General features: G+C 60.0%; 50 protein-coding genes and 9 pseudogenes (1 of these 59 running past the window's edge). 45 read left to right on the forward strand and 14 right to left on the reverse strand.

What is annotated here, in order from left to right; genetic code table 11:
* The 16 genes and pseudogenes from nadA to ACFSQT_RS03605 all read left to right on the forward strand — a co-directional run.
* Positions 1-889, forward strand: an 889-nt coding sequence (gene nadA, locus ACFSQT_RS03530; protein WP_379017043.1) for a quinolinate synthase NadA, incomplete at its 5' end; no start/stop codon positions are given.
* Complete coding sequence (locus ACFSQT_RS03535; protein ID WP_379017044.1) at positions 886-2,415, forward strand: L-aspartate oxidase; 1,530 nt, start codon at positions 886-888, stop codon at positions 2,413-2,415. The genes nadA and ACFSQT_RS03535, both read left to right, overlap by 4 nt.
* Positions 2,415-3,272, forward strand: a pseudogene (gene nadC, locus ACFSQT_RS03540) (carboxylating nicotinate-nucleotide diphosphorylase). Before ACFSQT_RS03535 ends, nadC begins: the two are co-directional and overlap by 1 nt.
* A gap of 101 nt (positions 3,273-3,373) precedes the next feature.
* Positions 3,374-3,631 carry a hypothetical protein gene (locus ACFSQT_RS03545; protein ID WP_379017045.1) on the forward strand — a complete coding sequence of 86 codons (258 nt, stop codon included), beginning with the start codon at positions 3,374-3,376 and terminating at the stop codon, positions 3,629-3,631.
* The gene (locus ACFSQT_RS03550) at positions 3,628-4,236 is read left to right on the forward strand and encodes a radical SAM protein (RefSeq protein WP_379017046.1); all 609 of its coding nucleotides are present in this window, start codon (positions 3,628-3,630) and stop codon (positions 4,234-4,236) included. The genes ACFSQT_RS03545 and ACFSQT_RS03550 overlap by 4 nt, the downstream gene beginning before the upstream one ends.
* The gene (locus ACFSQT_RS03555) at positions 4,154-4,381 is read left to right on the forward strand and encodes a biotin synthase BioB (protein WP_379017047.1); all 228 of its coding nucleotides are present in this window, start codon (positions 4,154-4,156) and stop codon (positions 4,379-4,381) included. The genes ACFSQT_RS03550 and ACFSQT_RS03555 overlap by 83 nt, the downstream gene beginning before the upstream one ends.
* Positions 4,378-5,520 (forward strand): annotated as a pseudogene (locus ACFSQT_RS03560) (8-amino-7-oxononanoate synthase). The gene ACFSQT_RS03555 and the pseudogene ACFSQT_RS03560 overlap by 4 nt, the downstream one beginning before the upstream one ends.
* Complete coding sequence (gene bioD / locus ACFSQT_RS03565) at positions 5,517-6,152, forward strand: dethiobiotin synthase (RefSeq protein ID WP_379017048.1); 636 nt, start codon at positions 5,517-5,519, stop codon at positions 6,150-6,152. The pseudogene ACFSQT_RS03560 and the gene bioD overlap by 4 nt, the downstream one beginning before the upstream one ends.
* Positions 6,152-7,102: an aminotransferase class III-fold pyridoxal phosphate-dependent enzyme gene (locus tag ACFSQT_RS03570; protein WP_379017049.1), complete on the forward strand. Its 951-nt coding sequence runs from the start codon at positions 6,152-6,154 to the stop codon at positions 7,100-7,102. The genes bioD and ACFSQT_RS03570 overlap by 1 nt, the downstream gene beginning before the upstream one ends.
* Positions 6,987-7,379: an aminotransferase class III-fold pyridoxal phosphate-dependent enzyme gene (locus tag ACFSQT_RS03575; RefSeq protein ID WP_379017195.1), complete on the forward strand. Its 393-nt coding sequence runs from the start codon at positions 6,987-6,989 to the stop codon at positions 7,377-7,379. The genes ACFSQT_RS03570 and ACFSQT_RS03575 overlap by 116 nt, the downstream gene beginning before the upstream one ends.
* A gap of 39 nt (positions 7,380-7,418) precedes the next feature.
* Positions 7,419-8,419: pseudogene (locus ACFSQT_RS03580) on the forward strand (beta-ketoacyl-ACP synthase III).
* A gap of 26 nt (positions 8,420-8,445) precedes the next feature.
* Complete coding sequence (locus tag ACFSQT_RS03585) at positions 8,446-8,580, forward strand: hypothetical protein (protein WP_280952830.1); 135 nt, start codon at positions 8,446-8,448, stop codon at positions 8,578-8,580.
* Positions 8,581-8,808: 228 nt separating this feature from the next.
* Positions 8,809-9,633: a cyclase family protein gene (locus ACFSQT_RS03590; protein WP_095090067.1), complete on the forward strand. Its 825-nt coding sequence runs from the start codon at positions 8,809-8,811 to the stop codon at positions 9,631-9,633.
* 132 nt (positions 9,634-9,765) lie between these two features.
* Positions 9,766-10,032, forward strand: coding sequence for a hypothetical protein (locus ACFSQT_RS03595; RefSeq protein ID WP_143748873.1), 267 nt, complete (start codon positions 9,766-9,768; stop codon positions 10,030-10,032).
* Positions 10,033-10,324: 292 nt separating this feature from the next.
* Complete coding sequence (locus ACFSQT_RS03600) at positions 10,325-11,176, forward strand: hypothetical protein (protein WP_379017050.1); 852 nt, start codon at positions 10,325-10,327, stop codon at positions 11,174-11,176.
* 262 nt (positions 11,177-11,438) lie between these two features.
* Positions 11,439-11,651 (forward strand): cold-shock protein, encoded by a 213-nt coding sequence (locus ACFSQT_RS03605; RefSeq protein WP_095090064.1) that lies wholly within the window; start codon positions 11,439-11,441, stop codon positions 11,649-11,651.
* A gap of 222 nt (positions 11,652-11,873) precedes the next feature.
* Here the strand turns inward: ACFSQT_RS03605 and ACFSQT_RS03610 are convergent, their stop codons facing one another.
* Together ACFSQT_RS03610 and ACFSQT_RS03615 are read right to left on the reverse strand one after the other, a co-directional pair.
* Entirely contained in the window at positions 11,874-12,329 is a 456-nt protein-coding gene (locus tag ACFSQT_RS03610; protein WP_095090062.1) for a Ros/MucR family transcriptional regulator, read from the reverse strand.
* 435 nt (positions 12,330-12,764) lie between these two features.
* On the reverse strand, positions 12,765-13,490 hold the full coding sequence (locus ACFSQT_RS03615; protein WP_379017051.1) for a hypothetical protein: 726 nt from the start codon (positions 13,488-13,490) through the stop codon (positions 12,765-12,767).
* A 270-nt stretch (positions 13,491-13,760) separates the two neighbouring features.
* On the opposite strand from ACFSQT_RS03615, the gene xopAD reads away from it, so the two are divergent.
* The 4 genes from xopAD to ACFSQT_RS03635 all read left to right on the forward strand — a co-directional run bounded on the left by xopAD (position 13,761) and on the right by ACFSQT_RS03635 (position 24,513).
* Positions 13,761-19,577 (forward strand): XopAD/skwp family type III secretion system effector, encoded by a 5,817-nt coding sequence (xopAD, locus tag ACFSQT_RS03620; RefSeq protein ID WP_379017053.1) that lies wholly within the window; start codon positions 13,761-13,763, stop codon positions 19,575-19,577.
* Positions 19,578-19,628: 51 nt separating this feature from the next.
* Positions 19,629-20,939: an IS1380 family transposase gene (locus ACFSQT_RS03625; protein ID WP_379017054.1), complete on the forward strand. Its 1,311-nt coding sequence runs from the start codon at positions 19,629-19,631 to the stop codon at positions 20,937-20,939.
* A gap of 223 nt (positions 20,940-21,162) precedes the next feature.
* Positions 21,163-21,759, forward strand: coding sequence for a shikimate kinase (locus ACFSQT_RS03630; RefSeq protein WP_379017055.1), 597 nt, complete (start codon positions 21,163-21,165; stop codon positions 21,757-21,759).
* 1,587 nt (positions 21,760-23,346) lie between these two features.
* Complete coding sequence (locus ACFSQT_RS03635; RefSeq protein WP_379017056.1) at positions 23,347-24,513, forward strand: porin; 1,167 nt, start codon at positions 23,347-23,349, stop codon at positions 24,511-24,513.
* A gap of 79 nt (positions 24,514-24,592) precedes the next feature.
* On the opposite strand, the pseudogene ACFSQT_RS03640 reads toward ACFSQT_RS03635, so the two are convergent.
* Positions 24,593-24,823: pseudogene (locus ACFSQT_RS03640) on the reverse strand (transposase); the annotation flags it as partial.
* A gap of 108 nt (positions 24,824-24,931) precedes the next feature.
* Entirely contained in the window at positions 24,932-25,228 is a 297-nt protein-coding gene (locus ACFSQT_RS03645; protein ID WP_379017057.1) for a transcriptional regulator domain-containing protein, read from the reverse strand.
* Positions 25,229-25,435: 207 nt separating this feature from the next.
* Between ACFSQT_RS03645 and ACFSQT_RS03650 the strand changes: the two genes are divergently transcribed.
* On the forward strand, positions 25,436-25,720 hold the full coding sequence (locus tag ACFSQT_RS03650) for a type II toxin-antitoxin system TacA family antitoxin (protein ID WP_095090048.1): 285 nt from the start codon (positions 25,436-25,438) through the stop codon (positions 25,718-25,720).
* Entirely contained in the window at positions 25,721-26,230 is a 510-nt protein-coding gene (locus ACFSQT_RS03655) for a GNAT family N-acetyltransferase (protein ID WP_379017058.1), read from the forward strand.
* Positions 26,231-26,313: 83 nt separating this feature from the next.
* Here the strand turns inward: ACFSQT_RS03655 and ACFSQT_RS03660 are convergent, their stop codons facing one another.
* The 4 genes from ACFSQT_RS03660 to ACFSQT_RS03675 all read right to left on the reverse strand — a co-directional run bounded on the left by ACFSQT_RS03660 (position 26,314) and on the right by ACFSQT_RS03675 (position 28,802).
* Positions 26,314-27,069 carry a nucleotidyl transferase AbiEii/AbiGii toxin family protein gene (locus tag ACFSQT_RS03660; protein ID WP_379017060.1) on the reverse strand — a complete coding sequence of 252 codons (756 nt, stop codon included), beginning with the start codon at positions 27,067-27,069 and terminating at the stop codon, positions 26,314-26,316.
* A complete protein-coding gene (locus ACFSQT_RS03665) occupies positions 27,069-27,320 on the reverse strand; it encodes a hypothetical protein (protein WP_379017061.1) in 252 nt (83 codons plus the stop codon). Before ACFSQT_RS03665 ends, ACFSQT_RS03660 begins: the two co-directional genes overlap by 1 nt.
* Before the next feature lie 155 nt (positions 27,321-27,475).
* The gene (locus tag ACFSQT_RS03670; RefSeq protein WP_379017199.1) at positions 27,476-27,679 is read right to left on the reverse strand and encodes a hypothetical protein; all 204 of its coding nucleotides are present in this window, start codon (positions 27,677-27,679) and stop codon (positions 27,476-27,478) included.
* A gap of 53 nt (positions 27,680-27,732) precedes the next feature.
* Positions 27,733-28,802 (reverse strand): IS630 family transposase gene (locus ACFSQT_RS03675; RefSeq protein ID WP_379017062.1). Its coding sequence is split into 2 segments (ribosomal slippage): positions 27,733-28,316 and positions 28,316-28,802, totalling 1,071 coding nucleotides; the frame shifts between segments, so codons are not numbered across the junction.
* 880 nt (positions 28,803-29,682) lie between these two features.
* Between ACFSQT_RS03675 and ACFSQT_RS03680 the strand changes: the two genes are divergently transcribed.
* The 3 genes from ACFSQT_RS03680 to ACFSQT_RS03690 are packed head-to-tail and all read left to right on the forward strand — an operon-like array spanning position 29,683 to position 32,435.
* Complete coding sequence (locus tag ACFSQT_RS03680; protein WP_379017064.1) at positions 29,683-30,369, forward strand: response regulator; 687 nt, start codon at positions 29,683-29,685, stop codon at positions 30,367-30,369.
* A gap of 28 nt (positions 30,370-30,397) precedes the next feature.
* A complete protein-coding gene (locus tag ACFSQT_RS03685) occupies positions 30,398-31,858 on the forward strand; it encodes a type II and III secretion system protein family protein (RefSeq protein WP_167392277.1) in 1,461 nt (486 codons plus the stop codon).
* Between the two features lie 10 nt (positions 31,859-31,868).
* Positions 31,869-32,435 carry a CpaD family pilus assembly lipoprotein gene (locus tag ACFSQT_RS03690; RefSeq protein WP_379017066.1) on the forward strand — a complete coding sequence of 189 codons (567 nt, stop codon included), beginning with the start codon at positions 31,869-31,871 and terminating at the stop codon, positions 32,433-32,435.
* 143 nt (positions 32,436-32,578) lie between these two features.
* Here the strand turns inward: ACFSQT_RS03690 and ACFSQT_RS03695 are convergent, their stop codons facing one another.
* On the reverse strand, positions 32,579-33,772 hold the full coding sequence (locus tag ACFSQT_RS03695; protein WP_379017068.1) for a S8 family serine peptidase: 1,194 nt from the start codon (positions 33,770-33,772) through the stop codon (positions 32,579-32,581).
* A gap of 266 nt (positions 33,773-34,038) precedes the next feature.
* Positions 34,039-35,555: pseudogene (locus tag ACFSQT_RS03700) on the reverse strand (transposase).
* Positions 35,556-35,644: 89 nt separating this feature from the next.
* Between ACFSQT_RS03700 and ACFSQT_RS03705 the strand changes: the two are divergent.
* From ACFSQT_RS03705 to ACFSQT_RS03735, 7 genes and pseudogenes are all read left to right on the forward strand, one after another.
* A pseudogene (locus ACFSQT_RS03705) lies at positions 35,645-36,055 on the forward strand (DDE-type integrase/transposase/recombinase); the annotation flags it as partial.
* A gap of 173 nt (positions 36,056-36,228) precedes the next feature.
* Positions 36,229-37,298 (forward strand): IS630 family transposase gene (locus ACFSQT_RS03710; protein WP_379017069.1). Its coding sequence is split into 2 segments (ribosomal slippage): positions 36,229-36,715 and positions 36,715-37,298, totalling 1,071 coding nucleotides; the frame shifts between segments, so codons are not numbered across the junction.
* Positions 37,299-37,817: 519 nt separating this feature from the next.
* Positions 37,818-39,293: a coproporphyrinogen-III oxidase family protein gene (locus ACFSQT_RS03715; protein ID WP_379017071.1), complete on the forward strand. Its 1,476-nt coding sequence runs from the start codon at positions 37,818-37,820 to the stop codon at positions 39,291-39,293.
* Between the two features lie 18 nt (positions 39,294-39,311).
* On the forward strand, positions 39,312-40,505 hold the full coding sequence (locus tag ACFSQT_RS03720) for a hypothetical protein (protein WP_379017072.1): 1,194 nt from the start codon (positions 39,312-39,314) through the stop codon (positions 40,503-40,505).
* A gap of 85 nt (positions 40,506-40,590) precedes the next feature.
* On the forward strand, positions 40,591-41,073 hold the full coding sequence (locus ACFSQT_RS03725; RefSeq protein WP_379017073.1) for a GNAT family N-acetyltransferase: 483 nt from the start codon (positions 40,591-40,593) through the stop codon (positions 41,071-41,073).
* A 228-nt stretch (positions 41,074-41,301) separates the two neighbouring features.
* Positions 41,302-42,174: pseudogene (locus tag ACFSQT_RS03730) on the forward strand (IS110 family transposase).
* Positions 42,175-42,557: 383 nt separating this feature from the next.
* Positions 42,558-42,908: pseudogene (locus ACFSQT_RS03735) on the forward strand (IS66 family transposase); the annotation flags it as partial.
* On the opposite strand, the pseudogene ACFSQT_RS03740 reads toward ACFSQT_RS03735, so the two are convergent.
* Both ACFSQT_RS03740 and ACFSQT_RS03745 read right to left on the reverse strand, forming a co-directional pair.
* Positions 42,876-43,392: pseudogene (locus ACFSQT_RS03740) on the reverse strand (IS66 family transposase); the annotation flags it as partial. The pseudogenes ACFSQT_RS03735 and ACFSQT_RS03740 overlap by 33 nt on opposite strands.
* 90 nt (positions 43,393-43,482) lie before the next feature.
* Positions 43,483-43,764, reverse strand: a complete 282-nt coding sequence (locus tag ACFSQT_RS03745; protein ID WP_379017074.1) for a hypothetical protein — start codon at positions 43,762-43,764, stop codon at positions 43,483-43,485.
* A 376-nt stretch (positions 43,765-44,140) separates the two neighbouring features.
* Here ACFSQT_RS03745 and ACFSQT_RS03750 point away from each other — a divergent pair, with 376 nt between their 5' ends.
* Together ACFSQT_RS03750 and ACFSQT_RS03755 are read left to right on the forward strand one after the other, a co-directional pair.
* Positions 44,141-44,377: a hypothetical protein gene (locus ACFSQT_RS03750; RefSeq protein WP_095090027.1), complete on the forward strand. Its 237-nt coding sequence runs from the start codon at positions 44,141-44,143 to the stop codon at positions 44,375-44,377.
* Between the two features lie 223 nt (positions 44,378-44,600).
* Entirely contained in the window at positions 44,601-46,256 is a 1,656-nt protein-coding gene (locus ACFSQT_RS03755; RefSeq protein ID WP_095090025.1) for an MFS transporter, read from the forward strand.
* Positions 46,257-46,461: 205 nt separating this feature from the next.
* Here the strand turns inward: ACFSQT_RS03755 and ACFSQT_RS03760 are convergent, their stop codons facing one another.
* Positions 46,462-48,264 (reverse strand): HrpF/NolX family T3SS translocon protein, encoded by a 1,803-nt coding sequence (locus ACFSQT_RS03760; protein WP_379017076.1) that lies wholly within the window; start codon positions 48,262-48,264, stop codon positions 46,462-46,464.
* A gap of 303 nt (positions 48,265-48,567) precedes the next feature.
* Positions 48,568-49,272, reverse strand: a complete 705-nt coding sequence (locus ACFSQT_RS03765; RefSeq protein WP_095090021.1) for a secretin N-terminal domain-containing protein — start codon at positions 49,270-49,272, stop codon at positions 48,568-48,570.
* A gap of 213 nt (positions 49,273-49,485) precedes the next feature.
* Between ACFSQT_RS03765 and ACFSQT_RS03770 the strand changes: the two genes are divergently transcribed.
* The 11 genes in view from ACFSQT_RS03770 to ACFSQT_RS03820 are tightly spaced (at most 29 nt apart) and all read left to right on the forward strand, a layout consistent with a single transcriptional unit that may run on beyond the window.
* The gene (locus tag ACFSQT_RS03770; RefSeq protein WP_379017078.1) at positions 49,486-49,992 is read left to right on the forward strand and encodes a nodulation protein NolB; all 507 of its coding nucleotides are present in this window, start codon (positions 49,486-49,488) and stop codon (positions 49,990-49,992) included.
* A 9-nt stretch (positions 49,993-50,001) separates the two neighbouring features.
* Positions 50,002-50,868 carry a type III secretion system inner membrane ring lipoprotein SctJ gene (gene sctJ / locus ACFSQT_RS03775; protein ID WP_378976442.1) on the forward strand — a complete coding sequence of 289 codons (867 nt, stop codon included), beginning with the start codon at positions 50,002-50,004 and terminating at the stop codon, positions 50,866-50,868.
* Positions 50,869-50,880: 12 nt separating this feature from the next.
* On the forward strand, positions 50,881-51,513 hold the full coding sequence (locus tag ACFSQT_RS03780; protein ID WP_378922819.1) for a nodulation protein NolU: 633 nt from the start codon (positions 50,881-50,883) through the stop codon (positions 51,511-51,513).
* Positions 51,510-52,148 (forward strand): type III secretion system stator protein SctL, encoded by a 639-nt coding sequence (sctL, locus tag ACFSQT_RS03785; protein ID WP_095090013.1) that lies wholly within the window; start codon positions 51,510-51,512, stop codon positions 52,146-52,148. The genes ACFSQT_RS03780 and sctL overlap by 4 nt, the downstream gene beginning before the upstream one ends.
* On the forward strand, positions 52,129-53,478 hold the full coding sequence (sctN, locus tag ACFSQT_RS03790) for a type III secretion system ATPase SctN (protein ID WP_095090011.1): 1,350 nt from the start codon (positions 52,129-52,131) through the stop codon (positions 53,476-53,478). Before sctL ends, sctN begins: the two co-directional genes overlap by 20 nt.
* Positions 53,454-53,987, forward strand: a complete 534-nt coding sequence (locus ACFSQT_RS03795; RefSeq protein WP_095090010.1) for a hypothetical protein — start codon at positions 53,454-53,456, stop codon at positions 53,985-53,987. The genes sctN and ACFSQT_RS03795 overlap by 25 nt, the downstream gene beginning before the upstream one ends.
* A 26-nt stretch (positions 53,988-54,013) precedes the next feature.
* Entirely contained in the window at positions 54,014-55,090 is a 1,077-nt protein-coding gene (gene sctQ, locus ACFSQT_RS03800) for a type III secretion system cytoplasmic ring protein SctQ (RefSeq protein ID WP_095090008.1), read from the forward strand.
* Positions 55,083-55,748, forward strand: a complete 666-nt coding sequence (gene sctR / locus ACFSQT_RS03805) for a type III secretion system export apparatus subunit SctR (RefSeq protein WP_095090007.1) — start codon at positions 55,083-55,085, stop codon at positions 55,746-55,748. The genes sctQ and sctR overlap by 8 nt, the downstream gene beginning before the upstream one ends.
* A 29-nt stretch (positions 55,749-55,777) precedes the next feature.
* Positions 55,778-56,026, forward strand: a complete 249-nt coding sequence (locus ACFSQT_RS03810; protein WP_206073788.1) for an EscS/YscS/HrcS family type III secretion system export apparatus protein — start codon at positions 55,778-55,780, stop codon at positions 56,024-56,026.
* A gap of 8 nt (positions 56,027-56,034) precedes the next feature.
* Positions 56,035-56,853 (forward strand): type III secretion system export apparatus subunit SctT, encoded by an 819-nt coding sequence (gene sctT, locus ACFSQT_RS03815; RefSeq protein WP_095090005.1) that lies wholly within the window; start codon positions 56,035-56,037, stop codon positions 56,851-56,853.
* A protein-coding gene (locus tag ACFSQT_RS03820; protein WP_378922815.1) for an EscU/YscU/HrcU family type III secretion system export apparatus switch protein crosses the window boundary here: on the forward strand, positions 56,850-57,671 show its 5' portion. Its footprint extends 216 nt past the window's final position; 822 of the gene's 1,038 nt are visible here — the first part of the coding sequence; its start codon is at positions 56,850-56,852; its stop codon lies beyond the right edge, outside the window. Before sctT ends, ACFSQT_RS03820 begins: the two co-directional genes overlap by 4 nt.

The raw sequence follows: 57,671 nt of genomic DNA on the forward strand, positions 1-57,671 counted from the left end.
CGACATCGACGCCATTCTCGAACTGAAGCGGCAGCGAAATTCCGTCATCCTGGCGCACAATTATCAGACGCCGGAGATCTTCCATTGCGTAGCCGACATCGTCGGCGACAGTCTGGCGCTGGCTCGTAAGGCGATGTCCACTGAAGCCGACGTCATTGTGCTGGCCGGCGTCCACTTCATGGCCGAGACGGCGAAGCTGCTCAACCCGCAAAAGACGGTACTCATCCCCGACCTCGAAGCCGGCTGTTCGCTGGCGGATTCGATCACCGCCGAGGATATCCGGCTGCTGCGGCAACGCTACCCGGGCGTGCCGGTCGTCACCTACGTCAACACATCGGCCGAAGTGAAAGCCGAATCCGACATCTGCTGCACCTCCGGCAATGCGAAAGCCGTGATAGAGTCGCTGGGTGTTCCCCGGGTCATCATGCTGCCCGACGAGTATCTGGCCCAGAATATCGCCACCCAGACCGATGTGGAGATCATCGCCTGGAAAGGGCATTGCGAGGTGCATGAGCGCTTCACGCCGGCCGACATCCGCCAATTGCGCGAGGACCATCCCGGGGTGACGGTGCTGGCACATCCCGAGTGCCCGCCGGAGGTCGTCGCGGAAGCTGACTTCTCCGGTTCGACTGCCGCCATGTCGGATTATGTCGGAAGGCAAAAGCCGCCCCGCGTCGTGCTGATGACCGAGTGCTCGATGAGCGACAACGTCGCGGTCGAGCATCCCGAGGTCGAGTTCATCCGGCCCTGCAATTTGTGCCCGCATATGAAGCGGATAACGCTCGCCAACATCCGTGCGGCGCTCGAGCAGAACCAACATGTCGTGACCGTCGACCCGGAGATTGCCGATCGCGCGCGGCTGGCCGTCGAGCGGATGATGGCCGTATGAGCATGGACGTCCACCATCTCGCCGGCCGGCCGGTGATCATCGGCGGCGGCATCGCCGGACTGATGACCGCGCTTCACCTGGCGCCCGAGCCGGTGCTTCTGCTGTCCAGGACGCCATTGGGCGCTGACGCCTCCAGTGCGTGGGCACAGGGCGGTCTGGCCGCCAGCCTCGGCGACGACGACAATCCGGCGCTGCACCTTGCCGACACGCTCACCGCCGGCGATGGGCTCTGCGACAAGGAGACGGCGAGCCGCATTCTCGATGCAGGACCCGACGCGATCGAAAGGCTTGCGGGCTTCGGAGTCCGCTTCGACCGCGCACCGGAAGGAACATTCCGTCTCGGACTGGAGGCCGCGCACAGCCGACGCCGCATCGTTCATGCCGGCGGCGACGGCAGCGGGCGCGAGATCATGCGTGCCTTGGTCGCGGCGGTCCGCTCGACGCCGACAGTAGAGGTCGTTGAGGGGTTCGAAGCGCGCCGGCTGGCCGTAGAGGACGGCAAAATCGCCGGTGTTTTGGCGAGCGGCCCGACGGGCCAGGTGTTCTTCACCACGGGACGGGCCGTCCTCGCCACCGGCGGGATCGGCGGGCTGTTTCTCGACAGCACCAATCCCCTGGGCAGTTGCGGACAGGGCCTGGCGCTTGCGGCCCGCGCGGGGGCTGTCCTTGCGAATATGGAATTCATTCAGTTCCACCCGACCGCGCTTGATGGATCGAACCGCCCCATGACGCTGATCAGCGAGGCGGTTCGCGGCGAAGGCGCAACGATCGTCGACGAGACGGGCCGACGTTTCCTCGATGGCTTGCGAGGCGCGGAACTCGCACCACGCGACATCGTCGCGCGCGCCGTATGGAATCACCTGGCCGATGGCCATCGCGTCTTTCTCGATGTCCGGGAAAAGCCCGGTCCGGCATTCGCGCGCCAGTTCCCGACGATCGCATCGGCCTGCGGCAAGGCGGGGATAGATCCGACGCGTGATCTCCTCCCCATCCGGCCGGCGCAGCACTACCACATGGGTGGTGTTTCCGTGGATCTGGCCGGGCGTACATCGGTTCCGGGACTTTGGGCTTGCGGCGAAGTCGCCTCGACTGGCCTGCACGGCGCCAACCGGCTGGCCAGCAATTCGTTGACCGAAGCCGTCGTCTGCGCGCGCTGGGTCGCCGAAAGCTTGGCGAGCGCCCCCGCCCGCCGAACAAAGCAAGCGGTTGCAAGCGACTGCCCGTCGCCCGATCCGACACCCGTGCGCCCTGTCTTGTCGCGGGCGCTCGGTGTCGTGCGAGACGGCGAAGGCTTGAAAGCAGCCGCGCGCGCCCTGTTGCCGCTCGCCGAGCGCAAGGGTGCGGACCCGGCGGCCGTCGGGCTGATGATCGCGATTGCCGCCTTGCGGCGCCGGGAAAGCCGCGGCGCTCACTACCGGATGGACTTTCCCTATCACGCGACTGTTGCCCGGCGTTCGGAAATCACCCTCGAAGCCGCCCTGGCGGCAGCGCGGGAACTCGAACCTGCGCTGGAAGGCGTCCCATGATGAACCTCTCGCCCCTTCCGGCAATCATGCTCGAGCCTCTGGTACGGGCAGCTCTCCTGGAAGACCTTGGCAGGACCGGTGACTTGACCACGAATGCCATCGTGGCGAAGGAACGCCACGCGACGACCGTGCTTGCGGCACGCCAGCGAGGCATTGTCGCCGGTCTCGATCTGGCGATGCTTGCCTTCAAGTTGATCGAGCCGAATGTCGAGATGACGGTGGAGCGAGCGGACGGCAGCGAAGTCACCCCAGGAGAGACCATTGCGTCGGTGACCGGCCCGGCCCGCGCCATTCTCACCGCGGAACGGACGGCGCTCAATTTTCTCTGTCATCTGAGCGGCATCGCCACGGCGACGGCGTCGGTCGTCGCAACGGTTCGCGGGCCATGGCGCAAAGATCGTCTGCACGCGCAAGACGACGCCCTGGTCTACGAGCCATCGAAAAATACGCCGTGCGCGCCGGTGGCGGTTCCAATCACCGTTTCGGCCTCGACGACGCCATCCTGATCAAGGACAACCACATTGCCATAGCCGGCGGGAATTCGCACGGCAATCGAGCGGGCGCGAATGAGCGTCGGTCATCTCGTCAAGATCGAAGTCGAGGTCGACACGCTGGCCCAGTTGGAAGAGGCCCTGGCGCTCGCCCCCGACGCACTCCTGCTCGACAACATGTCAGTCGATGACTTGCGCAAGGCGGTGGCCATGGTTAGTGGCCGGGCGGTCACCGAGGCGTCTGGCAGGATCACCGCCGCGATTGCGCCAGCCGTTGCCGCAACCGGTATCGACCTGATTTCCATCGGCTGGTTGACTCACAGCGCCCCGATCCTCGATATCGGCCTCGATTGCCGTGAGCTTTGATCGTGAGACCCTGACCATCTACACTCGACCCGGCTCCTCTCGACGCGACCAGCCAGTTTGAAGGGCGCCCATGTTGCCACAACGCAAGGAACAGGATGGAAATGCACGCAGCGATTTCTGAAAAGACCGCGCCTGAAATTCAATCCCTCGGCGACCGGCGGATGTGGGGCCTTGAAGAGGCCCAGTCTCTCCACGACTCGCCCTTCAACGACCTGCTGTTTCAGGCGCAGACCGTGCACCGCCAGAATTTCGATCCCCAACAAGGTCCAGCTCAGCCGGCTTCTCAGCATCAAGACAGGGCGGATGTCCGGAGGATTGCGGCTATTGCAGCCAGTCGGCGCATCACGAAAGCGGGTTGAAGGCGTCGAAGCTGATGGAGGTCCGGCGCGTCATCGCCGAGGCGACCAAGGCGCGTGACGCCGGCGCCACGCGCTATTGCATGGGTGCTGCCTGGCGCAAATCCCAAGGCGCGCGACATGGATGCGGTCGTAGCGATGGTCGAAGGCGTCAAGGCGCTCGGCATGGAGACCTGCATGACGCTCGGGCATGCTCGACCTCGGGCCAGGCGCAGCAACTGAAAGAGGCTGGCCTCGACTATTACAACCACAACATCGACACCTCCGAGCGCTACTACAACGAGATCATCTCGACCCGCACGTTTGCCGACCGGCTGGATACGCTGGCTAATGTCCGCGACAGCGGCATCAAGGTCTGCTGCGGCGGTATTGTCGGCATGGGCGAAGAGCCGGTGGCTCGGATCGACATGCTGGTGACATGGCCAATCTGCCGGAACATCCCGAAAGCGTTCCGATCAACATGCTTATCCCGATCGCGGGCACGCCCCGCTTGCCGACGCCAAGCCGATCGAGCCGATCGAATTCGTGCGCGTGATCGCGCTGGCGCGCATCATGATGCCGAAATCGCATGTCCGACTTTCGGCCGGCCGCACCGCGATGACCGATGAGATGCAGGCGCTGTGCTTCTTTGCCGGCGCCAACTCGATCTTTGTCGGTGACACGCTGCTGACGGCGAACAATCCCGGCGAAGACAAGGATAGCCTTCTGTTTCGCCGTCTCGGCATCGAGCCGATGGAACTCGAGGCGCAATGAACGGGGCACCGCTTGCCCGCTATGACGCGACCTTGCAGGGGACTGGCTCGCAAGGACCGGTTGCGGACACTGTCGCCGCGCGCCGGCCTCGATTTCTCGTCGAACGACTATCTCGGGCTTGCCGCTTCGAGAAGGCTAGGCGACGCGGTTGCGGCGGCGATCGCGCAGGGCACGCCGGTCGGCGCCACCGGATCGCGGCTGTTGCGCGGCAATGCGCCGGAACACGAGGCCCTGGAGGCGGACGCGGCGGTGTTCTTCGCAGCTGACCGCGCGCTGTTCTTCGGCAGCGGCTATATCGCCAACTTCGCTCTGCTGACCGCCCTGCCGCAGAAGGGAGACCTTTTGGTCCTCGATGAGCTCGCCCATGCCAGCATGCATGAAGGGGCCCGTGCTGGCCGCGCCGAGTTCAAGCTCGCCGCGCATAACGACATCGATGCCTTCGAGGATGCGATCAGGCGCTGGCGCGCCGAAGGCGGTATGGGGCGCGTCTGGATCGTGGTCGAAAGCCTCTACAGCATGGATGGCGACCGCGCGCCGATGGAGAGCCTGGTTGCGCTTGCCGATCGGCATGAGGCATTCATTGTTGTCGACGAGGCGCATGCCACCGGTGTCTGGGGACCGGAGGGCCGCGGCCTTGCCGCCGCTTTCGAGGGCCGCGACAACATCGTCGCACTCCACACATGCGGCAAAGCGCTCGGCGCGTCCGGCGCACTCGTCACCGGGCCGGGACTGCTGTGCGACTATCTCGTCAACCGCTGCCGACCTTTCATCTATTCCACTGCGCCATCGCCGCTGATGGCAGTGGCAGCGCGCGAAGCGATTGCGATGCTGTCCGATGAGCCCCGACGCCGTGTCCAGTTGCAGGAGCGCGTTGCCTTCGCGGGCCGCCAATTGGCCGAGCGCTGCGGCGTGAAGCCCAGCAGCTCGCAGATCCAGCCCTTTGTCATTGGCGACAACAGGCGCACCATGGCGGTGGCGGCGGCGCTGCAGGCGCGCGGCTTTTCGACATACGTGGCATTCGTCCGCCGACCGTGCCCGAGGGCACGTCGCGGCTGCGCATTTCGCTGACGCTCAACGTCAGCGAAGCCGACATTTCCGCCATGGTGGAGGCGCTCGTCGAGGTGTTGGCCTCGGCATGACCAAGCGCATCGTCATCGCCGGAACGGATACCGGCATCGGCAAGACGGTGTTTTCGGCGGGATTGGCCGGCCTGCTCGATGGCTTCTACTGGAAGCCGGTGCAATCGGGCCTCGACGAGGAGACCGACAGCGAGGTTGTGGAACGGCTCGCCGGCCTGCCGACGGGGCGCGTGCTACCCGAAGTGTATCGCCTGAAGGAGCCGCTGTCGCCGCATCGTTCAGCCGAACTCGACGGCGTCGCGATAGACGTGGCAAAGCTCTCGCTTCCGGACTTGCCGGGTCCGATCGTCATCGAAGGTGCCGGGGGACTGATGGTGCCGCTCAACCGGCAGAAAAAGTTCATCGACATATTCGCTCAGTGGCGGATGCCGGTCATCCTATGCGCGCGTACCACGCTCGGCACAATCAACCACACCCTGCTGTCGATCGAAGCGCTGAGGGCCCGTTCTATCCCGCTCATCGGCATTGCCTTCATCGGCGATGAGGTGGCCGATACGCAGAGAACAATCGTGGAATTCAGCGGCGTGCGCCAGCTTGGCAGGCTGCCGCACCTTGATCCGCTGACGAGTGGGACGCTGCGGGAAGCGATGGTTGCCGGCTTCGACCTCACAGCGATCGCTGGAGGCGAATGATGTCGCAGTCACAAGTCTGGCATCCGTTCACCCAGCACGCGCTCGAGCCCACCATCCCTGAAATCATCCGGACGGAAGGCGCCTACCTCCACAAGGCCGACGGCACGCGCATCCTGGATGCCATTTCGTCCTGGTGGGTCGTCACCCACGGCCACCGCCATCCCTGCATCATCAAGGCCATCGAGACGACCGCCTCGAGCCTCGACCAGATCATCTTCGCCGGCTTCACGCACGAGCCGGGCCGAACGCCTCGCCAAGGCACTTGTCGGCCTCGCTACCCGTCCGGTCTCGACTGGGTGTTCTATTCCGACAGCGGTTCGACCGCCGTCGAAGTTGCGCTGAAGATGGCGCTCGGCTATTTCCGCAACATCGGTGCGCCGCGCTCACGCATCGTCGTCATGGAGCACAGCTATCATGGCGACACGATCGGTACGATGAGCGTCGGCGCCCGCGGCGTGTTCAACGCTGCCTACGAGCCGTTGCTGTTCGAGGTCGACACCATCCCCTTCCCGGCCACCGGGCGCGAACAGGAAACACTGGATCGTTTCGAGGCCGTCACCCGCGACCGGTGTGCCGCTGCGCTGATCGTCGAGCCGCTGGTGCTTGGCGCAGGCGGCATGCTGATGTATCCGGCCTGGGTTCTCACCGAACTGAAGAAGATCGCCGAAACTTCGGGCACGCTGCTGATCGCCGACGAGGTGATGACCGGCTGGGGCCGCACCGGAACCATGTTCGCCTGCGAGCAGGCATCGATCTCTCCGGATATCCTCTGCACCTCGAAAGGGCCTGACCGGCGGCGCGATCCCCCTGGCGGCCACGCTTGCCACCGATGCCATCTTCCAGGCCCACTACTCCGAGGACCGGAAGAAGACCTTCTTTCATTCGAGTTCCTACACCGCCAATCCGATTGCCTGCGCGGCGGCACTCGCCAATGTCGAGATCTGGCATGACGAACCGGTGGCCGAGCGGGTCGCGGCCCTGAGCGCGAGACAGACCGCCGGGCTTCGGCGCTTTGGCGACAATCCTTACTTCGCCGACAGCCGGGTGACCGGCACGATCGCGGCCCTCGATCTGCGCACAGGCTCAGCCGGATATCTGGCCGAGATCGGGCCGAAAGCTGCGCGCTTTTTTCGTCGAGCGCGGCCTGCTCGTGCGCCCGCTCGGCAATGTGCTGTATCTCCTGCCGCCCTATTGCATCACCGGCGACGAGCTGGACGGGCTCTATGATGCCATAGAGGAGGCCGGCGAGCGCTTCGGCGCGAAGCCTTGAGCAGATCGTCGACCATTCTCGGGTTCGGTCATCATGCACCCGCGCGCCGGGTCGAGAACCCGGAAATCGAAAGACAGTCTCGGGCTCGAACCCGGCTGGATCGAGCGGCGCACCGGCATTCGCTCGCGCTTCTGGGCCACGGACGAAGACACGCTGTCGGGCCTTGCCGCGCAAGCCGGCGACATGGCGCTGGCGAGCGCCGGCTATCGACCGTGGCGACATCGGTCTCTTTGTTGCTTGCCACCTCGACACCCGATCACCTGCTGCCGCCCAGCGCGCCGCTGGTCGCCCATCGGCTTGGGCTGAGGCGTGCGGGCGCGGTCGACCTGACCGGCGCTTGCGCCGGCTTCATCTATGCGCTGATGTTCGCCGACGGGCTTCACCCGCCTGCACGGCAAAGGCGACCCTTGTCATCGCCGCCAACATCCTCAGCCGCCGCATCAACCCGGCCGAGCGCGCCAGCGCGGTTCTGTTTTCGCCGACGCCGCCGGGCGCCCATGGTGATCGGTCCCTGCGAGGATCCCGGGCCGAGGGCATTCTCGGCGCCTCGGTGGATTCCGACGGCTCGCGCTACGGGCTGATCCGGATTCCGGCAGGGCGGGAAGCAACATCCCGTTCCAAAGTGCCGACCTCGATCTAGCACAGACCCGAATGACCATCGCCGATGGCCGCGAAGTGTTCGCCAGGGCCGTCGAGATGATGACCGCCTGCTCGCAGGACGCGCTCGCTGCCGCCCGGACGCGGCCGCAGGACATCGATCGGTTCGTGCCGCATCAGGCCAATGCCCGCATCTTTCGATGCGGTCGGAGGAATCTCGGGCATAGCGGATCATGCAGTCGTCAAGACGATCGCCGACTACGGCAATTCCTCCGCCGCAACGATCCCGCTATCCCTCTCGTTGGCCAATCAGACAGAGCCATTGCGGCCTGGCGAAAAAGTCCTTCTTGCTGCCGCGGGGGCGGGCTTAAGCGGCGGGGCACTCGTCGTTGGAATTTAGCCGGCGCTCGTTGGCGCGAACGCTGCGTGCCTGACCGGCATGCAGCAGTCGCCTCTGGCCGGCTTTCGAGTCGCGAGCGCGAAAAGGAATTCGCCGCGCTGACCGATGACGAGGCAAGGCGGATCGAGGCGGTCTACGCGCAAATCTTTGGTGCCGATTGAAGAAATCATCTTTCGATCGGCGCTCCAGCTTTTCGGAAATGGCATTCAGAACCATCAGAGCGGGAAGAGCATCAGGTGTGGTCAACAGCGCGTTAACGCCGAAATTTTGCGACAGGCCCAGTTGATCTCAAGCAGGGAGACGTGCTGGAAGGCATTGTTGACGGCCTCGGCACCCTGCGCAACCAAGTTCTTCGCCGGACGTTCGAATAATTATTGAGAAGGAACTCCATGACCCGCCAAATTATCGATCTCTCCATCGCCCTCGACAATGAAACGCCAGCGGACCCGCCGCCGATCCGCCCCGTGATCAGCTATACTGGGCATCGCGAAAGCGCCGAAGGCATGGTGGCGTTCTTTCCCGGGCTCGGCGTGGATCAGCTGCCCGGTGGCTATGGCTGGGCAGTTGAAGAGTGCAAGGTCAACACGCACAACGGCACCCACCTTGATGCGCCATGGCACTATCACCCCACCATGAACGGTGGTGAACGGGCAATGACCATCGACGAAGTGCCGCTGGATTGGTGTATGCAGCCGGGTGTGAAGTTGGATTTCCGTCATCTGCCAGACGGTTATGTGGTGACGGCCGCCGACGTTGAGGCCGAGCTTGACCGCATAGACCACACGTTGAGCCCGCTGGAAATTGTGCTGGTCAACACTTCGGCCGCCGCCGCTTATGGCAGCCCGGCCTATCTGGGCAAGGGGTGCGGCATGGGCCGTGAGGCCACGCTTTTCCTGACCTCACACGGCGTGCGGGTGACCGGCACGGACGCATGGAGCTGGGATGCCCCCTTTCCCTTCACCGCCAAACGTTATGCTGAAACCGGCGACGCCAGCATCATCTGGGAAGGACATAAGGCGGGAGCCGAGATCGGTTATTGCCACCTCGAAAAACTGACCAACCTCGACCAGCTTCCGCCCAAGGGCTTTACGGTTACCTGCTTTCCGGTAAAGATCAAAGGCGCCTCTGCCGGATGGACGCGCGCAGTGGCCCTACTCCAAGAGGTTCCGGCCATGGCGCGGCAGCGCCTTCCGCAAGAGAATTCGAACGGGTGACGTTTGACCATGGCGTGAGGATGGAGTCCGCAAGCGCATCGCTGTTCACGACCGTATAGACGTGCGCTTCCCGCAGCCTCCGCTCCCTCCGGCGGCCGCCACGGGAACAGGGTTTCGTGCTTGATGTGGCGGGTGAAGGAGCTGCAGAAGTCGCGTATCCAGGTCCTTGTAGGCATCGATGTGACCCGCGTTTCCGCCAATGCCGAGGTCGACGAACGGAGCGGCGCGACGTCCCTCACCGCGACTATCGAGGTGGTTGCCGACCAGTTCAAAGCTCTACCGTACGTGAAGCTCTATCCGGATATGCCCGTCGACGTGTCGATAGTGACGGGTGAGCGCAAGGGCATTGTGCGTGCTGCCACACTAGCCGCGGGACTGACGAGCGTTGGCATTGTGTAAAAGACATCGTCATAGCCCCTGCGGAACGACGCGATCGCAAGAGGATCGCCACTGCTTTTCGGCAGCGTCGATGAAAAAGGGTCTGTCAAGGCCGGTGAGATAGTTTGGCTATTCAGATAGTGCACATAGTCGGGACCTGTGGCCGCCCGCAGCAACAGGCTCGCTCGTCTCGACCTTCCTCCATCCCCTCATAGCTCGCATCGTCGGCACCTGCATCTAATCGGTAGGTCGTGAAGTGCTGGCTGTTCAAGAGGCGGATGGTTCGGCTCTGTACCGGAGCAAGGAATCAATCGTGTTCAAGCGCACCATCGTTTCCGGCCTGATCGTCGCCGCCGGTTCGCTGGCCGGAACCGTCCGGCCCTCGGCGGCCCATGGCTATCATCACCACCGCGAAATCGGCATTGCCGCCGGCGTCGGCGGGTTCGTGCTTGGCGCCTGCTCGCCCAGCAGCCCCGGACCCTCTATCTCGACGAGTACAGCGGTTCCTGGTAGGTCCGCCGCTGCCTCGCCTGCTACGCCAGCCGATCCGGGCTTGGACACCTATATCGGCTATGACGGCTACCCCCTATCGCCGCCTTTAAGAGGAGATGGACCGTTTCAGCAACATGAGGGCTTCCTCATGGCCCGTTTTTTCGTTGGTCTGAATGGTTCCAGCCCAGGCTGGCTTGTTCCGGCCCGGCTGCCTGGCCACGCATTTGGCGAGCGAAGCCGGTGGTGTACAGTGATTTCCAGACAGCCTAATCTCGACCACAAACGACCGGCTGATCGCCCCGAGGAGAGAGAAGGTTTGAACGAGCAGGATCCCAAGGAAGACTTGATCGACACGATTTTTCGCAATGGCACCATCACCGCCGTCGGCATCCTGCTGGCGTTCTCGCTCGGCTTCATCACGCATTGGGCCGCCAACCCAATACCGTGGCAGCTCCACCATTTGCTGGCCGCAGCGCCGATGCTGATCGGCATCGCGCTTCAGATGCGGGCCCTGTCGATGCTGCTCGACATTAGTTCCCTGCAACGGCGCATTTATGAGCGCGCCAACCGCATCTTCCTGACCGGGCTTATTCTGACTGCTAGTGGTGTCGGGCTGGCCATCTTGCTCGATGTCTTCGAGATGGCGCGCACGGGCGCGCTGCCTCTCGGCTAGCCGACAGCTACAGCGCCGTGGCCATCCCAACAGATGTCGCACCATTCGGCGCCGACCCGGCTGGCCATGCGCTCGCCGATCCTGACCGCCGGGTTGGTCGCGCAGGGCCATGCGCTTGGCGGCAGCGCGGGGTGGGGCTGGCTGCCGGGTGGTCCGGCCGGGCCTTGCAATTTTTTGTCTTTGCTGCGCGTAACGCCTCGGCTGTGAATCGAGTAGGCTTAATGGCCTACCCACGTTGCAATTATTACAAAGGAATACGGATATGGCGACTGGAACGGTGAAGTGGTTCAACAGCACCAAGGGGTTTGGATTTGTCCCGCCTGACAATGGCGGTCAGGATGTGTTCGTCCACATTTCCGCTGTGGAACGTGCGGGTCTCTCGACTCTCATTGACGGCCAGAAGATCAACTATGAGATCGAACAGGACCGCCGTACTGGCAAGTCCTCCGCTGGCAGCCTCAGCAAAGCTGGCTGACTTTTCTCCTGCGGCCCGGCAAAAGCCTGCACGACGCGCCACGTCCCGATCGTACTGACCCGCTCGATAAGAGCGGCCGAGAACATTACCGCAGACCGGGACAGCAGATTGTTGCAAGCCGCGAGGATGTTTGCGAGTGGAGGGGGCTGGTCCGCGCCTTCTGATGTTCTGCGCAGACGCCGACAGCAGCTGCGCGCTTCAGAACGAACTTGATAGATAAGATCAAGCTGCGACCTTCTTGCGGGTCCGCTTCGCCGGCGCCGGCGTTTCCGGCTTGCGGCCGAGCCCCATCGTCTTGGCCAACGCCGAGCGCGCCGCGGCGTAATTCGGCGCGACAATGGGATAATCCGCCGGCAGACCCCATTTGGCGCGATACTCATCCGGCGTCAGCCCATAGTGGGTCGACAGATGACGCTTCAGCGCTTTGAATTTCTTCCCGTCCTCAAGGCAGATGATGTAGTCCGGTGTCACCGACTTCCTGATCGGGACTGCAGGCTTGAGAGCCTGCGGCTCTTCTGCGGAGACACTTTCGGCCGTGCCCTTCAAAGCTGCGTGCACTTGTCCGATCAGGGCAGGGAGATCGCCCACCGGCACCGGATTGTTGGACACATAGGCTGAGACGACATCGGCGGTGAGCTCGATGAGGACGTCGATGTTGTCGTCGGCTTCTTCTGTCATGAAACTCTCCGGGTAGCGTGAAAACATAGTCGGTGAAGGATTGCTTCATTAGTGGTGGTTGCCGCGGAAAGCAATAAATCTCTCGCCAGGTTATTGCGATACTCGTCCAACATGAGGTCTAGTCAGGCTTCCGTCAGATACCACGAGTATGATGATACCCTCAGCGTGCAATGCGACAGGAATGACCGTGCGCAATTGTATTTTCATTTGCACTCGGGGTTGGCTATGACGGGTATTGGTCGACGTGGTGGCTTGTACAGTGGGCAAGTCAGAGCTGGGGGCGCGCAGGACATAGGGGGGGCCCGCGGTCCTGCCTCTGGACAAGGTGGCCAACAGTTCAATTCGCTCATGGAGCGGATGCGTTCCGACCATGAAAATCCAGAGGGCGGACCCGTCCGCACCAGTGATATCCTGCGGGACGCGTCTCCTCATCCATCAGTTGGCGCACGCGGGAGGCGGCGCGGGTTGGATAGGGAGGAAGGCTGGTCGCATTTCGAGGATGAACCCTGGCGCGGCGATCAGGTGGCGGAGGGCTCGCAAAGGGGCGAGCGCCCGCCTCAGCGACAGGATCGTGGCGCATTCAATCGGGAAGAAGGCCCCTCGCGTTTCGGGGATGAACCCTGGCGCCGCGAGCGCCCGCCCCAGCGACAGGATCGTGGCGCATTCAATCGGGAAGAAGGCCCCTCGCGTTTCGGGGACGAACCCTGGCGCGGCGATCGGGTGGCGGAGGGCTCGCAAAGGGGCGAGCGCCCGCCTCAGCGACAGGATCGTGGCGCACCCTATCGGGAAGAAGGCTCCTCGCGCTCTGGTGGCGAGCATTGGCGCGGCGATCGGGCGGCCGAGGGCTCGCAATGGGCTGAGCGCCCGCCTCAGCGACAGGATCGTGGCGCACTCTATCGGGAAGAAGGCTCCTCGCGCTCTGATAGCGAGCATTGGCGCGGCGATCGGGCGGCCGGAGACTCGCAAAGGGGCGAGCTCCCGCCTCAGCGACAGGATCATGGCGCATTCAATCGGGAAGAAGGCCCCTCGCGTTTCGGGGACGAACCCTGGCGCGGCGATCGGGCGGCCGAGGGCTCGCAATGGGCTGAGCGCCCGCCTCAGCGACAGGATCGTCGCGCACTCTATCGGGAAGAAGGCTCCTCGCGCTCTGATAGCGAGCATTGGCGCGGCGATCGGGCGGCCGGAGACTCGCAAGCAAGCATGCGCCAGCGCAATCAGGCGGCCGAGAGCTCGCAATCGGGCGCGCTTCCGCAGCCAAGGCAATCCGCAAGCGACCTGGGTCCTGGACTTGGAAAGCGGCGCGTAGACGACGTAGCCGCGCAGAGCCACGCCAGCTTTGAGCGACCTGATCCACAGTATTCAGGCGAGTTGCATGCAGCACTAAGAGGAATTGCTAACGCGCGTGACATCGGGGGGTTCTCAAGAGAGGTGGTGAAGCATTCCAAGCGCCTGCGGATGCCGGATCAAGCAACGTTCATGCAAAAGGCCTCCGTCGATTTTGAACGCAAATTTGTCCCGCGCTTGGAGGAAGATATCGACGCCCGGCAATCATGGGGGTACGCCACTACGTGCAATGCGGTGAGCCGGTATGCGGGAGGGCAGGCAGGGATAGAAGCTTGCAGGGCTGTCGCAGCTCGGCTGTCGCAGCTTGATCTCGCGTTAATGAAGAAGATTGAACCGAGAGCGCTTTCGCTCTTCGCATCATCATTCGGTCGGGACCCATTGTCGACGAAATGTCGCGATGGAGCGATGAGAATCGCCCGAATTTGTCAGGATCAAAGGGGCGTACTAGGTGAGCTGGGCGGCCAAAATCTCTCGTTGCTGGCCAATGGTTTCAGCAAGTGGCCGGAAGCACCGGACTGTCGCAAGGCCACAGCCGCGATCGCCGATGAGGTCCTTCGCCGCGGGGTTCAGCTCACCCGCTTTACTGCGCAGGAGCTATCGAATCTCGTGAACGGATTCAGCAAGCGGCCGAACGACGAGGGCTGCTGTCAAGCCGCGGCCGCGATCGCCAATGTAATTGTCGGCCGTTCCGGCGCCCCCCCCCGGCTCTCCACCTTTGTTCCGCAGGACCTGGCGAACCTGGTGAATGGTTTCAGCAAGTGGCCGCAAGCACCGGACTGTCGCAAGGCCACAGTCGCTATCGCCGAGGCGGTCCTTCGTCGCTCCGGAAGCGGCGCCTTGATCTCTGATTTTACTCCGCAGGACCTGGCGAACCTGGTGAACGGTTTCAGCAAGTGGCCGCAAGCGCCTGGCTGCCGCGAGGCCACAGTCGCGATCGCCAGCCAGGTCTCTCGCTTTGCCAAACGCGACGTCCGGCTCTTTGACTTTACCCAGCAGGGGCTGGCGAATCTGGTGAACGGTTTCAGCAAGTGGCCGGAAGCGCCGCACTGCCGCGAGGCCATAGTCGCGATCGCCAGCGAGGTCTCTCGCCGCGCCAAACGCGAAGCCCAGCTCTCTGACTTTAATGCGCAGGACGTGGCAAACCTGGCGAACGGTTTCAGCAAGTGGCCGGAAGCGCCGCACTGCCGCGAGGCCACAATCGCGATCGCCGGCGAGGTCTCTCGCCTTGCCAAACGCGAAGCCCAGCTCTCTGACTTTAATGCGCAGGACGTGGCAAACCTGGCGAACGGTTTCAGCAAGTGGCCGGAAGCGCCGCACTGCCGCGAGGCCACAATCGCGATCGCCGGCGAGGTCTCTCGCCTTGCCAAACGCGAAGCCCAGCTCTCTGATTTTAATGCGCAGGACGTGGCAAACCTGGCGAACGGTTTTAGCAAGTGGCCGGACGGAGGGGCCTGTCGCGAGGCCACAGTCGCTATTGCCGAGGCGGTCCTTCGTCGCTCCGAAAGCGCCTTGATCTCTGATTTTACTCCCCAGAACCTGGCCAACCTGGTCAACGGTTTCAGCAAGTGGCCGGACGAGACGGGCTGCAGCAAGGCCACGGTCGCAATCGCCAGCGAGGTCGCTGGCCGCACCTCGCGCGAGGTGCAGCTCTTTGACTTTACTCAAGGGGATCTGGCGAACCTGGCGAATGGTTTCAGCAAGTGGCCGGAAGCGCCGCACTGCCGCGAGGCCACAATCGCGATCTCCGGCGAGGTCTCTCGCCTTGCCAAACGCGAAGCCCAGCTCTCTGACGTTACTGCGCAGCACCTGGCGAACCTGGTCAACGGTTTCAGCAAGTGGCCGGACGAGACGGGCTGCAGCAAGGCCACGGTCGCGATCGCCGGTGAGGTGCTTCGCCGTGACAACCGGCTCTCTGATTTTAGTCCGCAGGGATTGGCGAACCTTGTGAACGGCTTCAGCAAATGGCCGGAAGCAGCGGCGTGCCACCAGGCAGTCCTGGACATCGTGCGCAAACTGGGCTCCGGAGGCCAACGATTCGGAACGTTCACCACACCTGAGCTTGGCATGATGGCCAATGCTCTGGGGCGAAGTGTCGCCAGGGGAGAGGACACAGGAGAGATCATAGAGACCGCTCTGCTGAAGGATCGGCTACACCAGCTGGCCCGCTACCTTCACTATGCCAGTGATCGTCTGGAGCAGACCCACGTTCTGAACATCGCCGTGATTTTCAAGGCGCTGGCCAAGGCTCGATTGTTTGACGATCTCGGTTTGCTCGCACGGCCGGCGTTGGATCGGCTTACGGAATTGCATCGTGCCCCTGGTTTTGCCGCTGAGAACAACCTCGAAACCATGGGCAATCTCTGCCTCGCCGTGCTGCCGCTGGCGCGCAGCCCGCGCAAGAGCCTGCGGCGGAGGCAGGCTCTGAATTTGCTGAACGACATTCAGCCGATCGTCGAGCATAAGATTGAGGCGCATCTCAAAGCAGGCGATGGCGAGCGGACCCGTGGCCCGTACTCGAGCCGTCGCCCCGCCTTGTCGATCTATCAAGTGCTCAAGACCCGCACGGTTCTGGCGACATTGTTCCGCCGGCCGTATGTCGAGGGCAAGAAGTCCGATTTGCGGGTGAGGCAAGAAGAGCTGCAGTTCAAGACCAAGGAGATTTTGGAGAAAACGGCCGGCCTCATCGAAGGCGACCTTTCCAATATGAGTTGGAACCTGATCGCGGAGATCGCGGCAGAGACCCCGCTTGATGGGCTGGACACGTTCATGGCGCAGAATGTGGCGACGGTCCAGGCCCAACATCCAGCGTCGGTGTTCGACGTCCATCAGGTGTTGCGAGCAATGGACCACGAGCCCAGACCGCCGCAAGGTGAGGCGGGGCTGATGCAGTTGCCGGTGGTGGACATGCAGGGCCGGCAAGTGGCCACGGAGCCCGAGACACGCTATTCGATTTTTCATCGCCTGACCTCGGGAGCTTTGCCCGTCGTCGCGGTGCAGCTGCCAGGAAAGCCCAGCCCCTTCATGCTGGCGCGTACGGTTACCGTCGAGGGTGTGCCATACCGCATGGACCTGTTCGGCGGAAGCAAGTTAAAACCACCGAAACCGACCCTCTCGCAGCTCGCCGCCCGCGCCCCGGACGCCGCGGCAGCCATGTCTCCTGGCGGAAAGCTGCTGGCCATTCCGTATGCCGATACCGCATCGGGCACGGCGTTCGAGCAGCTATTGCGCGCATGGGCCCCTTTCAAGGAGGCATATTATTACATGCAGCGCAGGGGTTTTGCCGCGCCTCCAGGAATCAAGGGGCTGGGCCCTCACGACTACGCGCTGGAGGGCGCCTTCAAACTGTCGCTGCTGCCGGATCGCCCTGCGAACCAGGAACATCCCTTCAAGCTAACTGGGCCGGAAGGCCCGATCGCCTTGCGATCGCATGATGGCTGCGGTTTCATCAAGGCCTCGCTGGCCAACCGCATGCCGGCTGTTCATCGCGCCCGCCGGCAGGAAGGTCCTGATCGGGTGCCTGCCTTTGCTGAGGGACGCAGATCGTCCCTGCCTGCCTCGGCGCTGCAACATTATCCACGCAGCGAGTCGGTGGCCGATGAGGCGCAAGAGAAGGCCAAGACCTGGCTCGAGAGCCGACAGGGGCAAAGGCTGTCGGCCGAGGAGCTGTTTCGAACCGTGACTGGCGGACATATCGACGGTCCTGGCGCGGTTGCCATACCCTCCAGCGACGAGTGTCTCCATGTGCCGACGCTCAAGAGCGAGACGTTGACGGGGACGAGCGGCGTGCTGATCGGGCGCTCGCCCTATGACAAGCCCAACCTGCGCCCGTTTGCCCCAGAAGGAGTCAAGTCGGCCCTCGAGGGGGATCCGACCGCTGTGTTTCTCGACAACTGCACGGCCATCCAATACAGCTTCAACGTCGCCCAGAAGTCGGGGAGGGAACTGGCGGCCAACGATCCGACCTTTTTTGCCAAAGGCATTCTGATCGTTGTCCCGGATAAGATGTGGCCGGCCGCCTACGCCGACCGTGGGCTGGTGATGTCTGCCGAGGACGTCAAATGCCATGCGAGCTGGACCTCGAGCAAGGACCGCGTCAAGGTGGACACGCCGCTCGACTGCCTCGGCATCCTGCAGGCGACCGAGGTGTTTGCCCCGGGCTCGTTGGTGGCTGTCCCGACCGGTGAGCAGAAAAAACTTGACGGCGACTTCGACGGCGACACCGTCATCATCCTCGGCGACCGGCCGCAGCTTTATGAGCATTTGCGCGCGTTCGATCACCGGGAGCAAGCTCTGGGACTTCCGTCGCTGAAGCCGCCAAAGTCCCATACCCCGGCGCTTGAGGGCGACGATTACCAGTTCAGTCGCGCCCGCCAGATCCTCTCTGCCACGCAGAATGTTCTGGAAACTTATACCTGCCTGCAGCGAAGCTTTCTGGCTCAATCCCATGAAGCACGACGCTGGTTTGCCGAGCGTGCCGTCTTTGGCACCTATGAGGGCGTTCACAAGGAGCTCCGGCGAGATATCGGTCAGCTGTTGAACCAGGAAGAGGTGAGTGGCCAGGATATCCAGAACACGTTTGCGAGGGCGAGGCGCGAGATTGAGGTCGCCAAACATCCGGTTGCCCGCGAAATGGCCGAGTTGCTCGTCTCCGACCTTGTGGCATGGGCAGTCAAGCAGGGTGGACAACTCCTGCCCGAAACAATCGAAAGCGCGAACGCCGCAAACCCGAGCTTCAGCGCAAGGCTGTGCGAGCTTTTCCCGGGTCTGACCGAGACCTATCCGGCAACGCCTCAGCCACGAGACCGCATCCAGCTTTTGCTCGACCACTATCCTGCTCGCATCGATTCTCGCCCAGATGGTTACAATCCGGACGACCTCGTACAAAGCGCAACCAACTTGCTGAGCCTCGGCATCAAGGTCGGCACCGACGCCTATAAATCCGATACTGGCGCCAACCTTTTCTTCAAGAAGGGCAGCTACCTTCAGCGGCTCCTCCACCAGACACCGGGCTTGAAGTCCGTGCCCTATGTCAAGGGCGTTGCGGCGACCCTCGCCCAGGGAAGGTTTGACGTCGATGCGACCTTGGATGATCTGAAAGACAACCCCACGCTGGCCGCTGGCATCATGGAGGCCTCGATCAAATTCGCTGCGGAGCAAGGCATTCTGCCGAAACCTTCTGGCCTCCGGCCCACCGCCGAGGATGCCGACATGATGATTGCGCTGACCCGCGCGGAGGCTTCAGAGCGCGCCCAGATCGAGGCTGCCCGCGCTAGAGCCGAAGAGAGCAAAATCACCGAGGCCGCGCTCGGCGTCGCCGAAAGCCTCTGGAAAGCGGACTTCCAGGTGAAGATGCCCCATCTGGAGCGCCGCTTGAAATCGCATGCCTCCATAACAGATGAACTCACCGGCATGAGCGTCCCGCCCGGCAGCGCTCCACAGCTCCTCACCAATACTGTACGCCATGTCTTCGAAATCCCTGACGAGCATTTTATAAACGCTTTCAAGAAAGCCATGCTGGCCTTCGATGACCGGGGCTACACCGAGGTCAGCGTGGTCAACTGGTTCAGTAAGCAGACTCGAAATTTCTTGGGCATCAAGGTAGTGCTCGCCACGCCCGAAGCCTATCGCTTCGAGGTCGAGTTTCACACGCCAGGCAGCTACAGGGCCAAACTGGCCAATCACGACACTTATAAGATCCTTGGCAAGCTTCGGCAGCAGCATTCAAGCGGGGATGCTCCGCAAGCCAAGGCCGAGGAACTGATGAAACGCGCCATCGAGGTCTGTGCCGAGGTTGCGATCCCCAAAGGCGCCCTTGGCATACCAAACTGGAAAGCCGAAGAGGATCCTAGCCCGGAAAATTCATGGGGGTTGGCGGATGTGGTGCAAGCCGTTGAAATGACGTAGGATTTGGTTGCTTACGCCGATCCGAACCATTTCCCGGAGACCACACCCGCCATGAATGATCTTGCGCTGCCGCTGAGCGGTTTGTCATCAGTCGGCGGCGAGTCCGTCGTCGCCCGTTTTGACGGCGGCATGCTGTCGTCCAACAGTGGGGTTCTGGCTCTGGCCGAGGTGGAAAAGCGGCTGCGTGTCGCCGAGCGTCTGGCGCGTTGCATCGACGATCCGCGCCGCCCGGACCAGATCATCCACAGCCTGGCGGACATGATCGGCTTTCGCATGAAGATGATCGCCGCCGGCTACGAGGATGGCAACGACTTCAAGATGGCCCAGGATGCGCTGCCTTCGGGTCGGGATCTGGCCTCGCAATCGACGATGTGCCGGCTGGAGAACCTGCCTGGCGTGCGGGAACTGATCGTTATGGGCCGGGCGATGGTCGACCTCTATTGCGCTTCCTTCCGCCAGGTTCCGAAGCGGATCGTGCTCGACATTGACGACACTTTTGACGCCGTGCATGGCGGCCAGCAGCTCCGCCTGTTCAATGCCCATCACGACGAATACGGCTTCCAGCCGATTGTTGTGTTCGATGGCGACGGCCGGTTCGTCGGTGCGGTCCTGCGACCAGCGAAGCGGCCGAGCGGGGCAGAAATCCGCCCCCACCTGCGCCGCCTGGTGCGGGCGATCCGGAGCAATTGGCCGAACACCGGCATCCTTATCCGGGCCGACAGCCACTATTGTAGTCCGCAGGTCATCGACTGGTGCCGCGCCAACGATGTCGACTTCATCCTCGGCGTGGCGCCCACCACGACCCTGCGCAAGCATGTCGCGGACCTGGAGAGCAGCACGATGGCGCGCCTTGAAGCATCGAAGACGAACAAGGTCCGCCGCTTCAAGGAGTTTTTTGACGGCGCCGCCAGTTGGAGCCGCGTAGAGCGCATCATCGCCCGCGTCGAGGTCGGCGCCCAAGGTGCCGATACCCGCTTCATCGTCACCAACCTTGCAAGTGGCAAGGCCAAGGCGCTCTACGAGGATGTCTACTGCCGGCGCGGCGCTGCCGAGAACCACATCAAGTCGTGGAAGACGCATCTCGCCGCCGACCGCACCTCCTGCACAAGAGCGACGGCCAACCAGTTCCGGCTGTTCCTGCATGCCGGCGCCTACTGGCTGATGTGGGGCCTGCGCGCCGCGATGCCGAAACGCTCGAGCTTTGCCGTCGCCCAATTCGACACGCTGCGATTGCGCCTCATCAAGATCGCCGCCCGCGTAGTCGAGATGAAAACCCAGATCCGCCTGCACCTGCCGACATCCTGCCCCGACCAGCGCATCCTGCGCATCGTCCTCAATCGCATTGCGCGGCTCGTGACATAGCCGACGGGGCGCAGACGTCCCGAAACAAACCCGCCGACCTCAACCCGCAAACCCCCTTCCATCACGACGGATGATCGCCGGCGCCCGACGAGGCTTGTCAAAATGCACTCCGAGGGCGGCCAGATCGCCGATGTAGGCCGCCGAAAGCCGATCGCCGTGCATCAAGCGGGCTAGATGGAGCGCTGCTGCGGCATTTGGAATGCGAGTTGGCGAAAAATCAAGAATGTCCGAGATCGCCAGGTCGCCGGAAGCAAGCCAGATTGCGCCGGCCCTCGGCGTGCGGCCGATAGCGCTCGTCGGCATGTCGGGCGTCGGTAAATCCACCATTGGCGAGCGGCTTGCAAAAGGGTTGGGGTTGAAATTCATCGACTCCGATGCCGAGATCAGGAAAGAGGCCGGCATGTCGATAAAAAAACTTTGCGAAACCCATGGCGAGGAGCATTTCAGGGAGCTTGAGGCGAGAGTGATTGCGCGTGTGCTGAAGCAAGGACCGGCAGTGCTCGCGACCGGTGACAGTTCCTTCATCCATCAGCAGACCCATGGGCTCATCCAGGACAAGGCGGTCTCGATCTGGCTCAAGGCCGATGCCGACCTGATAATGCGACGGCTCGGGAGACGACGCGGTCGCCGGCTGCAGCAGGCCTCGGACCTGCTCGGCACTATCACGCAACAGATCCCTGAGCGTGAGCCGATCTATCAAAATGCTCATCTCACGATCGCTTCGCGCAATGTGTCGCATGAGAGGCAGATGGATGAATGCGTCAGGGCGCTGCACGCCTATCTGCGTCCCGAGCCGGCAGCCGCTCAGCCGGGCGTCTAATAAATCCCGTTAATGAGTTTCCCGCTCCCGACGCGGATAAGAACCCAGGAGCATGCTCGCCCCATTATTTCATACAAAGTGAGCCTGCCCCCCCTTGTGCGAAGTTCTGGGTTCAATCCGGAAGAGATTTTAGCACGCGCTCCCCCAACTTTGGGGAGATGACGAGACCTCCAACCTCCGCGACGGAAACGCCGCCGTCTCATGGGATGAGCATGCGACATTCGCTTTGCCCGCGCTCCCTGGGAGGCCTGCGCAGGGGCGAAGCAGGCGGCTTCTCCTTAAAGTGTCCGACTAAAGCAAGCTCGCCTGCTCAGCCTCGCGGCGCAGTTTTGCCGCGGCCCCGGCCCGGCCGGCAGGTCCCTTAGCAGCCGGGCCTTGTGATATTTTGTCAGGATCGAGGTCCGCAACAGTTTACCGTCCTATGCCGATAACTGTCATCCTTACCGCTGCGGTTCTCCTGGGTCTTGCGCTATGTCAAATCCGTTCCGCTTTCGCCGCGACACTGTATTTCGCCAATGCCTTTCCTCACGCGATGGTCCGCTCTAACCGCCGAACGCGATGGCATGAACACAATATCGGTTAGCTACAAGCGCCATCGTTCGCCCTGCCGAGATCATCACGCACACCGAGATTTTCGACGCTTTCCCTTCAGACTGCGCTTGGTCGAGGAGATCGGAGCGCGGCAATGCCATATGCTGGGGGACGATACGGCTAGGAGCCAGACATTGCTCGCTAGCGGACGCCCTCGGATAGCGATATCCGGCACTTCGATAACCGCGTGGTATCGATTACAGGCAAGAAGCATTGGCAGTGGGCGCGCCGTGATCAGGACAGGAACGTGCTCGGCGTGTTCTTCCAAGGCTGCCAAGCGCCTGCTGACCCAGTCGCTTGCACAGAGTTGCGGCCCCAAGGGCATGACCATCGACAAATGGCGTTCCAATAACGCGATAGAACGTCAGGTGATGCCGAAAGTCGATCATCGCAAAAGAGGCTCAACAATCGCGCCGGGGGGGCCATCGCGAAAACAGTTGGCCATACAGGACTTCCGATCCAGAGGCGGTTTACAACGCGTCGATCTTTCCAGCCTTGCGAAATCACTTGTCCGGACTGATTGGCAAGCTGCTGCACGCGATCGCCTTCAAGATGGGCCGTGCACCAAAACATGGCATGCCCGGCCTGGCTAGTGAATTTCATGTCGACGTCAGTGGGTATCTCGCCCGATGTACCGAGCGGTGCCGCCTATGATGTCTCAAAGCCTACACAACAAACAAAAGCTGTTGCTATTGAACGAAAACGCTGGGCAGCGAACAGACTATCTATCCGAAACGTCTGCTTTTCGTGCTCAGCTTGACCTTCAAAGCGAAAAGAAGGAACCGCAACAAGGTGCACCGGCCTACCTGAGCGTAAGCCCGCAGCTACGTCTCCAGGATGGCGCGTTATTTGCGTGGTCGATTTCCGTAGCCGTTGTGACGTCTGCCTACAACAAGCGGAGATGACTATGGCGATTGGCCCAGACGCGCTGAATTCCGTGGGGCAACTGACGAGTGTCGCTTTGCGTCGAGGCGCAGCCCACCGGAGCACGCGCGAATGAACATCAGGAGCCTTCTCCTCGGCTCAACTGCAGTGCTGATCGCCCTTTCCGACGCGCGCGCGGTCGATGCTGTCGCTGTGGCCGAGCCAGAATCGACCGAATACATCAAGGTCTGCGACGTGTACGGCTCCGGCTACTTCTACATCCCCGGCACCGAGACCTGTCTGCGCATCGGCGGCGATGTCCTTTACGACATCGGCCTGGGCCATGTCGGATCGTATGACGGCGCCAGAACCTCAGACCTGAGGACTGGTGAGGATCAGGGCACATGGCGAAACAACGCTCGCTTGACCTTCAAAACTTGGACCGGCCAGGAGACCGAACTCGGCACACTGAAGACCTATACGGAAACCCGCATGGACTTTGGTAATCGCAACGCTTATTCGGGCACGGACAGCCCGCAAAACTACGCCTTCAACAGAGGCGTCAAATTGGCTTTCACTTGGATTCAGCTTGGCGGCCTGCGAGTTGGTAAGGACTGGTCGGCCTTCCACGTGTTTACTGGCCACGCTGGCGACGTCCTCAATAAGATGCTTGTTCCGCACGGCGGCTACGAAACCAAAGTGGTTCAGTACTACTTTGACACCGGCAACGGCTTTTCGGCGGTGGCTTCACTCGAAGAAGGCTCGGGCGTAGTCGGGACTATCGACAGCTATGTTCCGCATGTCGTCGGCGGCGTGAAATACATGCAAGGCTGGGGGGCGATCACTGGCGTTGTCGCTTATGATAGCAACTACGAATCTCTGGCTGGTAAGGTCCGCGTCGACGTCAATGTCACAAACGAATTTTCGCTATTCGGAACGTTCGGCTACGGCTCCTATGGCAAGCTCAGCGACAACTCCATTAACACAATCGACGCTCATCGTCGCAGCTTCTACAAATTTTGGGGCGGCAACTGGGCTTTCTGGGCCGGCGCCACTTACAGATTCAACGAGAAAACTTCGTTCAACCTTCAGGTCTCGGGTGATCAGCTCAAGGACTATGGTCTGACTGCAAACGCTGTCTATACGGCGTTTGCAGGTCTAATAATCACAGCCGAAATCGACTACGACCACTATGGCGACTTCGGCGCCGGCATGGTTGACCCTTCCAACGTGAACTGGACCAAAGCTGACAAAAAGAACAGCGTCGGCGGCATCATCCGTTTCCAACACTCATTCTAACGGAATGAGAAACTGCATCTGGGTGGTCCGATTGAAAGCAACCCATCGACCGGGTGCAGCAGCCCAGCGCATCCACGCTCCAGACGCCGGCCTTGGCCCAGCGGGTGAAGCGGGCATGGACGCTCTTCCACTTGCCGTAGCGCTCCAAAAGGTGCTGCCAGAATGCTCCGGATCGCAGGACCCATAAAACTCCGTTCACAAACAGGCGGTTGTCGGCGCCGCTACGGCCCGGATCACCAACCTTGCCCGGCAGAAGCGGGGCGATCCGGACCCACTGCGCCTCGTTCAGTTCATAGCGCTTTACACCCATCAAACCCGCTCCGAATCAGTAAATCCGGAACGCATTGATTCAGCACATCTCAGTTTTGGAAATCCTGAATGTGGATTGGTCCTAGCGCGCCTTGCAGGATGCGGCTGATCATGCCCAGGCCATGCGAGCGCTGCTAGCGGGATCGCCTGCACATGCCGCGCATTGCCGCCGATGACGCTCGAGCGCAGGTCCAGGCCGAGAGCCTTGCAGAACGACCGGATCAGGATCGTCTGGTCGGGATCCCACGCTTGCGGCCGGCGTGCCGCAGAGCGGGCCTAGCGGATCGTCCTCGATGATGCCTACCTCGGGGTAGCGCTGGAGGATGCCGGCCAGCGCTTCAGCCCGATCATTCGACATGGAAAGGCCGAGCGGCAGGTGCGCGCGCGGCTGGTAGACGAAGGCCATGGGCCGCTTCGCCAGAGCGTTCGCCAAGGAAGCGAGCGCCGGGCCCTCGGCATCCCATGCCACGGCTCGATAGTGCCCGGATCCGGGACGGGTCGGTGCAAAGGCTCGTCGCGTTTGCCGCCACCCGGGCACAGGGCCCGGGCGTCACGATGTATTGCGATCTGCGTTACAAACGTATATATACGCTCGCACACAGGAGAGAGCGCCATGGCCGCGACAGGCCCCAGGAAGGAAACGCCCGTCTCGATGCGGTTTCGCGATGACGATCTGACCATTATCGACCGCGGCGCGGAACTGCTAGGCCTGTCTCGCACCGAGTTCATGCGCCGCGCCGCACTGCACGAAGCGCAGGCGGCAATCCTCAACGCGACCGTCATTCGCCTGTCGCCGGACGCCTACAATGCATTCATGCAGGCGATCGCCGCCCCAGCAAGCCCTCCGCCGCCTAAGGCGGCGGAGCGGCTCCGCCGGTTTGCCCCTTGGGAAAGCTAGGTGGCGCTTTCAGGCATAGAACTGCTGGACGACACGCATCGTCTAGACGCATTCGATTGCGGCAAGCCCGCCCTCAACGCATGGCTGCTCGGCTTTGCGCGGACCAACCAGGCTCGCGGGTTTACCCGAGTCCTGGTTATTCACAACGACAGAACCGTGGTCGGTTATTATGGGCTCGCACCCAGCGTGATCCAGCCGAACAGTGCGCCTCGCTCGATCCGCACGGGTCGCCCACCGGATCCGATCCCTTGCCTTTTGATCGGACAACTCGCGGTCGATCAAAACTACGTGGGGCGTGGCGTCGGCAGCGGACTGGTAAAGGACGCGCTGCGGCGCTGCATCGCCGGCGCCGACATCGTCGGTGGCCGCGCGGTCGTGGTCAGGGCAATTGACACCGAGGCCGAGCGCTATTGGCACAGTTGGGGCTTCATCGCCGCACGGGACAATCCTTCCGTCCTCATGCGCTCGATTCAGGATGTGCGCCTCTGGTTGGCAGACACTGCGCACTAGCTACGTGCAGAAACAGCTCGGGCACACCAGCGCTGAGATGACCCGAAAATATCAACTGCGCCGCGACCGCTTCCGGGTCAACCTCACCAAGGGGTCGGCGTTGTAGAAAAAGCCCCTCCCCTGCCCGGCAACGATCCGGAGGGGAGGCGACCAGGTCGGCTTGGACGATGACAACGCCTATCAAGCACAGCGATCGCAGCATCCAGACTGTTGGCGGCCGACGCTTCATAGTCGGCCATGATCATCGACTGTGCGGTGGCACGACTAACGAATTCCGGATTGAGCTTTTCCGACCGTTCCCTGGTGCGCGCGACCTGTGCGGAAACGCGCAAGGCATCGACGACTTCGCCGAGTTGCGACCGGGCAGCGGCTGCAATGTCGAAGATGTCACGAGGCCTGGCTTGGGAGCCGCGATAATAGACCTTCTTGGCAATGATTTCGGGAATGGTCTCGAGCCGAACCGCCCTCCCTTCGACATCATATGTCTTGAAGGGCGTCTTGGTCAGGACTCCGGCTACGATGAAGTCGGTTTCGCCGATGCCTTCGAAGGCGAACTTTTGAAATCGAAGCCCGTAACCCTGATAGTCCGATGGCATCGGCTCAAAGCGCAGGCGGCTTCTGGACGGGTCGATGAAGCCAAGCAGTTGCGGGTCATCGAGGAAAACATCGATGTCATGGCTTTCACGATGGCCGATCTGGATCATCATAGCCGTCCCACCGCCAAACGACCATTCGAAGTCGTGACCGCCGGCATTCTCCCGAAGCTGATCAATCAGATCGACGGCGATGCTAAAAAGCCGCCGCCATTCGGAAGGGCGCCGGCTATCGTGTTCGGCCATCACGCAGCGAGCGGATAGCTCTCGCCGGACCAGGCGGAGAACGCAGTGGCGAAGGCCTTCAGGTCGAGGACCGGGATGTGGTGCACGACAGCGAACTCGACCTGCAGTGCGAGGGGAACCTCGCCAAGAAAGGCGCTGACATGACCAGGATGCTGTTTGGCCAACTTGAGATCCGCCAGGCAATAAGCCAGACCTGCATAGTCCAGCTGTACGCTGTAGGGCCCATTCACGGTCGTCAGGACGGACGCCAAATGCTTGCTCATAATGGCTTAAGCTAAAGCTAGTTGTTTCGGGACCACCGCATAAGCTACCAACCTCTCCAGCACCTGATGGGATCAAGAATTTATTCCTTTAGCTATCGACAATGACCTCTGATTGATCTCGCCGATGTCCTTGCGCTCCTCGATCAGCCCGACGATGAAGGCTTCATGCGCATCGAGGCTGGAGGCGCGGCGGCGCGCCCTGCCCGCGGCGCGCCGGCGGTGCAAGGCGCTTCGGTGATCGTCGCAACGCCGGCCGAATCATAGCTGCGATGTTCGAGATGCTTCAAGGCGTTGACCAATCGCTCCGATACCGGCAGTTGCCAAACGATGCCAACAATCCCGCACATGTTGGCCTCCGAATTGTCCCCAGCAGTCCCAACCGACGCAGTAATACCAACGGTCAATTTGATTGACCGACGTGAGCCCATTCGCGCATTCCGATTGATGTGATGGTGTTTGGTCGTTCGATGAGCTCGCGCCAGGCCCCGCACGCGGCGTCGATGATGGCGTCGTAGCCTTCGAAGACGCGATTTGAGAGCCAGTTCTGGCGCAGATACTGCCAGACGTTCTCGACGGGGTTCAGCTCCGGCGCGCGGGGCGGCAGGAAGATTAGCGTGATGTTCTTGAGCACTTTCAGTTTGGCGGTGGTGTGCCAGCCGGCGCGGTCGAGCAGCAGAACGGCATGAGCGCGCCTGGCAACATGGCGGCTGATCTCGTCGAGATGAAGTTGCATGGCCTCCGTGTCGGCGAAGGGCAGCGCCAGCCCGGCTGCTATGCCACGCGCCGGGCAGATGGCGCCGAACAGATAGGCGCTCTTGTAGCGCTGGTCGGCCGGCTGACGGGGCCGCGTGCCGCGCCTGGCCCATTGCCGCACGATGCCATTCTTCTGGCCGATGCGGGCTTCGTCCTGGAACCAGATCTCGACCGGCTTGCCTTTGGGCAGGTCGGCCAGATGGGCGCTCAGCGTGCGCGGGAAGTTTTTTTATACGCCTCGACGATCTCGCCGTCCTGGCCCGGATGAAGTGGCCGGGCGCTGATATGGGAGAAGCCGAGCTGCTTCAAAAGCGTTCCGACGTAGCGCTCGTGATAGTCGACGCCGAAGCGTTCCTTGATGAGCCTCTGGAGATCAATGCGCCGCCAGCGCACGACGCCGTCGACGGCCCGGTCCAGCCCGGTCTCGACGATCCGTGCCAGTTCCGCCTTCTGCGACACCGACAGGCGCGGCTCCGGCCCGCCGTTCCAGGCGTCCTCGAGGCCGTCTGGACCAGCGTCGTTGAAACGGTGAACCCAATCCCGCAGGGTCTGCCGGTCCATGCCGCCGCCCCGGGCCGCATCCTCACGGCTCATCCCGTCGAGAACCGCTGCCAACGACAGCAGCCGACGGCTCTGCTTGCTATCCTTCGAACTCTTGGCCAGCCGCCGCAACTCGGCTGCCGAATAGTCCGTCCGCATCTTGATCGCTGATCCCATGGCGCGAATCCTCCTCGCCCCAATGGAATCACGGTTCCGCTCACTCCGGTATCCCAAGAGAGTCAGCCGTCAGATCCTTTAGTATAATAGAGAGGGGCGGGGCATGACCGCCTTGGGATCGATATATTAGAGCCTTGGACGATTGATGTAATTGATTATAGCAATAATTATCATTCATCTTTTGGATAGCTGACAGGCCTTTGAGGGCCCTGATCTCCATCTCCTGAGGCTCCACGCACTGATCGACCGCAAGCTCGCCGCGCGACGCGAAGATCAACCTGTCAAGCGCGAATGGCTGTTGCTACGCAAATGCAATGCCGCAGGAGTCCTACAAGCCTCGGCAGCGGCAGCCCCTGTCCAGGCCTGCCCCCAGTGTGGTTCCGACACCTCCAGTGTCGTCCCTTCTCCATCCGGTGATATTGACCGAACAGCCGCAGCGTGTCGCGATGGATGAGCTTGAGGGGGCCACGCCCCTCCCTTCGACCGGACCTGACAAGCGCTCCTACCGGCCATCATAGTTGTCGCTCAACCGGACACCCTAATTGTCGCCGCGCAATGGCAGCGTGCGCGCGAGTTGAGGTGGGTGAATATGCTAGATGCATCCATCACGTGGATGCGACCTCATTCGAACAATCGATTTGTTCAATGGGCCAGCTTCTCGATAGCTAAGCCTCAGTCATCGAATCATTGGGGGTCTGGAGGGCAACGCAAGCCTAACGAATGCGGGGGACCGCACTAGGAGGATCGATGCGCAGAGAAATCGAAATCGGGTTGCTCGCATCCCGCGCTAGTTTCGACTTCCGCGACTTCTGCTGTCGCCCCGATCTCAGAGCCCACGGTGGCGTGTGCAATGGATTGTCCTCCCTTGAAAGGAGAAGAAATGCGAACGCTGCTCGTGGATCATCATGCGGATCTTACGCACACAGTGCCAGTTGCGCTCGCGGAAAACGGCTTTGCCGTTGATGTCGTTGGTAGCCTGGACCAAGCGTCGAGTGCATTTTCTTGCGCGAGCTATGAAATTCTCCTGCTGGAGTTGGCTCTACCAGATGGCGATGGCTTGGATTGGCTGAGGCAGCTTAGGAGCGAGGGACACTCAGTTCCTGCCCTCGTTATGAGTAACCTCGACGATCTCGATAAGCGAATTGCGATTTTCAATGGTGGCGCGGACGATTTTCTGCTCAAGCCATTCTCTACCGACGAGCTTATCGCCAGAATGAGAGCCGTTCTGCGCCGGTCGACACAGAAGACCGACCCCATCATAGTATTTGGCAATCTCCACTTCGATCCAATCGGCCGAGAGGTTTCGGTTGCCGATCAACCGCTGAGGATGGCACGCCGCGAACTATGTATTCTAGAGCATCTGCTAAACCGTGCGGGCCGCATCGTGCCACGTGCGCAGTTGGAAGATCACATCTATTCGTTCAACGACGAAATATCTGGCAACGCGCTTGAAGTCGGAATCTATCGCTTACGGGGACATCTGTGCAGGTCAGGTGCAACGCCACGAATCACGACCGTGCGCGGCATTGGCTACATTCTTGAATTGACCGACGGTGTATCTGCATAGTTGGTCGAATTTGAAAGAAAAGACTGCCTTGAAAATCGTTCCAACTCGTCATCCTGACACCAATCGGCGGCCGACTCTCATCGTCGGTTCGAGACCTGCCGTCTCTCCTTACTTGGGCCATCTCCTCTGCGCGCTCGTTCTGCTATCTCCACTTTCTGCGGCTGCCCAGAACAAGCCGGATGCGGGGGCGCCCCGTGCCGCTTCCAACAGCATCAACACCACGCTGAACCTCTCCTCTTCGCTCGGCAAGACAGTTCATTTGCCGGCGCCAGCCGCGACCATCTTTGTTGCCGACCCGACGATCGCCGATTATCAGGCACCCTCGAGTAGCACCATCTTCGTCTTCGGCAAGAAATCCGGGCGAACCAGCCTGTTCGCCCTGGACAAAAACGGCGAGGCACTCGCCGAGTTACGGATTGTGGTCAGCCAACCGATCGGGGATCTGCGCGCTATGTTGAGGGACCAGGTCGGCGATTATCCGATCCGCGTCAACTATACGCCGCGCGGCGCAATCCTAAGCGGTACAGCGCCCGACGCCGAGGCCGCCGACACTGCCAAAAGGGTTACTGAGCAATTTCTCGGTGACGGTGCGCAGGTCGTCAATAACATCAAGGTCGCCGGATCCTTGCAGGTTAATCTCAGTGTGCGCGTAGCAGAGGTCTCCCGTAGCGCCATGAAGGCACTCGGCATTAACCTGTCCGCCTTCGGTCAAATCGGCAACTTCAGAGTGGGTTTGTTAAGCGGCAAAGGTGGTGGCTCTGGAGCGGCGAATGGTGGCGGTACAGCAGAAATCGGATTCGACAATGGTGCTGTCAACGTCGGCGCGGTTCTCGACGCGCTCGCCAAGGAGAACATCGCTTCGGTGTTGGCTGAGCCGAACCTTACCGCTATGTCCGGTGAAACCGCCAGCTTCCTTGCCGGCGGCGAATTTCCCATTCCTGTCCAGCAGGAAAATAGGCAAGTCTCGGTAGAGTTCCGTCACTTCGGCGTCAGCCTGGAATTCGTGCCAACCGTTCTCAACAACAACCTAATCAATATTCACGTAAAGCCGGAAGTCAGTGAACTTTCGGCACAAGGTGCCGTTGAGATCAACGGTATCTCAGTGCCAGCAGTTTCCACGCGCCGAGCCGACACGGTAGTCGAACTCGCCAGTGGGCAGAGCTTCGCAATTGGTGGTCTCATCAGGCGTAACGTCAACAATGATATCAGTGCTTTTCCATGGCTCGGCGAAATGCCGATCCTTGGCGCGCTGTTCCGCTCGTCCTCGTTTCGAAAGGAAGAGTCGGAACTGGTTATTCTGGTTACGCCCTACATCGTAAGGCCAGGCTCCAACCCCGACCAGATGAGCGCACCCACGGACCCGCCGGCGCCGACTTTGGACGCGGGAGGCACTCCGACGAATTCGTTGGCAAGTCCGCCGCCAGGCCGCGCGACTGCCCGCACCGGCGCGCCAGGCGCCAAGGGCGGTCCTGGCTTCATCATAGAATAGCTGTCGGCCAATGACGTTGCGGATCATAGTTCTCCAGATCGCTCTGACGGCAAGCGTAAGTGGCTGCACAAGCACTACGCCGATCGATGTCGAGCCATCGGCACCAATCCTTATCCGACAGGAGACCACCGTCCTGACCTTAGAGAGCCTTCGCGCTTCCGGACGGCAGCGCTTGCGTGTCTTCCTTGACAGGGCCAGTCGCGGTCGGCGCGATGCCCTCCACCTGCTTATCAGCGGGTCGTCCCAGCTCAGCGCAGAGGCAGTCCATCAGGCCAGGCAGATGGGCCTCGACGCTTACAGCATCCATTTGCTCGACCAACACGACGGTGGCGCAGTGCGAATAGAGGCGATTGTCTATCATGCCCGCCCCCCTGTCTGTCCGTCGTATTCCGGCGCTTTACTCACTGACAAGTCCTTCCACCAGCCGCTTGGCTGTTCGACGCGCCATAACCTGGCGGTAATGGTCAACGATCCGCGCGATTTGCTCGACAACAAGGCTATCGAGCCAAGCGATGGCGATCGTGCGGCCATACCAGTTGCCACATACAGGACATTCGCGACGGGTAAAGGTGGCTGACATAAGGTCTTTTCGTCTAAGCCCGGTAGACCCTCCGGCGCCAGCACATACCGTCGCGTATTGTTTATCGGTTGCATTTTGGAGCGGCACGTTGCGCCGGACGCGGCTGAACGCGGGCCCGCACTTGATCATAGAGCCGAATCTCACCGGGCATTGCGAGAGAGACCCGCGAGGCAAAATGGCACCAACTCGTCGACCGGCGCGGCCGGATCGGCATCTCTTTGAATTTTCGCCTGCAAGCTCATGCCTTCGGCGACGACCGCGGCCTGCGCGCCGCTCCACACCCGGGTGAAGACGGTTCCGCGATTTGTCTGGTTCCCGTCCGGTTGCCAGACATCGGCGGATACGCCAAGCCCGGCAACTTCGGCGGGATCAAGGATCCTCATTTTCACCGCTCGATATGATTTCCGGCCAGGAATGACCGGCGTAAACCATGCGAGCGTCGCAGACACCAAATGATCCCGGGCCTGCCCGCCTAGCGCAGCTGGGATCGGGACTAGTACATCGACGCTCCGCTCGCGGCCGAGTGAACCAACACACCAAAAGGTGGCTCGGTCCGCTGCGCACGCAACTGCATCGTCGCTATTGTAAATGCCATACCCGAGAATACGGCGGATATTGTCATTTTGGCGTGGGGCTTGACCTTGCCCAAATGGCCTGAGAAGCTGTTTGACCAACCCGGCCGCTGCATTCGGCCAACGGGCGGGGTGGACAAGCAAGGCTTTGATGAGAACCGCTCGTTGCGTGTTCGTCAGTTGCAGCAACTCCTGCCCGTAGGCCATTTCGAGAGCATCGTGGATGCGGTGCACAGTCCGGCAGGCGAGCGCGGTTGCCGCACTTGTCCCGTTCGTGAAACCCTCGGCATTCTCAAGGCCAGGTCGAGGTGGCGCCGCTACCTTTAAGCCCGCTCCTCGGCTTGGGCCCGCGGGTGCGACCGTGATGCACTGCGAGCTGCCAATCACGCGAAGATGCTCGCGTGCACCTGGCATAAGAAACTCGGGCTTGACCGAGCCGGCAAAGCCGGGGCCGAGTGCGCTGGATGGGTTTGCCGTGTCTAGTTCTGAGTAAGGATTGACGTTCGCGCGTGCCAAAGCACGCTCAGCGGCCGGCACCCAATCCAGATTGCGCGCGCCGACCGTCAATCCGTTGATCGCTTCCGACGGCGACAGCAATCGGCGGTCAGCGAGCAATGCCGCGACGGCGTTGATAACGCCTTGTGCGCGTTGTTCTGCGTTGGCGTCCTCGAATGCAATCCTGTTTGCAAATGCGGGAACAGGAAATTGAGAGGTGACATTGCCGGCGCTGACCAGAAAGAGGATGCCGAAACGGTATGCCAATCTGTCGAGAAGCCGCGCCCAAGGCGAGAGCTGCCCGCAAACGGGCGTCTGACATTCCCAAGAGAAATATTGACAATGATGACATACGGAGCGGACGGCTGGTTGCCGGCACGCATGCGCATGACCGCTTGATAGATCAAATCTATGATCAGCCTGTCGGGCTGCGGCGCGACAATGAAGCTGCGAGCGCGTATTGCCTCATCACCGAATGTTCCTGAACGATTCCTCCGTTGCCTCACCAGGATGTTCCCCGCGGCTGCGGCCGTTCAGTTGGCCATTGTCTTGACGGTCGCGACCGACGGCGACGCACCAAACACCATCGCGTGAGCCCTTTCCTTGCGCCATATCTTCACCCGGCGTTGCAGTGTGCGCAAAAGGAGATCGGGGTACTTCTCTGGGTACTCCGCCTGCAGACGCTCGAGCAGTTCCCGGCTCGTCCGCCACGGTTCTTCGTCAAACCAAGCACGCAATCGGTCGGTGACTCCTGCAAAAGGATCAGGTCGCCGCCGTTCTCGCTTTTGCTTTGGTTTCAGCTTCGCGGTGGGGCGGATTTCGCCCTCCTTCCAGGCAGTTCGCAACCCTGAGAGGAACCGATCGAGCGCGGCTCGGTCACCACGGGCGCCGGTGTGGGGGATTGATCGGCGATGGCGACAAGACGCTGTTGTGCGAATCTCATGTCCCTCAGCAGCCTGACGGGATCCAGCCGCGCATATATTTGCAACAGCTCCATTCGAACGGATTCCGGCGTCCGCCGGTCTTCCAGCAGCCGCTGGCAGGGAGTTGCAGGAGGATAATACCGCTTGCGCACCCGGGCACCGTCACGCTCCTTTTCAGCCAGCTTGAACGACGGCTGGAAGAAGTTCACGAACAGCCGCACCGTCGAATAGAGCTGCGCGAGCGCTGCGGCGGCTTCAAGTCCCTCCAGCCGGCGATAGCCGACAATGCGGCGAACAACGGCGCCGTTCTTCTGCTCGACAAATGCTTGGTCATTCTTGCGGTAAGGCCGGCAGCGGGTGAACTCGATGCCACCGTCCCGGCAGTAATCGCGCACAGTCTCATTCAGGAACACGCTGTCATTGTCCGTATCGAACCCGAGAAGTTTGAATGGCAGGAGCCGCCGCAGTTCCGTTAGCACCTCGCTCAGCAGCTTCTGCTCACGGACAAGCAGGGGAGCGCATTCCGTCCACCCGCTCGCAATGTCGGTGAGACAAAGCGTTTGAATAAAGCTGCCGCTCGTCACCGGTCCACTGTGCGCCACCAGGTCAGCTCGACAAATCCGGGCGGAGGGGTCCTGCCAGTCGGAGAAAGTACGAATCGGAATGCTCCGTCGTAGCGCCGTGGATACCGCGCTGCGGCGCCGTGCCCGTCCTCCGGCGGTCTCTCGAGCCCCGCGAAGAACACGGTCGATTGTCGCCGCGCTCATCGTCAGAAGCCGACTGCGGATTTCCGCGGTCAAACGAAGATGTCCGTGACGCTCCATCGCCTCGACCAGAATAGGAACCAGCGCCTTCAGTCGTTTGCCACAGATCCTGTCCGACGCCTCCCAGAGCACGATCAGCGCTTCACGAACGGCATCGTCATAAATGCGGCGCTCGGGTCTCGGCCCCGAACGAGACGGAGGCGGGCCCTTCCGCAACAGCCGCATTGCGTGCTTGCGGTGAAACCCGCTCACGGCAACAAATTCGTCGAGAATGCGCGCCTTTTCGGCACGGCCGACTCGCACATAGCGCTCCCTCACTGCGTCTACCAATTCATTCCGTGTCGCCACGCTTACCCGCCTCATCTGATCTGCTCCTGCCACACAACTGCTGGGAGCAGATCAGATGAGGCAACGGCTTAACATTCAGGAGCAATTCAGACGAGGCAATGCGCGATAGTTTTGTTGTTGACGCTTTGATCCAGAGCCGCCGGAACAAGAAGGCAGCCATGAAGCTGATGTGAAAGCTGCTGAAAGGACAAGGCATCACACCGCGTGTCATGATCACTAACAGGCTCAGATCCTACGACGCAGCCAAGAGGGAAATCATGCCCGGTGTCGAGCATTGTTCGCACAAAGCTCTCAATAACCGGGCGGAGAACTCGCATATGGCTGTTCGACGACGAGAGCGAGGCATGATCCGGTTCAAGTCGGCGGGGCAATACCAGCGCTTCATCTCCATCCACGGCCCGATCGCCAACCTCTTCAACCTTCACCGCAAACATCTGACAGCTGCCGGTCATCGCGATATTCGTGCTGCCGCTATGGCCGTCTGGAACGATATCGCCTTGTCGAGCGCCGCATGAACAGGGGTCGCAATCCTTTGCTGCGCCCTTCAACATTTTAAGGCGACGCTACCCGAGTTGCCCAAGAGCGGATCCTCAAACCATTGTAATACTAAAGGATCTGACGGCTGACTCTCTTGGGATACCGGAGTGAGCGGAACCGTGATTCCATTGGGGCGAGGAGGATTCGCGCCATGGGATCAGCGATCAAGATGCGGACGGACTATTCGGCAGCCGAGTTGCGGCGGCTGGCCAAGAGTTCGAAGGATAGCAAGCAGAGCCGTCGGCTGCTGTCGTTGGCAGCGGTTCTCGACGGGATGAGCCGTGAGGATGCGGCCCGGGGCGGCGGCATGGACCGGCAGACCCTGCGGGATTGGGTTCACCGTTTCAACGACGCTGGTCCAGACGGCCTCGAGGACGCCTGGAACGGCGGGCCGGAGCCGCGCCTGTCGGTGTCGCAGAAGGCGGAACTGGCACGGATCGTCGAGACCGGGCCGGGCCGGGCCGTCGACGGCGTCGTGCGCTGGCGGCGCATTGATCTCCAGAGGCTCATCAAGGAACGCTTCGGCGTCGACTATCACGAGCGCTACGTCGGAACGCTTTTGAAGCAGCTCGGCTTCTCCCATATCAGCGCCCGGCCACTTCATCCGGGCCAGGACGGCGAGATCGTCGAGGCGTATAAAAAAACTTCCCGCGCACGCTGAGCGCCCATCTGGCCGACCTGCCCAAAGGCAAGCCGGTCGAGATCTGGTTCCAGGACGAAGCCCGCATCGGCCAGAAGAATGGCATCGTGCGGCAATGGGCCAGGCGCGGCACGCGGCCCCGTCAGCCGGCCGACCAGCGCTACAAGAGCGCCTATCTGTTCGGCGCCATCTGCCCGGCGCGTGGCATAGCAGCCGGGCTGGCGCTGCCCTTCGCCGACACGGAGGCCATGCAACTTCATCTCGACGAGATCAGCCGCCATGTTGCCAGGCGCGCTCATGCCGTTCTGCTGCTCGACCGCGCCGGCTGGCACACCACCGCCAAACTGAAAGTGCCCAAGAACATCACGCTAATCTTCCTGCCGCCCCGCGCGCCGGAGCTGAACCCCGTCGAGAACGTCTGGCAGTATCTGCGCCAGAACTGGCTCTCAAATCGCGTCTTCGAAGGCTACGACGCCATCATCGACGCCGCGTGCGGGGCCTGGCGCGAGCTCATCGAACGACCAAACACCATCACATCAATCGGAATGCGCGAATGGGCTCACGTCGGTCAATCAAATTGACCGTTGGTATAAGGTGAACACGATCCGTTCGATGCGCCCGATTTCGCGCAAGGCGGATGCCAGACTGTTCTGCTGCCGGTAGGCGGATAAATAGCTTCTTCAGGAAAGTGAAGATGTCGTGTTCAGCCGTGTCCGGTTGAAGACGCGTATGTCCGAAAGCCGACTTTGAGGCGCAGTCGGCGCGGCGATGCACTGGTTTTCGGGTCTTTCAGGCAAGGGCCGCACAAAAGTCTTTGTTGGCACGTCTATTGCGAGGAGGCGGTAGTGGATCCGCACGACCGCGCGCGGTCTCCCAGTCGCCGCAATAGTTCAAATGAAACCTCCTCGATTGATCTAAATCAATGCCATAGACGCTGCGCTGTTGAGCGCGTTCCCGCCAGAGCCTTTGCCGCATCAACAGGGAGGAATACGGATCGCTGATCGAAATGCACTGCTTGGCCCAAGCAGAAAACACCGATGTAGTAGCGCGAATGCACATCACGCATCACCTCCACACGAAAGCTTAAGGAGTCCTAAAGAATGCACGCGCCGAGCTATTCCGAGGCCTTGGAACTTGCGATCGATCGTTCGTACGACATCAATCTAGATATGCTGAGGTCGCAGAATTTGCATCTTGACACGCACAACGATTATCTCGTTGGTACATATCCTCCCCTCAAGGCAATGAGCAACCTGAGTAGCGAGCAATTGTTGGCTCAGATTGCCTCGTCGATCGACCTCTATTTCCACATTCCTTTCTGTAATCAGCATTGCACCTTTTGCCACTTCGCCAAGGAAATCAATCCATCCTCCGAGCGAGTGGAACGATATTTGTCGGCCTTAGATAAAGAGATGAGTTGGTCAGACGCGGCGCTCGCTGGCAAAGCTATTGAGACTGCTTTTTTTGGGGGTGGCACCCCCTCATTTTTGACCAACCATCAACTAAAAACGCTGTTTGGTATAATCGACAAGCGATTTGATTTATCGAAATCCGAAGTGAGTTTCGAATTGCATCCCTCACTTGTAAAGCATGATGATGCTGCGGATCGCGTGTCCACTTTACTTAGTGGCGGTGTAAATCGCCTCGTTCTTGGCGTTCAAACTCTGGATCGAAATATTTTGCGCATATTAAACCGTGGGCATGGTGTAGATGAGGTGGTCCGGACCGTAAAATTACTTAATGATATGGGCGCTGAGAACCTATCCCTTGACTTGATGTATGGGTTGCCGGAGCAAACGCTCCGGAGCTGGTACGACTCACTTATCGGCCTATTGGACATGGGAATAGAGAAGTTCAATATATTCCCATTGATGTTTAAATCGACGGATCCCATAGCTCGCCAATTGGCCAGAGGACGATATCAATTCGCGGGAGCTAAGGAGCGCATCGTAATGCATTTCATGGCGGAGCACATCCTCACCAGCCTTGGCTATCGACATGGACCGATTTTCTACTGGACTAAGAGGCCGCAGCCACACTCCGTTCAACAGCGTCGCAAATACGATTCCTGGAACGACAATAATCTTGTTCCGTTTGGGCTTGGCGGATTTGGCTACATGAGCCAGTGCCAGTTCTATAACGAAGCAGATTTAGATCGCTATCTATCTAGAGTTGAAGCGGGCGAAAAACCAGTGTGGAAAGGTGCTGTACTGTCGCACGACGATCTCATGCGCAGAACATTGATGTTTGCCTTGCGAAGCAGCGGGGTGTCGCTCTCCCGCTTCGAGGGACAATTTGGAGTGTCGATTGAAAAATACTTTGGCCGCGAGCTTGAACTTTTAAGCAAGGCGGGACTCGTCCGCATCTCAAACGACGGCGTGCTTTCATTAACTGCGGCCGGCATTATCAATTCGGGCGCAATATCGCTGCTGTTTTTCTCGGACAATGTGCTTGAGCGGGTCGCGTACAACGATAGCAGAATAACAGACAAACGAACTGACCTGCTCGAAAAACACGATTACTCGCCGGCGGCGAGATATGGGTCAAGTGCAGAAATGCAAGCTGTCTTTCGGTGAATCGGGGGGCGCTCGTCAATGGTCACCAAGTTGTCCTTTTCCAAGCCGGAACAGCCGCTTTATCGGGCGCAGGGGATATTTTCTCATCAGAGCGATAGCATTGATCGCCGGGAGCGAAAACGCCCCTTTGGGCCTCTCAGCAATTTTGTCGCCGATCAGCTGCCGCACTGTATCGCGGAGATCAAAGCCAGTGCACGACCTGGTGAAGCGGTTAAGGCACTTGGGCGTAGCATTAACGCAATGATTGCGGAGACGGACTATGAGGCGCAGCTGCTGAATCTGCCCCAATCCGAGTTCGGGGTCGCTAAGACAGATATCCAGTATCTCGTTAATTGTGCTTATCAGATGTCTGCGTTTGCCGGCCTTCATTCCGTTGATGCCGAGTTGACGGTGGGAGAGGCACTGAGGCAACTTGCACGCGTAAGTCGGCAGCGGCAGCCTAGCATTGATGTCCTCTCCTATGAAGATATGATCCTTACGAATCCGTTGCAGAGCGATCCACGCGTATATTGCCTCGGGTCGGTCGGGGTCGAGGAGCGAGATTTTTGCCTTGGCCATCAACTCATTGAGAGTGAATTACAGTCGGCAATAGACGCTCTACTCGCTTTGCGTGATGCGGTCGGGGCGGACGCGCGTCAATGTCTTGCGGTATGCGTGGAGCGCCTTGAGTCAGCAAATTATGTTCTGGCGCGTTTTTATGAACATATGTCGCCCGATCTATTTGGCCAATTTCGTGTATTTTACGGAAAAAACCCTTACAAGGATAGGCTGGGCCCAAGCGGCCGTTTCTCTGCCCGCATCGTCGCGGTCTCGGTGCTACTGATCGGTGAAGAACTCTTCCATCAGAAACCGCAATTCTATATGGATGTGTATCGGTTGTCAGAATACTATCCACAGGGATGCATCCAGGAGGTATTTCGCTGGTTGTCGCCAGACAAGGGCGGCTCGGGGCTCCAGCCAAGCTGGCTAGAAGGGAAAGCGGACTTCCCTAAGTTCGCAACCATCTTGCCCGTCATCGAGCGCCACGGCAGTGAAACTAGAAAGCTGCTCGCGTCCTGTGTTTGTGCGCTGGATCAGTTTAGCCGGATGCACCGCAGTACGGCGTTAAAGTATACAATCGAACCTGGCCGCCCAATTGTCGGAGTCGAGACTTCGGAAAGTGTTGAAGCTGTCCTTTCACAGCGGCTGCTAATGGCGGCGCGTCAAAGCTAACGCGGTATTTGCCCCGGCAAAAACATGTCACGACGCCAGACGCGCCGACGTCCGACGTCCGACGTCCGAAAAAAGGTGATGGTCGATGTCTCAAGACGGAGTGATCTTTCGTCGGTTCGAGTCAGGGGATGCCGATGATGTATGGCATCTGCATAGAAGCGCCTCTGAGGCAGTTGGTGTGCGCGGCCCGGAAGGAACATGGGAGGATGATTTGCGTAATGTCGGGGAAGTATACATCGCGTCAGGCGGAGACTTCGTAGTTGCGCATATCGGCCCCCAACTCGCTGCAATGGGTGGATTGAAACCCGTTGACAACGATGTCGCACAGCTGAAGCGTTTGCGGGTCGATCCCGCCTTTCAACGACGAGGGCTTGGAAGGAGAATACTTAGTGAATTGGAATCGCGAGCTGTTTCTCTGGGATTCAAGTGGATAAAGCTCGACACGACAAAGAGCCAAGTAGGAGCTCAAAGAGTTTATGAGACGGCTGGATATACGCGCTGCGCGGAAGGGATGTTGCACGGACATCCAGTGATCTTCTACGAGAAGCGGCTCGCCGGTCCGGATTGACCTATCTCATATGATCGATGAGGCTGTGAGCCGATGCTGACGTCGGTGCACGCCATAACGTCATGGTCACAACCCAAATTTCGCGTGGAGGTCAATCGTAAGAACGCGCCCGTTTCGTAAGACCTTATGTCCTTTCTGGTTGCCGGCTATGAGGTCGTTCGCCCTACACTGGCAGTGTTGAAACGAGGGTTGCTCGTCGAGCCTATCCTCATGCCAGGAGGACGAACCATGGAAGAATATAGCGAAGTTTTCGTAGGATTGGATGTTGCGAAGGATCGGCATGCTGTTGCTCTCGCCGAGAGCGGGCGTACCGGCGAGGTTCGGTATGTCGGAGAGATATCGTCCGATAGTGCGTCAGTACGCCGCCTCGTCCGCAAGCTCGGACGCCCGGGTGTACGATTGAGATTTTGCTATGAGGCTGGACCCACCGGATACGGTCTGAAGCGGGAGATCGAAGCGCTTGGCTACGAGTGCGCCGTGATTGCTCCGTCTCTGATCCCGCGCAAGCCTGGCGATCGGGTCAAGACCAACCGCCGCGATGCCGAGAAACTTGCGTGGCTGTTCCGCGCCGGTGAGCTGACGGAGATCTGGACACCTGACGCTGCCCATGAGGCTATGCGGGACCTGATCCGCTCCCGCGAGGCGGCGGTGAAGGATCGAACCCGCAAGCGGCAGGAGATTCGATCCTTGCGACATGGCAAGATTTATTCGGGCTTGAAATCGGCGATGTACGCCGCTTTGCCAACCCGCGACAACTGATGGCTTATCTCGGACTTGTCCCCTCGGAGCGCTCGACCGGGGACGCCGTGCGACGGGGCGGTATCACCAAGGCTGGGAATGCCCGAGTGCGCGTCTTGGCCGAGAGCGCCTGTACTTACCGCTATCCGGCCAGACTGGGGAAAAGAAAATACCTCGAAAGCCGCCACATGCCTGAAGGTGCGACACATAGCGTGGAACGCACAGGCGCGCTTGACCAAGCGCCACAGGGCCCTGATCGCGCGTGGCAAGCGCAGCACCGTGGCTGTCACCGCAATAGCTCGGGAACTCGCTGCTTTCATGTGGGCCATCGCCCGAGCGGATGAGCAGCAGGCAGGAACCTGATCCTCGGTCGCGACGAAATAATCATCGCGCCTATCGGCGGGGACGTGGCATTGAATGGGGAATTCCCGGCATCGCTTTGTGGCCGGCAATGCCGACGCCCGTTGTAAGAGAGGGACCAGCCCCGGACGAATACATGGACATGCGGTAACCAACCCGCGTATCAGAGCTTGTTCACCCGCGTCCCAGGCCAAGTCTCCACCGATAGGCGCTCAGTCAATGAGAAACCGACCGAGGAAATCGGTGTCGGGTGGGATTACTGCGCAGATCGCGCCTTGCAAAAGGACATCAGAGCGATGCGCCAAGGCACCTTGCATGTTCCAATGTCATGGCGCGAAAGCTCCATGTTTATCGGCCTATTGCAAGGTGCCTTGGCGCATCGCTTACTGTCCTACGAGCGGCTGCAGGGCGCGTTCGCGGACCTTTTCGGTCTTGCCGTCAGCCAGGGCGGCCTGATGAACATGCTGCGTCGCGCCCAGGGCGCCTTCATGGCCGAGCGCGATAACGCGATCATGGCGTTGCGTCGGGCCAGTGTCGTCGCCTGCGACGAGACCGGGGTGCGGATCGAGGGAAGCAATTCATACCACTGGGTGTTCCGCTGCCCGGAGGCGGTCGTCCATCGGGCCGCTCCGACACGCGGCGCCATCGTGGTGCCGACCCTGATGGACAGGCATCGACCCGACGTGTGGTGTTCCGATCGCTTTGGCTGCGGGCCATCGCTTAGCGATGCGCATCAAGGTCTGGGAGAGCCAGACGAGTGGGTCGACGCCATTCATTTTACAGGTTTGCAGAAGTGTCGCGACGGTCGCCCAAGTGCGTCCACCGCCCTCGCTTCCAGCGAAGAGACTATTTTTTCTCGTAATTGTCTGGGGCCTGATTGCACGCTCGACGATATTGGAGTCGATCTCGATACGACCGTCCATCAGAAAGCGTTCCGGCGCCTCCCGCCGGGTGAGCGCGTAGCGGATCGCCTCGGCAGTCTTGGATTTTCCGGAGACCTTGTGCAGTTCTTTTTTCCCACAGGTCGAAGAGGCTCGCGACAATGGCCGCGGACTTTTCCTAACGCAGCGCGGCCCGGCTTCCAGCATCCTTGCCGCGAACCTCGTCCTCGACCTTCCACAATTCGGTCATGGCGGTGATCGTTGCCGTCCCGGCCTGTGAGATCCCGCTGATGTGCAGATCGTAAAACTTGCGCCGCAGATGCGCCCAGCACCCTGCGAGAGACCGGTAACTTCTCTGGGGTTATGCGGCTCGAAGTAGAGGCGGTTTGGGCTTGAACAGTGAAGGCACCTGCGGCTCTGACTGTCGAAATCAGCAGGCTTCCCAGTCGCGCCGCAATTCCATCAGTTCAGGCGTCGCCCGATCGGGGCAGATTTCCTTGAGCGGAGCGAATGCGCCGTCCATTCCCGGATGGCAATCCCGATACAGCATCCATCGTGGATTGCGAGCCTCCACCGTGCCAAACACCGTTCGAATTCGGCGTGTCGTGTAGTCCTTGACCGGCCGAAAGGTATGGCAGTCCGGACATACCCGGCGAAACAAGGCGTAAGTCTCCGCCTCCTGAGTGACCACCGCCTTCTGCAAGGCGACCATGATCTTCTTGCCATCATCGACCGACAGGCCGAGATCACCGTCGCACAGACGCTACTCGCTCTTATCGATTCGGACTTCTTGACAGACAAACGTCACCGAAGTCGTTCTTCCCCTCGATCGAGATCGTCCATTCCATCGCCTTCAACGCCTCCTTGAACAAAGCGCGGTGATGGCCAATCGGCGCTAACAAATCGTATCCGTACTGACCCCAGAGAAATTACCGGTGTCACGGCGCTTGCCTCAGAGTCGAGAGAAAGCACATAGGAACCAGGGGCAAGACCGCTGCTGATACTGCGAAGCTGCCTGCAAGCGCCTGACAAGACCGGTTCTGTGGGGGGCGTAATTCACCCCAGTAAGTGTGTACTCGGTGGTAGCATTGTCCCTGATTGGTCAGGAGCCGAAGATCCGCACGGTTCTAGCGACCACTGCCCGTTTCACGGAAAACAAGAAGCGGGTCGCCCATATCCATTCAAGCGACATCAGCGTAGGCGGCCTGCCCGAGCAGGTCAATGACTGGGAACGGCAAAGTCTCATCCTATCTTTTCATATCAATTCGCGTATTCCAGCGCATAATCCAAGGTTCGGCAACCGGGAGAACTCCGGGATAATCTGACCCCGGGTCCGCTCCATTCCTGAGCGCCTCTGCGGCCGGCCGGCTCCTCTAGCGCCGCAGGTATTCTTCGGCGGCAAAACTATAGATGTCTCGCTCGTGTCGAACGGTGCGCCGACGCCTGAAAAAATTTCCCTCGGCATCATCTCTCAGCCCATGGCCGCCACGGTCCAGTCGAGATTACATGCGAGAGCGGCCGATAAACGGAAAGCAAAGGCTTGCAAAGATGAGTGGTGTGGCTGGCTCTGATGAAGATTTTGCTGCGCCATCGACATTTGCGCCACTCATGCAGCCGACCTTTCGTTCGATCTGGCTCGCCACGCAGGTTTCCAGTCTCGGCTGGCTGATGCAGACTGTTGCCATCAGCTGGCTGATGGCGACGATCTCGACTTCCGACTTGATGGTTGCGCTGGTCCAGGCTTCGTCGACGCTGCCTGCGTTCATATTGTCTGTCTTCGCCGGGGCGCTCGCCGACAATTTCAGCCGTCGCAGGGTCATGTTCGCCGGCCGGTCCCTTATGGTGGTAGCCTCTGCGATGCTGACTGCTTTAGTGGCGCTGGGCTTTGTCGACCCGTGGATGATCCTCGGCTTCAGCTTCTTGATCGCATGTGGCGGAGCTCTCAACGATCCCGCCTGGCAAGCTTCGGTTGGCGATATCGTGCACCGACGCGATATTCCCGCTGCCGTTACGCTGCTTTCCGTGGGCTTCAACACGGTACGCACCGTAGGTCCGGCGCTGGGCGGCATCGTGGTTGCCTCGTTTGGGCTTTTGGCAGCTTTTACTGTGACCACCCTCACCTATTTGGTACCCTTGGCCACCATATGGCGCTGCAAGTGGAAGGTTCGCTCTTCACCTCTGCCGCGTGAATCGATGAGGACGGCGATCTACGACGGAGTTCGCTTCACGGCGATGTCGTCCGAAATCAAGGCGGCGATCGCCCGCGGAACCCTCTTTGGCCTGGCGAGCATTGCCATACTCGCGCTGCTGCCCCTGATCGTGCGCGATCAGTTGGGAGGAGGACCACTCGCCTATGGCACGCTCATGGCCGGCTTCGGGACAGGCGCCGTCTTCGCCGGCATCTCCAACAGCAGGTTCAGACGGAGCTTGTCGCAGGAACGGCTGATGACACTGGCCTGCGTCGCCTGCGCGGCGTGTTCCCTCTCCCTTGCCCTGAACTCTTCGATTGCAGTGGCGGCAATTGCACTCGCCTTGGGCGGCGCGGGGTGGGTCACAGCCTGGTCCGGGGTTGGCGTGAGCGTGCAGCTGGCGAGCCCGCGCTGGGTCGTGGGGCGCACGATCTCGATTTACTATGCATTGATAGATGGCGGGATCGCGGCCGGCAGTTGGGTGTGGGGCACGGTGGCCGAAAACCATTCGCTGACCTGGGCGCTGGAAGGCTCCGCTGGAGCTCTGCTGCTGGTCGCTGCAGCCGGAGTGCTGTTTCCTCTGCGTGAGCGCTGCGATTCCGAGCCCGACCCTTTAGAGGAATTCGACGCTCCCGCGGTCGCGCTTGATGTGAAGCCAAGAAGCGGTCCTATCGTTGTCAAGGTCGAGTATCTGATATCCGAGAAAAACCTTGAGGCTTTCCTCGATCTCATGAGCGAGCGCCGGCACGTGCATAGCCGCGTCGGCGCGCGGCAATGGACACTCCAGCGTAATCTTCAGAAACCTATGCAATGGACAGAAACATTCCGCACGCCGACCTGGACCGACTACCTTCGCCTCAACCATCGTCTCACGACCGCAGACAAGCAACTGGACGAACGCGTTTGCCAACTGCATGCGGGGGAGCACCCACCCCAAATGACGCTTTCGATTGAGCGGCCGACAAGCTCGGCCCGCAAACCCGAGCAGTCAGTCCTTCACGTTCCCCGTCATTGAAGCTAAACTGTCAAATATCGGGGCACCAGCGATAGCGAAGGTATGGCGCTCGAGAACGAGCGTTGAGTGTTCGAAGCATCTCAGCCAGGCGCCCAAGCAGGACCTGCTCCAGACTTGGACTAGAGAGCGTGTATTCCGATCTTCCCAGGCGCGCTGAGCTGACTGATGAAAGGACGCAGTGCGGTGAGGAAGTCGAATTTGCTGGTCAGGCCGAGCTCTGAGACGGCCCAGAGTCGGTCGCAAGTCTTTCTTGCAGGTTGTTCAAATAATCTACCGCATAGGTTTGCGCCGTGGAAAGCGGTAGATTGATGCCGGCCGTCGCGGCCTCTTCAATCGCCTTCTTGACGAGCCCGTTGCGGATTGCCAGTTTGACCTCGGGCCCAGCGACAAGGCTGACAGCCTGCGCCGCCAAGTTGATGCCGGCTTCTGCCAGCGCGTGCATCATATTGCCTCCGCTAATGGCTGTATGTAGGATGTTCGCCGCTTGCGACTCCCACTCGAGGGCCATCGATGCGAGATCGGCTATTTTTCCCAGGCCCGGAACGAAGCTGAGCAAGCCCACCGCCGTTGCGGCCGTGTCAAGCAGGCCAGAGGCTTCCTTGCAAACGCCGTCGACTATATGCATGAAGATGCCGCCGTTCTTTTTGGCTGACTTGATCTCAGGCTGGTCCGCCAGGCCCATCGTCATGTCCGCGACAGCGTCCTGCTCCGCAGCGGTTTTGGGCACATGGATCTTTGGCTGTTGAATGGTTTGGTTCGCCGACGACATGTTGGTGTAGAAGTGGGCAAAATCTTTTTTGCTGACGTCACCAGAATCGACTGTATGTCCGCCGCCGAAGTCGAAGACTTTATTATGGGTCTTGTAGCCGGTGATCGAATTGTTGAGCAGACCGAACAACAGAGGATCTGAAAGGAGCTGCGACGCCGTTTTCCGTACTCCCGGATCAAGGCTCTTGTCGTCCGCCATGCTCGCCAGCTTGTCACGAGTCATGACACCGCTTCCAAAGAAAGCGTCCTGATGGCTATTCATCGTCTCGAGCGTATTCAGCTCGGCTTGCGTGAGGCTCATCGACGATGAGGCGACTTGCAGGAAGTCCTCTTTATGGACCTTATCTATAGCACCGCCGTACAACTGTTTCCAGGCATCCGGGTGATTGACAAAGTATTGAGCCGCCGCAATGACCTGGGGCGGACATTTGACGGTTTTCGCTTTGCCGTCGACGATCTGATTGAAATCAGCCAGACTCAGGTTCTTGGGCAGGCTTTCAGAGTACCGGTAAAGCTCGCGCAAGGCATCGCTCAAGGTCATGACCGAAGGCTGAGCATTTCCAGTGCTATCGGATGGAATGTAGTTCTGCTCGTAGCTTTGCGCCTGCCGCTCCTGAAACTCGGCAACTTGTGAATGATGGCTGGAGAACCCAGACAAATCTTTCGGCTCGATCCTGCCTCCACAGCGGCCGTCCCCCTGCGAGCCGATCGCGTAAAAGAGTTCTGGATCCTGCTGCAGTGCCTTGAGCGCCGCTTTCAAATCCGGTGGCGCAGAGGGCAGATTGGCTTGGGCATCGAGCTTGTCCCACCAGATTGGGGTGTCCTTGTGACGGTTAAGCACTGCCACAATCTGCAACTCAGCCTCGGTCAGGGAGCCGCCGTCCCAGGTGATTCTTGAGCTTTTCACCGGCACCGGCGGGACGGAAGGGGGCTCGATTGCAGAGGGCTGGAGATCCTGATCCATCGATTCAATTGCCGCCCTCATATGTGGCGGCAGCAGGTCCAATGGGTGCTGACGCAAATCTTCCATCGACGACTCGAGATCCGAAGCCTGCCGGTCCCGGAGCGCCGCAGGTTCGGTCTCACCTTGCAGCGAGTAAGAGGACAGCATTGCGTCGAAGAAGGATGCGCCTTGCTGAGCCTGGGCGGACATAGGCGCAGAAGGTGTCCGGCCCGACCAGGCCTGCACTGACTGTGCGGTATTTGAGCTGTTGGATGGTGAAAGGTTGCTGGCCGACATTGTGCACCCTCAGGCGTGACGTTGAAATTCCCACAAGGGCCTGATGTGAGGCCAATGCGCTCACGAACGCGACAATTCCGAGCGTCGGCCGGGTCCCAATGCCCTAGCCGTGCTTTTAATTGATCCGCTCCTTGCTAGCCCCAAGGCTCAATTCCAGCACAGTGCCGGCGATATCTTTGGAGTTGCCGGTTCTAATCATGAACGGCTTAGCTTTCGATAAACTGACGAGCTTCACACGAATTCACACTCAGGAGGTGGCGGTCGTGATCTTTTTCTTCAGAAGCTACGGCGTTTGCTCCGATGTCAGTTCTGGTTCCGCTCAGGCTTCCCGGCGACGCCGTCCTGTTGCGGCACGACAGAGGAGTAAGACGCTTCCGGTTGCCCGTCGCGGACGACCATGGTGGAAGAGCCTCGAAACAATATCAGCACCGATTCTCTTGGCGGCGTCTCCACGGCGCGGGGCTGCGCCTGGGCCTCCGCCACCAGGCCGTTGAACGTCTGTTCCACCAGCGCCATGAAGCGTGGAGGACCGGAAACCAGGACGAGGCCATTTCCGGGCGCAGGTCGCATGACATAGCGCTCATCGGAGATGCCAAGCTCATCGAGGGCCGCCTTGAACCCATCGAAGCCAACCGAAGTCAGCACAAGCATCCGAGTCTGCGCTTCTTTTGCAGCGGACACATAAAGCACCATCCCATCATAATACCATTGGAGATCATACAGGTCGGTCAAGCGGTCGAGGAACTCGCGCGGTGGTAAATCCGGCATACGCCCGCGAATCCGCCCCTTCACCTCCGGGCTGATGTTGAGCCTGATATTCAGGTTGTTGCCGAATTGCTGCAACGCTGCAGAGAGATCCTGATCTAGAACCGTATATCTATAGGGCGTCGAGGGAAGCGACAGAGGCGCACCCACAGTGGTGTGGATACCGGTGGGGAGAAAAAACCCGACACAGAGAAGTATCTTCAAAATGTGCAGGGCGGTGGATTGGATGAGCGTTCTCGGCATCTGGTCTTGATAAACCAAAGGCTGAAACTCTCACAAGTGACTAAAGTCGACAACGTGACTTTTAAATAGCCAAACGACGCTCTCGTTGGTCAGCTTGTCGTCAGTTCGCCTGCCTAGGGTATTGATCCAACAGCCGGTGATGAACGTGCTGACCTCATCCCGCGTCAAAGAGAACACCTCATCCCGCGTCAAAGAGAACAAACGAGTCCTTGCATGATGATGCCTGTCACCTCGATCTCTGCCACTATAGCCGATCCTTTCTCCAGGTTCGCGCCATTCGACGAGCAGGCCCAGTTTGAGCGCGCCCTGGCGCAGGCGGCCGCCTCGACGAAAAACGGCATTGCTTCGGCGCCAGCGAGGGCGGCGCCGGTTCCTGCGCCGATGGATGTCCAACGCGCGCCTGCGCGGACAAGTCCGGTAGGCGATCGCGTGATCCAGACGATTTCTTCGATGTACCGCGACAATACAGCCACTTCTGCCGCGCGCGACCATGAGGTTGCGCTTGCAAAGGGCGCTCTGTCGGGGCCGGCCCAGAGCCTCCCCGTCGAGGGTGGGGCTGCGGGAACGCGGATGCCGGGCCCCCTACAAGGACCGCATGATTTCGAAACGATGGTTGCCGGTCTGCGGAATGTTTATAGCGAGGTCACCCAGGTTGCTCTTGTTTCCAAAGGTGTCAGCGGGCTCACCTCATCTGTCAACAACCTGATAAAACAAGGATGAACGGCGCGCATGATTGGTTTAGCCCGTGGCGAAAACATGCGTAGTCGCCCGCTTGGCTGGCGTTCGCTCTATTTTTTCGTACTGCCACTTCTCTTCGCCCTGAGTGGTTGCAAGGTCGATCTTTATACGCAATTGCAGGAGCGCGACGCGAATGAGATGCTCGCGCTTCTGATTGACAATGGGATTGATGCGGTCCGGGTTGCGGCTAAGGATGGGACCAGCACGATCCAGGTCGACGAAAAGCGGCTTGCCTTCTCAATCAATCTCCTGAGTGCCAAGGGGCTGCCGCGCCAGTCTTTCAAGAACCTCGGCGAGATATTCCAGGGCTCAGGCCTGATTGCCTCGCCGACGGAGGAGCGTGCCCGTTACGTTTATGCCCTGAGCGAAGAGTTGTCGCGTACCATCAGCGATATCGACGGCGTCTTCTCTGTACGCGTTCATGTCGTTCTGCCGCAAAACGATCTGTTACGAGCAGGCGCCGCGCCATCCTCAGCCTCGGTCTTTATCCGACACGACGCCAAAGAAAATCTCTCAGTTCTGCTGCCGAAGATAAAGATGCTCGTCGCCGACAGCATCGAAGGCTTGTCCTACGATAAGATAGAAGTGGTTTTGGTACCAGTGGAACGGCCCGTACCCGTGCAACGGCCCGTACCGGTGACTGTTCTGGCAAAAGCATCCAATTCCATTCCAGCGCCACTTCTGGCGATCGTGATGGGTGTTGCGGCGGCTGTATTCGCTGTGGCGTGCTATCTCTTAGCCAGTCTGGTTGGTCATCGGCGCAGGCAATCAAAGGGCGACCTATCCAAGGTCGAGGGGCGCTCGGGTGCTTCCGTTGTCGAGGCCATTCGCAAGAAGATCATCGGCGATACGGCGTAGGTGATATTCCCAATGACGATATCGACAAAGACCGCCGAACGTGATCGTACGTCCCAATTGCGTTCCGTGTTTCGGAGCGAGCTTGCTGCTTCGGCCCATCCGACGCGTCTTGCCGCCCATCTTGATCCGGCGTTATCGGCTGCGACATTGATGCGCTTGCAGAAGTGTCCCAGGCTGCGGCCAAGGCTGGTAGAATTGCTGCTTGACAATGACATGGATTCGAACGGAGGCGACTGGGGGCCGGATCTCCTGCACGGACGTGACCCGCATCGGGCTGCCCTCTTTGCCGGAAGTATATGGCATGCCCGTTCGTTGCTGAAACTTGTTTCGCAGCCTCACCTCAATGCGCTTATTGGATATATCGGCGCTGATGCGCACGCGTTTGGCATCCGACATCCGACGCATGCGATCGCAAACGGATTGATTGCTGATCCCGAAAAGCTGGCGCAGCAAATTGAACACGATGGACATGCCTGTCTTGGTGCTTGGCTCAATCACAGTCCAGAGCTTGAGCGTACACGCGTGCTTCTACGGTTGCCCGTCGGGACCGCCGCCGAGAATCCAGCGCCCGAACACGATGCTGCCGCAGGCCAGTTGTTTTCGCTTGTAGCCGCTCATTTTGAGGCGGAGATCCCGGTGATATGACAGCCGTTGTTCCTGCAGCGCCCGTCCCGCCCCAGATGCGCCCAGTGGACCCACTGATACGGGCGAGTGAGATCGAAATCTGGCATAGCGCCATGGAAGCGCGTGCTGCGGCGGAACGGCATCAGCGGCGGGTTCGCAGCTGGGCGCGCGCCGCCTATCAGCGTGAGCGGACACGCGGCCATACCGAGGGCTTGGATGCAGGCGCCGAGGAAATGGCCCGGCTGATTGCGGGGGCAGCCTCCGAAGTGGCGCGACGAAAGGCGGTTCTGGAGCAGGAATTGCCACAGCTCGTAATGGAGATCCTAAGCGATATTCTGGGCGCTTTCGATTCGGGCGAGCTGTTGGTGAGGGCTGTTCGTCACGCGATTGAGCGCAAGTACAGCGGCGCGGAAGTTTGCCTTCATGCATGTCCCAAGCAAGTCGATATGCTCGCGCGCGCGTTTGCTGGGTGCGACGGGCGGGAGGGCCGGCCGAGGGTTCGGATTGATCCGGATCCGACCTTGTCGCCGCAACAGTGCGTGCTGTGGAGCGACTATGGCAATGTCGATCTGGGACTTGATGCGCAGATGCGAGCGCTGCGCCTCGGCTTCGGGTCACTTTCTGACGAGGCGAACTGTGACCACGCCGGTGCATAGTCCCGCCGGCATCCGGCCTCCCGATCCGGCCATCTCGTCCTTGAGGTCTTCGGCAAAGCGAATCGACACGCGTGTCGTGCGCGGACGGATTACGCGGGCTGTCGGTACACTGGTCCATGCCATCTTGCCCGACACTCGTATTGGGGAACTTTGTCTGCTGCAGGATCCCAGAACCGGACTGTCGCTCGAGGCCGAGGTGATCGGCCTGTTGGATAATGGCGTGTTGCTCACGCCGATCGGAGACTTGATGGGCCTGTCGGGCCGCGCAGAGGTTGTGGCCACTGGACGAATGCGTGAAGTGCCAGTCGGCCCCGATTTGCTCGGCCGCGTGATTGACAGTCGTTGCCGTCCCCTCGACGGCAAAGGCGAAGTCAAAACCACCGAAACTCGTCCGCTGCGCGGCGCGGCCCCCAATCCAATGACAAGGCGCATTGTTGAGCGGCCGTTCCCGCTCGGGATCCGTGCTCTGGATGGTCTGCTGACATGCGGCGAGGGGCAGCGGATCGGAATTTATGGCGAGCCAGGTTGCGGCAAGTCGACGTTATTGTCACAGATCGCAAAAGGTGCCGCCGCCGACGTTATCATAGTCGCGCTCATCGGCGAACGTGGACGTGAAGTTCGAGAATTCATAGAGCGGCATCTTGGGGAGGCGGGCCTTCGCCATACGGTCGTAGTCGTCGAAACATCCGACCGCTCGGCAGTGGAGCGGGCGCAATGTGCTCCTATGGCGACCGCGCTCGCCGAATATTTTCGCGAACAAGGGCTACGCGTCGCCCTCATGCTAGACTCGCTGACACGCTTCTGCCGCGCCTTGCGCGAAATAGGCCTTGCTGCGGGTGAGCCGCCGACGCGACGGGGCTTTCCTCCTTCCGTTTTCGCTATGTTGCCAGGCCTGCTGGAGCGTGCCGGCATGGGTGATCGCGGCTCAATCACGGCTTTCTATACGGTGCTTGTCGAAGGTGACGGCACAGGCGATCCAATTGCCGAGGAATCGCGCGGCATTCTTGATGGCCACGTCGTTCTCTCACGCACTATCGCGGCGCGATCGCATTTTCCAGCTATTGATGTGCTGCAAAGTCGCAGCCGCGTAATGGATGCGGTCGTATCTGCGCCACATCGCAAGGCAGCATCCTTTTTCCGTGATCTGCTCTCGCGCTATGCCGAATCCGAGTTTTTGATCAACGTCGGCGAATACAAGCAAGGCGGCGACCCTCTTACTGACCGGGCTGTCGCGTCGATTGGCGAGCTGAGGGAATTTTTGCGCCAGAGCGAAGGAGAGCCGTCAGATTTTGAGGAGACGATCGCATGGATGTCGCGTCTGACCGGGTGAATTGTTTTCACGCTTCGAGGTTACGGCTTCTGAAGGAAACGCAAGAGCGTAGATTGCTTATGGAACTGTCCAAGAAGGAAGCCCAGCGCCAGACGGCCACCTTAGCCGTACAGAACGCCGCCCAGGGTCTTGCAGTCGCACAGCAAAATTGCGCAGGAGCCGAAGCGGGGCTCTACCAAGACCTGATGTCGCTCGACACTTTTTCCAGCGCAGCACTCGACCATCACCACCTTCTCGTTGAGCGGCTTGAGGCTGAGATCACTTTCAGACGCGAGATGCTTGATGAGGCACGCGTTGCTCAAGAAAAAGCCGAGGCAGCGGCGTCTGAGACGAGGGCCCGGTGGGTCAGAAGTTCGGCGGCAAAGCGCAAATGGCAGCAAATCGAGAAAGACGTCCGGCGCGCCCTCGACATTCATTTAGAGGCCGCAGACGAGATGGAGGCCGACGATGACATATTGCTTCGGTATGGAAGAATTTCGCTCGCCCTGACGGGTAACCCGATCCGATAACCGCAGGCTCCCTGAATGACGCGATCGTGCAGTTTAGATCTGCTTTGGTAACCACTGTGGGCAGACCGGCTATATTCGAACCAGCGCTAACACTGTCCCACGCGGTCGCCTCGTGGCTCAATGATATAGCGGCATCGCGCAGGCCCTTTCAGGCCTTGATCAGCGACAAGCCACTATCGGCGCGGGTGGAAGGGCTTGCCTGGCAGCAGGAACCTTGTGGAATTCCGATGCTTGACTGCGTTTGGCGCGTGGGAGCTGAAACGATCGTACTGTCGCTGTCCCGACGGCTTGTAGAGGCGCTCGTCTCCACAGTACAGGGTGATCTGGCTTTCCCTTCCGAGCCAACTGCTTCGCTCATTCTGGAACTTGCACTTGAGCCGCTTATCGCTCAATTGGAGGATAAAACGCAGCGGGACGCGCAGCTTCTACACGTACGTGAAGCCACGACACTGGCTCCTTATCTCGAACTGGAAATCGTGTTCGGCCCAGTCAATGGCAAAGCTCGTCTCTTCCTGTTCTCGCCTCTTGATGGCCTCGTGCCGTTCGCGTTCCGCGCGCTAGGCGAACTGCTTGGCCAGTTGCCGCTACAGCCGCGCGAGCAATCCCCGGAGCTCCCGGTCATGGTCGCAGGAGAGATCGGCACGCTTCGCGTTCCGGCGGCGCTTCTTCGCAAAGCATGTGTTGGTGATGCTCTGTTGCCAGACAAATCGCCGTTCGGCCGCGACCAGATCACCCTATCTGTAGGCCTGTTATGGGCCCGGGCAGATCTTGAGGGCGATCACCTAATCCTGCGGGGGCCATTCCGCCCCCGATCGTGCCCTTTGGAGAATGCGCATATGACAAAACCCGAATCACCACTGGGGCCGTCGGAAGCCAATCTCGACGATGTCGAGATCGAGCTTGTCTTTGAATGTGGCCGCTGGCCCATGCCTCTGGGAGAATTGAGGAGCGCTGGTAAAGGACATGTTTTCGAACTTGGTCGGCCAATCGACGGTCCGGTGGACATACTTGCCAATGGTCGGCGTATCGGACGTGGCGACATCGTGCGCATCGGAGATGAGCTAGGCATCAGACTGCGTGGCAGGTTGGCATGCAATGACTGAGATTCAGCCGGCAATCTTTTCGCTTCTAGCGGTCACCGCCGGACTCGGTCTGCTGGTTTTGGTAGTCGCCACGACCACGGCGTTTGTAAAGCTATCAGTTGTTTTGTTCCTCGTCCGCAATGCGCTGGGGACCCAGACGATACCGCCTAACTTAGTGCTATACGCAGCGGCACTCATCCTCACCATTTTCGTTAGCGCGCCTGTTATTGAACAGACCTATGATCGTATGACGGATCCGAAGCTCCGCTATCAGACGTTCGATGACTGGCTAAGCGCCGCCAAAGCCGGCAGTGAGCCCTTGCGCGATCATCTCAAGAAGTTCACGAACGAAGAGCAGCGGCGATTCTTCCTCTCCTCGACCCAAAAAGTCTGGCCAGAGGAAATGCGAGCCAGAACCACACCTGATGACTTCGCCATTCTCGTACCATCTTTTCTAATTTCGGAACTAAAGCGTGGGTTCGAAATCGGCTTTCTCCTTTATCTTCCCTTTATCGTCATCGACCTTATCGTAACGACAATTTTGATGGCGATGGGTATGTCGATGGTATCTCCGACGGTTATATCCGTCCCATTCAAGCTCTTTTTGTTCGTCGCTATTGATGGCTGGTCAAGGTTGATGCACGGACTTGTATTGAGCTACACGATACCGGGAGGTTGATCATTATTGAATCCAGTATTGTCACTCTTATGAACCAATCGTTGGTGGTTTTCATGATCTGGATTCTGCCGCCGCTCGTTGCGTCGGTAATTGTTGGCCTAGGCATTGGCATCATCCAGGCGGCAACGCAGATCCAGGATGAAAGCTTGCCGCTCACTGTGAAGCTTCTGGTCGTTGTCGCGGTAATTGGCCTGTTTGCCCCCGTGCTGAGCGCCCCGCTCATAGGACTGGCCGGCCAGATCTTTACCGAGTTTCCCGCAATGACACCTGGCTATTAGTCCTCGCCATGTATGCGTCATCGGCCGAGATTCAAATCCTGATCCATACGGCTATCGAAATCGTCGTCGCGGCTGGTCTCGGCGCGGCCCGCGCGATAGGCATTATGCTGATCCTTCCTGTATTTACACGATCTCAGATTGGCGGGCTGATCCGCGGCTGCCTGGCTGTTGCCTTCGGACTACCGTGCTTGGCACACGTCAGCGAGGGCTTGCAGGCGCTAGATCCTGAAACACGTTTGATCCAGGTAACTCTTCTCGGATTGAAGGAGGTTTTTGTCGGCGTACTCCTTGGCACTTTTCTCGGCACTCCCCTTTGGGGACTTCAGGCGGCCGGTGAGTTTATGGACAATCAACGCGGCATCACTAGCCCGTCCGCTCCGAGCGACCCCACGACGAACAGTCAGGCTTCCGCTATGGGAGTCTTTCTCGGGATCACTGCAATTACGATCTTCGTCGCAGCAGGAGGTCTGGAGACCGTGATCAGCGCCCTTTATGGCAGCTATTTGATCTGGCCCGTGTATCGGTTTCACCCCGCATTGAGCGCGCAGGGAGCAATGGCGTTATTGAGGCTGCTCGACCAGATTATGCGCACGACATTATTGGTCTCGGGGCCCGTAGTGTTCTTTCTGGGGCTAATTGATATTTCAATGATGATCCTGCGTCGCTTTGCGCCCCAATTCAAGTCGAGCCAACTGTCCCCTGCGATCAAGAATATCGTCTTTCCGATTATCATGGTCACCTACGCTGCCTATCTGGTCGAGAGCATGAAACTGGAGATCACACAAGCGAGTGGCGCGCTTGAGTGGTTCGACAAGTTGCTGAAATGAGCGACACGAGTGAAGAAAAGGCACACGCCGCCACCCCAAAGAAACTAAGCGAAGCGCGCAAAAAAGGGCAGATATCGCGTAGCTCCGATTTCGTCCGCGCAGGCGGCACTTGCGCTGGGCTCGGCTATCTTTGGCTAAGAGGGAGCGTGATCGAAGACAAATGCCACGAAACGCTACTATTAACCGACAAGCTGCAGAACCTGCCTTTCGATGTCGCGGTCCGGCAGGAACTAGTCCTGCTAATCGAACTCACCCTGGCGACCGTTGGCCCGCTGCTTGGCACTCTCGTTGCTGCGGTAATTCTGACGGGATTATTAGCCAATGGTGGATTTGTCTTCTCTCTCGAGCGGATGAAGCCCAACTTTGGGAAAATAAACCCTTTTGAAGGGCTGAAGCGCATGGCGTCCATGCGTTCTGTAGTCGAAGTTGGCAAGACTCTGTTTAAAGTAATGGTTCTCAGCGCGACCTTTTCCCTCGTCCTTCTCGGCATGTGGAAGACGATGGTCTATCTGCCGCTGTGCGGCATGGGTTGCCTCGGCATTGTCTTTACGGAAGCGAAGCTGTTGCTCGGGATTGGCGCCGGTGCGCTTCTGATCGGCGGACTGATTGATCTCCTGTTGCAGCGTGCGTTGTTTCTGCGCGAAATGCGCATGACCAAGACCGAAGTGACGCGCGAGGTGAAGGAACAGCAAGGAACGCCGGAGTTGAACAATGAACGACGTCGCATCCGCAATGAAGCGGCCGGCGAGCCTCCGCTTGGGGTGAATCGCGCCACGTTGGTCTTCAGAGGGAAGGCGATACTGGTCGGTCTGCGTTAC

It is taken from the genome of Mesorhizobium calcicola (assembly GCF_042682105.1).
In the GTDB taxonomy this organism is placed as follows: domain Bacteria; phylum Pseudomonadota; class Alphaproteobacteria; order Rhizobiales; family Rhizobiaceae; genus Mesorhizobium; species Mesorhizobium calcicola.

Coding starts and splice junctions, on each gene's coding strand:
- ACFSQT_RS03535 (WP_379017044.1), top strand. CDS start 886: ATGAGCATGGACGTCCACCATCTCGCCGGCCGGCCGGTGATCATCGGC.
- ACFSQT_RS03545 (WP_379017045.1), top strand. CDS start 3,374: ATGCACGCAGCGATTTCTGAAAAGACCGCGCCTGAAATTCAATCCCTC.
- bioD (WP_379017048.1), top strand. CDS start 5,517: ATGACCAAGCGCATCGTCATCGCCGGAACGGATACCGGCATCGGCAAG.
- ACFSQT_RS03570 (WP_379017049.1), top strand. CDS start 6,152: ATGTCGCAGTCACAAGTCTGGCATCCGTTCACCCAGCACGCGCTCGAG.
- ACFSQT_RS03590 (WP_095090067.1), top strand. CDS start 8,809: ATGACCCGCCAAATTATCGATCTCTCCATCGCCCTCGACAATGAAACG.
- ACFSQT_RS03605 (WP_095090064.1), top strand. CDS start 11,439: ATGGCGACTGGAACGGTGAAGTGGTTCAACAGCACCAAGGGGTTTGGA.
- ACFSQT_RS03610 (WP_095090062.1), bottom strand. CDS start 12,329: ATGACAGAAGAAGCCGACGACAACATCGACGTCCTCATCGAGCTCACC.
- ACFSQT_RS03615 (WP_379017051.1), bottom strand. CDS start 13,490: ATGCTCGCTATCAGAGCGCGAGGAGCCTTCTTCCCGATAGAGTGCGCG.
- ACFSQT_RS03625 (WP_379017054.1), top strand. CDS start 19,629: ATGAATGATCTTGCGCTGCCGCTGAGCGGTTTGTCATCAGTCGGCGGC.
- ACFSQT_RS03630 (WP_379017055.1), top strand. CDS start 21,163: ATGTCCGAGATCGCCAGGTCGCCGGAAGCAAGCCAGATTGCGCCGGCC.
- ACFSQT_RS03635 (WP_379017056.1), top strand. CDS start 23,347: ATGAACATCAGGAGCCTTCTCCTCGGCTCAACTGCAGTGCTGATCGCC.
- ACFSQT_RS03645 (WP_379017057.1), bottom strand. CDS start 25,228: ATGGCCTTCGTCTACCAGCCGCGCGCGCACCTGCCGCTCGGCCTTTCC.
- ACFSQT_RS03650 (WP_095090048.1), top strand. CDS start 25,436: ATGGCCGCGACAGGCCCCAGGAAGGAAACGCCCGTCTCGATGCGGTTT.
- ACFSQT_RS03660 (WP_379017060.1), bottom strand. CDS start 27,069: ATGGCCGAACACGATAGCCGGCGCCCTTCCGAATGGCGGCGGCTTTTT.
- ACFSQT_RS03670 (WP_379017199.1), bottom strand. CDS start 27,679: ATGTGCGGGATTGTTGGCATCGTTTGGCAACTGCCGGTATCGGAGCGA.
- ACFSQT_RS03680 (WP_379017064.1), top strand. CDS start 29,683: ATGCGAACGCTGCTCGTGGATCATCATGCGGATCTTACGCACACAGTG.
- ACFSQT_RS03690 (WP_379017066.1), top strand. CDS start 31,869: ATGACGTTGCGGATCATAGTTCTCCAGATCGCTCTGACGGCAAGCGTA.
- ACFSQT_RS03715 (WP_379017071.1), top strand. CDS start 37,818: ATGCACGCGCCGAGCTATTCCGAGGCCTTGGAACTTGCGATCGATCGT.
- ACFSQT_RS03720 (WP_379017072.1), top strand. CDS start 39,312: ATGGTCACCAAGTTGTCCTTTTCCAAGCCGGAACAGCCGCTTTATCGG.
- ACFSQT_RS03725 (WP_379017073.1), top strand. CDS start 40,591: ATGTCTCAAGACGGAGTGATCTTTCGTCGGTTCGAGTCAGGGGATGCC.
- ACFSQT_RS03745 (WP_379017074.1), bottom strand. CDS start 43,764: ATGGTCGCCTTGCAGAAGGCGGTGGTCACTCAGGAGGCGGAGACTTAC.
- ACFSQT_RS03755 (WP_095090025.1), top strand. CDS start 44,601: ATGAGTGGTGTGGCTGGCTCTGATGAAGATTTTGCTGCGCCATCGACA.
- ACFSQT_RS03760 (WP_379017076.1), bottom strand. CDS start 48,264: ATGTCGGCCAGCAACCTTTCACCATCCAACAGCTCAAATACCGCACAG.
- ACFSQT_RS03765 (WP_095090021.1), bottom strand. CDS start 49,272: ATGCCGAGAACGCTCATCCAATCCACCGCCCTGCACATTTTGAAGATA.
- ACFSQT_RS03770 (WP_379017078.1), top strand. CDS start 49,486: ATGATGATGCCTGTCACCTCGATCTCTGCCACTATAGCCGATCCTTTC.
- sctJ (WP_378976442.1), top strand. CDS start 50,002: ATGATTGGTTTAGCCCGTGGCGAAAACATGCGTAGTCGCCCGCTTGGC.
- ACFSQT_RS03780 (WP_378922819.1), top strand. CDS start 50,881: ATGACGATATCGACAAAGACCGCCGAACGTGATCGTACGTCCCAATTG.
- sctL (WP_095090013.1), top strand. CDS start 51,510: ATGACAGCCGTTGTTCCTGCAGCGCCCGTCCCGCCCCAGATGCGCCCA.
- ACFSQT_RS03795 (WP_095090010.1), top strand. CDS start 53,454: ATGGATGTCGCGTCTGACCGGGTGAATTGTTTTCACGCTTCGAGGTTA.
- sctR (WP_095090007.1), top strand. CDS start 55,083: ATGACTGAGATTCAGCCGGCAATCTTTTCGCTTCTAGCGGTCACCGCC.
- ACFSQT_RS03810 (WP_206073788.1), top strand. CDS start 55,778: ATGAACCAATCGTTGGTGGTTTTCATGATCTGGATTCTGCCGCCGCTC.
- sctT (WP_095090005.1), top strand. CDS start 56,035: ATGTATGCGTCATCGGCCGAGATTCAAATCCTGATCCATACGGCTATC.